Source organism: Pseudomonas sp. CIP-10 (assembly GCF_020911845.1).
Lineage (GTDB): Bacteria > Pseudomonadota > Gammaproteobacteria > Pseudomonadales > Pseudomonadaceae > Aquipseudomonas > Aquipseudomonas alloputida.
On the sequence record NZ_CP087160.1, the window covers coordinates 5958412 to 6008804 of the forward strand.

Genomic DNA, 50393 nt, shown 5'->3' on the forward strand with positions numbered 1-50393 from the left:
TGGACTCGGTTATGATCGGCGTGCCGGGTTGTAGCTTTCTTGTAGTTATACTACATGGACGCCAACCCGCCCAGTTAAACGAACGTGGAGAGTGGTGGTTTGACTATTCCTTGCGACATTCTGGTCTTCGGCGGCACCGGTGATCTGGCCCTGCACAAATTACTTCCGGCGCTCTACCACCTGTTTCGCGAGGCCCGTCTGAACCCTGCCGTGCGGGTCATCGCACTGGCCAGACGCAACCTGCCACGCATCGACTATCTGAAGCTCGCCGAACGCCATTGTCGGGCACAGATTGCCCGCAGCGACTTCGACGAAGAGGTATGGCGGCGGTTTTCCGCACGGGTCGACTACTTCCCGATGGATGCTTCACAGAGCGCCGACTTCGGCCGCCTGGCACGCTACCTGGGCGAACCCGGTGGGCTGACGCGCATCTTCTACCTGGCCACCGCTCCCAACCTGTTCGTGCCGATTGCCAACCACCTGCGCATTGCCGGACTGGCCGACACCGAAGCGCGCATCGTGCTGGAAAAACCGATCGGCCATTCGCTGGGATCGGCCACAGCCATCAATGAAGCCATTGGCACGGTGTTCGAAGAAAGACAGGTGTTCCGCATCGACCACTACCTGGGCAAGGAAACCGTGCAGAACCTGATGGCCCTGCGTTTTGCCAATGCCCTGCTGGAGCCGGTGTGGCGCAACAACCAGGTCGACCATGTCCAGATCAGCGTTTGCGAGACACTGGGCGTAGAAAACCGCGGTGCCTACTACGATCGCGCCGGGGCTATTCGCGACATGCTGCAGAACCACCTGCTGCAACTGCTGTGCCTGGTGGCCATGGAGCCACCCGCGCAATTCGAGGCAGAAGCGGTACGCGACGAAAAGGTGAAAATCCTGCGCGCCCTCAAGCCGATCACCGGCCAGGATGTGCAGGACAAGACGGTACGTGGCCAGTATGGTGCCGGGCGTATCGGCGGCCAGGAAGTGCCGGCCTACTACTTTGAAAAGGACGTCGACAACGACAGCGATACCGAAACTTTCGTTGCCATCGAGGCGCACATCGACAACTGGCGCTGGGCGGGCGTGCCTTTCTATCTGCGCACCGGCAAACGCATGGCGCGGCGCGCTTCGCAGATCGTCATCCAGTTCAAGCCAGTGCCTCACGAACTGTTCAGCGGCGGCCAGGTCAACCAGTTACTGATACAGCTGCAACCGGACGAACGCATCAGCCTTCGCATGATGACCAAGAGCCCAGGCAAAGGCATGCGCCTGGAACCCGTGGACCTGGACCTTAATCTGGCCCAGGTGTTCAGCCAGACTCGCCGCTGGGAAGCCTACGAGCGTCTGCTGCTGGATGTGCTCGAAGGTGATTCGACGCTGTTCATGCGCCGCGATGAAGTGGAAGCAGCCTGGGCCTGGGTAGATCCAATCATCAAGGGCTGTGAAGAGCACTTTCAGGCGCCCCGCCCCTACCCGGCTGGCAGTTTCGGGCCCGAGCAAGCCAACAGCCTGCTCGCCAGGCATGGCAGGCACTGGCATGGCTGAATGACCTGCGCGATGGCGCGACCTTTAATCTGAAACAGCAGCAGATGAAATTCGAAGGTGCGAAATCCATAACGGGAAGGCCTTCGACTAACGATGCCTCAGCCAGCTTGCGCAGGCCGTGACCTGGCCCCGGACCGATGAGCGGGATGCCGCCAGGTGAATATTCATACAGTAGATATTTGCCCCTTACCCGGCATCGCCCTAGAATGGCCCGATGCGCACAGACGACCTCTCTCTCCTGCTGAATTCCCTCAACGATGCCCAACGCCAGGCCGTAGCGGCCACGCTCGGGCGTCAACTGGTGCTTGCCGGCGCCGGTTCCGGTAAAACCCGCGTGCTGGTACACCGCATCGCCTGGCTGATCCAGGTCGAGCAGGCATCGCCGCACTCGATCCTGTCGGTGACGTTCACCAACAAGGCCGCAGCAGAAATGCGCCAGCGGATCGAGCAACTGTTGGGCATCAACCCGGCAGGCATGTGGGTCGGCACCTTCCACGGCCTGGCCCATCGCCTGTTGCGGGCCCACTGGCAGGAAGCGCGGCTGGTGCAGAACTTCCAGATCCTCGACAGCGACGACCAGCAGCGCCTGATCAAGCGGGTCATGCGCGAGTTGGGCCTGGACGAGCAGAAGTGGCCGGCACGCCAGGCCCAGTGGTTCATCAATGGGCAGAAAGACGAAGGCCTGCGCCCGCAGCATATCCAGGCGGGGGGCGACCTGTTCCTGGCGACCATGCGCGAGGTCTATACGGCCTACGAGCAGGCGTGCGAGCGCGCCGGTGTCATCGATTTCTCCGAGCTGCTGCTTCGCGCCCTGGACCTGTGGCGTGACCATCCGGGCCTGCTGGAGCACTATCAACGACGCTTCCGCCACGTGCTGGTGGACGAGTTCCAGGATACCAACGCCGTGCAGTACGCCTGGTTGCGCCTGCTGGCACGCGGTGGCGACAGCCTGATGGCGGTAGGCGATGACGACCAGTCGATCTACGGCTGGCGCGGCGCCAAGATCGAAAACATCCACCAGTACACCGCCGACTTCCCCGACGCCGAAATGATCCGCCTGGAGCAGAACTACCGCTCCACCGGCGGCATCCTCAAGGCGGCCAACGCGCTGATCGCCAACAACAGCGGGCGCCTGGGCAAGGAACTGTGGACCGACATGGGCGAAGGCGAACCACTGACCCTGTACGCGGCCTACAATGAGCACGACGAAGCGCGCTATGTCGTGGAAACCATCGAGAGCCTGGTCAAGCAGGGCAATGCGCGCAACGAGATCGCCATCCTGTACCGCTCCAACGCCCAGTCGCGCGTGCTGGAAGAGGCCCTGCTGCGCGAGCGCATCCCCTACCGCATCTATGGCGGCCAGCGCTTCTTCGAGCGCGCCGAAATCAAGAATGCCATGGCTTACCTGCGCCTGATCGAAGGGCGTGGCAACGATGCCGCTCTGGAGCGGGTGATCAACGTGCCGCCGCGCGGTATTGGCGAAAAAACCGTCGAAGCCATCCGCGAGCACGCCCGTCACAGCCAGCTGTCCATGTGGGAGGCCATGTGCCAGCTGCTCGCCGCCAAGGCCCTGAAGGGCCGCGCCGCCAGTGCTCTGGGGGCCTTTATCGAGCTGATCGAGGGGCTGGCTGCCAAGGTTGTGGACATGCCGCTGCATACCATGACCCAGACCACCATCGAACAGTCCGGCCTGATCACCTATCACCAGGAAGAAAAGGGTGAAAAGGGCCAGGCACGGGTAGAAAACCTTGAGGAACTGGTCAGTGCGGCACGCAACTTCGAGTCCACCGACGAAGACGCCGACCTGTCTCCGCTCTCGGCCTTCCTTGGCCACGCCTCACTCGAAGCTGGCGATACTCAGGCTGACGAGCATGAAGACAGCATCCAGCTGATGACCCTGCACAGCGCCAAAGGCCTGGAGTTCCCCTATGTGTTCCTGGTGGGCATGGAAGAAGGCTTGTTCCCGCACAAGATGAGCCTGGAAGAACCCGGCCGCCTGGAAGAGGAACGACGCCTGGCCTATGTAGGCATCACCCGCGCCATGCGCCAGCTGGTCATGACCTACGCCGAAACACGCCGCCTTTATGGCAGCGAGACGTATAACAAGGTGTCGCGTTTCGTGCGTGAAATTCCGGCCGGCCTGGTTCAGGAAGTACGCCTGTCCAACAGTGTCAGCCGCCCGTTCGGCGGGGCCAAGACGGCCACCAACAGCAACCTGTTCGCCAATGCCAGCATTCCGCAGACCGCGTTCAACCTTGGCCAGCGTGTGCAGCATGCAGTATTCGGCGAAGGCGTAATCCTCAACTTCGAGGGTTCTGGCGCTCAGGCGCGGGTACAGGTGAATTTTGCCGAAGGTAGCAAATGGCTGATGCTGGGGTATGCCAAGCTCGAGGCTGTCTAAAGCCCACAAGGGCCGGGCCTGCCAACTTTGTAACATCAGGCAAAAGCTCGAAACACTATGTCGCTGGTCATGTGCCCGGGAACCTGTGCACCATGACGCGCGTGCAATCCACAACAGGGGATATCCCACTTATGCAACGTTTTCTTAGCATCGCACTGGCGCTCTGCGTCGGCCTGACGCTGAGCCTGGACGCCAGCGCCAAGCGTTTCGGCGGCGGCAAGAGCTCGGGCTCCGCGCCTATCCACCAGACCCGCCAGGCTACGCCAACCACGCCTGCTGCCGCGCCGACCGCACCTGGCCGTGCACCGGCTGCCGCCAGCGGTGCTTCGCGCTGGTTGGGCCCTCTGGCCGGCCTCGCCGCCGGTGGCCTGCTGGCTTCCATGTTCATGGGCGACGGTTTCGAAGGCTTCCAGATCATGGACTTCCTGATCGTGGCGCTCATCGCCTTCCTCGTGTTCCGCTTCATCGCCGCGCGCCGCCGCCAGCAGCAGCCACAAATGGCCATGCCAGGCCATGCGCCGATGCAGCGTGAGGCTCACGCGCAGCCTGCCCAGCCTTCGATTTTCGGTGGTTCGGCCGCACCTGCTGCCGCAGCCGCACCGGTGATCAACGCCCCGGCCTGGTTCAACGAGCAGAGCTTCCTGGCGGCAGCCCGTAACCACTTCCAGTCGCTGCAGCAGCACTGGGATGCCAATGAAATGGACAAGATCAGCGAGTTCGTTACCCCGCAAATGCTTGAGTTCCTCAAGCGTGAGCGTGCTGAACTGGGTGATGGCTTCCAGTCTACCTACATCGATAACCTGGAAGTGCAACTGGACGGTGTCGATGACCGCGCCGACCGCACCGACGCGACCCTGACCTTCCGTGGCGTGTCGAAGAATTCGCGCTTCGACCAGGGCGAAGTGTTCAGCGAAAGCTGGCACATGGTTCGCGCCCAAGGCGAGAACCAGCCTTGGCTGGTAGCCGGTATCCGTCAAAACGGCTAATCGCTGCGTGCTAAACAGAGAACCCCGGGCTTGCCCGGGGTTTTTGCTTTTGCCAAAGTGGGCTACTAGGGTATAAGGCGCAGCGTTGTCATCTAGGTCAGAGGAAGTGAACCGTGGAAGAAGTGATCGAACAACTCCGTGAAGCGAATGAGCCAGTACCAGTGCCCCTGGAGCTTCCCGATGAAGACCAGCTGGTAGAGATCGAAGAACAGCTGTTCATCAATATTCCATTCGTGTTCAAAGAGTTTCTGCTGACCGTAAGTGATGTGGTTTACGGCTCCCTTGAGCCTGTTACCGTCACTGATCCGCAGTCGCACACCTACCTGCCAGATGTGGCCTCCAACGCCTGGGATGCCGGCGTACCGCGTGACCTGATTCCGCTGTGCCAGGACGGCGACAATTACTATTGCGTCGAAGAGGACGGCACCGTGGTGCTGTGGGATGCCGAAGAGGAAATTGTCGGCGAAGACAGTTGGGAATCGGTGTGGCACTGGGCGCGAGATGTTTGGCTGGAGAGCTGATCGCTAGCACCTATAGAGAAGCTCGCGATCTGAGTCAGTAACAATGACGTTTCAGCGCCTCAAGGTCGTTAAAATCGCCAGGCTTTTTGCGCCTGGCGACATCGCTATAACCCCATCTCCTCGGGCGGGCGAGATACCTTGCCCAGGGCGTAACCCCCTCAGTGCGAGTTCTCGCGACTGTTCTCCAGCGTCTCCAGCAACGCGATCTGCATGCGCGTGTGCACGCGGATAAACCAGCGCCACAACAACGCCACCACCACCGCAGCTACCACGGCAATCACCAGCAGCAGTTCGCTGGTGGGCAGAATGCTGGCGGACAATGCCGACAGCAGCAGGAAAATCACCAGCAACGACAACAGCGGGATCACTTCGGCGATCACACGGCGCACGCGCTGGGTATGTCGCCCGGCCATTTCCGGCTTCACGCCCATCTCTGCCAGCAGCATCGAGAGTGCCTTTAGCTTGCGGTACGCGGCGATCAGGAATGGCAGTGACAGCAACAAAGCAGCCCCCCATATGACGGCCTTCTGCTGGCTGACATCGCTGACCCACTCACTGAGCCAATTGCCGATACGCCCTGCAAAGTAGCCGCCACTGAAGAAAATGGCGATCACCAGCGCCAGGTTCACCCCAACCTGCAACAGAATGCGCCGGATCATCGCCGCCAGCATGGCACTCTCGCCCTGCGGCTGGATGTTGCGTAACCACTCGCCATACAACGACAACACGCGTGCGAGGCGGGCGGGCACCACATTGCCCAGTTTCTGCGACAACGGGTCAGCCGCGCGGATGAGGTAGGGTGTCAGCAACGTGGTGATTGCCGATACCGCCACCGCCACCGGGTAAAGGAAGTCGCTGGTCACCTGCAGGGTCATGCCCAGCGCGGCAATGATGAAGGAGAACTCGCCGATCTGCGAAAGCCCCATGCCCACACGCAAAGACGTACGCCCGTCATTGCCGGCAATGAACGCCCCCATGCCGCAAGACAGCATTTTGCCCAGCACCACCGCCAGAGTGATGACAACGATAGGCCAGGCATAGTCGATCAGTACCTGAGGGTCGATCATCAGGCCGATGGCGACGAAGAAGATGGCACTGAACAGGTCGCGTACAGGCTCGATCAGGCGTTCGATCTTCAGCAACTGGCGTGATTCGGCCATGATTGCGCCAATCAGGAAAGCGCCTAGCACCATGCTGTACTCCAGCTTCACAACCAGCAGGCAGAAGCCGAAACACAGGCCCAGAACAGTGATCAGCAACATTTCGTTGCTTTCGAACTTGGCGACATAGGCCAGTAACCGCGGTACCAGCAAAATACCGATGACCAAGGCGACGATCATGAACAGCGACAGCTTGCCGACAGTGGAGAACACTTCGCCCGAGCTGACCGTGCCGCTGACCGCGATGCCCGACAGCAGGGCAATGATACCGATACCCAGAATGTCCTCGACGATCAGTACGCCGAAGATCAGCTGGGCAAAGCGCTCGTTCTTCATCTTCAAGTCGTTGAGCGCCTTGACGATGATGGTGGTGGAGGAAATGGCCAGGATGGCGCCCAGGAACAGTGAATCCATGGTGTTCCAGCCAAACCAGCGGCCAATCTCGAAACCGATCCAGATCATCAGGACGATTTCCAGGAACGCTGCGATAAACGCCGTGGCACCAACCTTGAACAGCTTGCGCAAGCTGAACTCGAGCCCCAGGCAGAACATCAGGAAGATCACCCCCAGTTCGGCGAGGGTCTTGATGGTGTCTTCGTCATGAATCAGGCCGAACGGCGGAGTGTGCGGGCCAATGATGAAGCCGGCGACAATGTAGCCCAGCACCACCGGCTGCTTGAAACGGTGAAAAAGAATGGTGACCACGCCAGCGACCAGCATGATGACTGCCAGGTCCTGGATGAAGCTGATGGCATGCATGGCGTGATACTCCTTTTCTCGTCTTGTGAATGCCTGGGCAGACCGCTCCTCTGCCGAGGCAAACCTGAGCGAGCAGCAAGTACATACTGTATTGAATCCGGGAACACCCATGTTGCATGGGCGTACTCAGGTTAACATCGCGCTCCGCCGCTAAAAGCCAGTGCAATATGCAGAAACAGATCGGCTGGAAAAGCGCCGCTGATGGCATGATCAGCGTGACGATGATGCGCCAGCCAACGTCCCGTATCAGCAAGGCACATTCAAAAGAGGGGAACAGCAGTGTCAGCAGATAACGCCCTCCATTCGCCCGATTCAGCGCAACCTCACCGTGAGCACACTATGGAACCTGGAAACGCCCAGCTGAGCATGACCGTCCTGATGACCCCGGACATGGCCAACTTTTCTGGCAACGTACATGGCGGCACCCTGCTCAAGTACCTCGACGAAGTGGCTTATGCATGCGCCAGCCGTTATGCCGGCAGTTATGTGGTAACCCTGTCGGTCGATCAGGTGATCTTCCGTGAACCCGTGCACGTGGGTGAACTGGTAACCTTCCTGGCGTCGGTCAACTACACCGGCAACACTTCGATGGAAGTTGGCATCAAAGTGGTGACCGAGAACATTCGCGAGCGCTCGGTGCGCCATTCCAACAGTTGCTTCTTCACCATGGTCGCGGTCGACGACAACCGCCGCCCGGTGCCGGTGCCACCACGCCAGCCGCACAGCAGCGAAGAAAAGCGCCGCTTCCTGCAAGGCCAGCAGCGCCGGCAGATCCGCCAGGAACTGGAAAAGCGCTATCAGGACTTGAAAACCGACGCCATTTAAAGCGCCAGTAACTGCGCTTCGAAGCGCACCCGTGGGTGCGCAATGCGGTCCTGGGCCCGTACCAACTGCAATTCGTAGCTGGCGCAGGCCTGGGTTTCCAGCAACACTTCATGCACTGCCGCAGCCGTGAATTCGAATGCCTGCACCCAGCTGTCGCCCAGCAGCACACGCGCCAGGAACAAGCCTGAGGTCAGGTCACCCACCCCCACCGGCTGACGCGGAAACGCCAGCAGTGGGCGGCGCAAGTGCCAGCTGTGCTCGGCGGTCACCAGCAGCATTTCGAACTGTTCTTCGGCCCGCCCGGGGTACGCCAGGTGCTTGACCAGTACAACCTGCGGCCCACGCTGCAGCAGGCTGCGCGCCATGTTCACGCAATCCTCCAGCGACTGGGCGCGGCGCCCACAGAAGCTGTCCAACTCCAGCTGGTTGGGGCACAGGATGTCCGCCGTGGCTGCAGCCTCGTCAAGCAGGAACTCACTGACTTCGGGCGGCACGATGCAGCCCTTTTCCGGGTGCCCCATGACCGGGTCGCACAGGTATAACGCTTTTGGGTTTACCGCCTTGATCCGCTCGACGCCGGCCAGGATCGCTCGCCCTTGTTCGGCACTGCCCAGGTAGCCGGAAAGCACCGCATCGCAGTGGCCCAGCTCGCCGATGTTGGAAATGCCTTCCACCAACGCAGGAATTTGCGCTGGGGCAAGCACTTCGCCCGCCCACTGGCCATACTGTGTGTGATTGGAGAACTGCACGGTATTGAGTGGCCAGGCATTGACCCCGATACGCTGCATGGGGAATACCGCGGCGCTGTTGCCGGCGTGGCCGAACACCACGTGGGACTGAATGGCGAGCAGGTGCGGGGTACGTTTCATGCGGGAGGTTTCCAAAGCTGTTTCTAGGATTGTGCGCAGCGCAGTATGAACTCGATTGCTACCTGTACGACAGGCCAGGAACGCAGTTAAGCTGGATCTACCTGTTTGGAGCATATGCAAATGTTGACCCTGGAGAACCTCTTCGTCCTGATGCTGGTAGCCACGGCAGGCGCCTGGTTGTGGCATAACCATGGGTTGCGTGAAAAGGCCCTGGAACGGGTCAAACAGCATTGCGCCAAACTCGACCTGGAGTTGCTTGACGATGCCGTAGCGCTCAAGCGCATCGCCTTTGTCCGGGATGCCAATGGCCGCAAGCGCCTGGCACGCGTCTATGCCTTCGAATTCACCGTCACGGGTGAGCAACGTCACCCCGGCACCGCGACCCAGTTCGGCGCCCACAGTGTGCAGATCGAGCTGGCGCCCTACCCGTTCGAAATCAAGACCCCACCGCGCGCCGACAACGTCATAGAGATGCAGCAATGGCGCCAGGAGCATAACCGCTGGCGCAACTGATCAACTGACGCGACATTCATCCAACCCGGCTTGCAATGCGGGTTGCGGTTGCGGCTGATCGAAAATCAGCTCGATACGCGTGTCCTTCCGCCAGTCGCTGGGCTGCCAAGCGGGCATATCCCCATTCAGCCCATTGAATGACCACCAGCCCTCCATGCTGTGGATAACTCCCTTGGCCCGTCGCCATGGCCAAGCACACAAGAAAGCCTTTAGCCGCTGTGGATAAAACTCTTGGCCAGGGTGCCACCGCCAGCCAATACTCCAACCGCCCTCCCCTTGCTGGGCAAGGCAGATAGGCTGACGGGGGTCTGCCCACAATACTGCGGGGGCTATTCCAAGATTGTCGACAATCTGGTTTTCCAGTAATGAGCTGTCAACAATCTGTGGAGATGCCGTCGGGAGGCCGGACAGAGGCAGTTGCCCTTGCACGGTCCACACGATGCTCTTTTCTTTAAATTTATTAGTTATCAACAACTTATGTTGTTCATCCACAGCCTCTGATTTATTGAAAACCACGTGTTCAGAGGCATTGAAAGCCTGCTGTTGAGCCTCTGGAAGCGGCTCGTTTCGGGCCATGGCCTGGGCATCCACAACCATCAAGAGTGGCTGAATTGTCAGCACTCCAACCCAAGGCGCTTGCTGCAACTGAGCCAGCAGCTGCAACGGATGGCCCAGGCCGGAAGGTTCGATAAACAGCCGGTCAGGCCGCGATTTGCGTAGCAATCGGCCCAGGCCCACCTGGAACGGCATGCCGTTGACGCAGCACAGGCAGCCGCCTGCGACCTCGCCGATGGCGATGCCGTCTTCGTCACGGCTGAGTAAGGCTGCATCCAGGCCGACCAGGCCGAACTCGTTGATCAATACCGCCCAGCGCTCGTTTGCGGGGCGCTGGGCCAGCAAGTGACGGATCAAAGTGGTCTTGCCAGCACCCAGCGGGCCAGCAATTACATGGGTGGGAATGTTCTGCAACATGGCGTGGCTTCAGGCGGCGGTGATGCCTCACTATGCGCTGTCAGGCCAGCCAGTCAAGGCTGAGCAGCAAACGCCCCCGCTGTGCCGAAGGCGACCGATGAACCAGGCCTGCCCCTTCATTACCCTGCCATTTTTCACCTTTGAGTATCGCCACCTCACCGGCTTGCAGGTGCTGGATGTTATCCACAGGTGGCTGAGCTGTGTGTAACTCACCACGGCCGCTGTCCCGCTCTTGCAACCATTCGCTACCTGGGCCGACGTAGGTGGTGAGCAGGCGCAACGGTACGTTATCCACATGGAAGCGCGGGCACATCGGACCGTCCAGAACGCGCAAGCGCAAACCGACCCGTCGTGCGCCAACCAGGCAGGTATAAGCCGCCACCAACCAGGTCACATCAGCAACGAAAGCTTCATATCCATGCAAATCCGCCGCTTCACGCAGCAGATCTGGCAATACCGGCTTCTGCTCCTCGTTCACATCAATTACCCGCTGATCAGCCAAGGGCTGGCCAAGGCTGATCACCAGTGCGGCAAAGTCCTCCAGTTGTGCCGGCAAGCGCCGCCGCCAGACGGCCAGGTTCACGCCATCCTGCAGCACTTCGGCCAGCACTTGGGGCGTCTCGCCAAACACCTGAAAGATATCCACAGGTCGGTGCGACAGGTTCATGCTGCCGCCTCCTCATGCCATGGGCCAAATGGGTCAGGTAGGCGCAACCAACCCATGTGGCCCAAGTCCATTTCTTGATCCGTCAACAGGCATGCATCGAGGGCTGTGGATAATTTTTCGAAGTCGATATTCTGCCCGATAAACACCAACTCCTGGCGGCAGTCACCGGTCTCAGCGGTCCAGTGTTTCAAGATCTCGCTCGTGTTATCCACATCCTGTGGCCACTGCTCGCGTGGCACGAAGCGCCACCAGCGGCCAGCCAGACCATGGCGCATCATGCCGCCCGCTTGCGACCAGCTGCCAGCTTCCTGATATTTGCTGGCCAACCAGAAAAAGCCTTTGGAACGCAGCAGCCTTCCGTTTTCCCAGTCCTTGTGGATAAAGTCGTAAAAGCGCTGTGGATGAAGCGGGCGTCGGGCCTGCCAGGTCATGGCCGCGATACCGTACTCTTCGGTTTCTGGTACATGTTCACCGCGCAGCTCCTGCAACCAGCCTGGTGCCTGGGCCGCTTGATCGAAGTCGAACAGCCCGGTGTTGAGGATCCGTGCCAGCGGCACTTGGCCCATGACCATGGGTACGATCTGCGCCCGGGCATTGAGGCTGCGCAAAATGGCGATGAGTTCTTCGCGCTCATGTTGGCTGATCAGGTCGATCTTGCTCAGCAGCAGTACATCTGCGAACTCGACCTGTTCGATCAGCAAATCACTGATCGACCGCTCGTCTTCTTCGCCCAACGTTTCACCACGGCTGGCCAGGCTCTCTGCTGCTTGATAGTCGCGCAGGAAGTTCAAGCCATCGACCACGGTGACCATGGTGTCCAGTCGCGCCATATCGGACAGACTGCGACCCAGCTCGTCACGGAAAGTGAAGGTCTCAGCCACTGGCAGTGGCTCAGAGATACCGGTGGATTCGATCAACAAATAATCGAAACGTCCCTCTTCGGCCAGCCGTGCAACCTCCTCAAGCAGGTCTTCGCGCAACGTGCAGCAAATGCAGCCGTTGCTCATCTCGGCCAGTTTCTCTTCAGCGCGGTTGAGGCTGACATTGCGCTGCACCTCACTGGCATCGATGTTGATTTCACTCATATCGTTGACGATTACCGCCACCCGCAGGTTGTCGCGGTTGCGCAGTACATGGTTGAGCAGCGTGCTCTTGCCGGCGCCCAAAAAGCCGGACAGCACGGTGACGGGAAGACGATTGGACATGGCGAACCCCTTCAGGCAGACGCATTCGAAACGATGCATTGCACAATGTTATAAAGTAACAATACAATTTCGCCAAGTGGTTCTCGACGGACGAGTGCTCACAGGGGATGAAAAATGAATCTGCCACGCGTCATGGCATTGCTGGTGCTCACCATGCCTGCCTCGCTGTTGGCCATGCCGCAAAACGGTGCATTGGCCCTTTGTACGCGAAGCGCGACGCTGCTCGCTTGCCAGGACGGCAACGGCAACTACTACAGCGTGCGCACCGAAGGCAGCACGTTCTACCTTCGCGGCTATGACTTCAGCAGCCGCCGACTATGGGCACAAACCAACAGCCGCTATGGCACGTTGACTTTTTTTACCGGCCTGGCCAGCAATGGTGAGGCCTGGGTGGGTTACAGCCGCCGAGTAGGCTGGACCACCTTGAACCGCGTATCGAGTTCCAGTGGGGAGCGCTTCAAGCTGCATTGCAGCTTGATCGAGGGCTGCCGTTGATGCCTTCTTTTGTTTGAAGGCTTTGCCTCTACTGCCGCCTATTTGCACATCAGCTTCGAGCGCTAGCTGAAAACGCCTGCCTTGATCAGCCGTTCTCAGGCCGAAAAGCTATGCCTTAACCGCGTCGAGGCAAGGATTGAAAACGAAATGTTCCACGTGGAACTATTCGTTTCCCTACCGACTTCTGGAACTGGCCATGCTCGGCTGCTCGAACGGCAACAGAGGCTGCATGCCCACGACGCGGTTGCCACCAGCCAGTGGCAATGGAACTTCAGCTGCGCGGTTTGACTGTCCCGCAGTCATTGCCTAGCCACACCGCACGCGTGTTCATGCTGCCTTGCTGCTGCACACCCGATGCGTTGAACGTGCCACTGACCTGGGTGGTGAATTCCCGATCACTGAGAAATGTAGCCTGGCCACTACCCTGTGCCTTCGGGCAGCTGAACTGGAATTTCCACACGTTACCGGTACGGTCGGTAATCTTCTGAGTGCAGCCCGATTTCGGGTCCTGCAGCGGAATGTCATTCGTTGCCACCTGTTCTGGTGTCAGGCACGAACGCACACCCTTGCCACCTACACTGACCCCTTGTTTGGCCAACACCCCCTCCATCATTGCGCGCTGCTCTGGCGGCAGGTTCTTCAACTGGCCAAGCATGAATTCCATGTCGGGTAGCGGCTTGCCATCGACCTGCATGTTGCTGGTGGTCAGCTCCCACAACCCCGGTTGCAGCATCTGGGCTTGCACCAGCGGACTGCTCATGCCTAGGGCCAACGCCAACAGTGGCAGACGAATCTTCATGGACGAACGCTCCTGGAAAAAAACCGGTCAAACGGGCCGGACTGAGCCTTAGACGCCAAATCCGCCTGCGGGTTGCAGGCGGACCGGGAACGTGTTCTGTTACCTCAAGTGTACTCGGCAAGCAGGATGCATATGGATTACCACAGCCCCTACTTCTTTGGTTACCTACTCGGCCTGATCCATCTGCTGGGTATAGTCGCCGGACTGCATGCGCTGTTCACCGTGCGAACAGCTCAGGGTGCCATTGCGTGGGCGATGCCCTTGCTCTTCATCCCCTACCTCACCTTGATCCCCTACCTGATCTTCGGCGCCCGCTCGTTCTACGCCTACATCAAGGCTCGGCGTCAGGCCAACCAAGAAATGCACGTGGCCATGGCCAACCTCAACTGGCGACCTTGGGTTGAAGAAGCCCTTACCGCCCGCGAGTCCGAAAGCTACGCCGCGTTGCGAGCGATGCCCAAGCTGGGTCGCATGCCATGCCTGGCAAATAACCAGGTAAAACTGCTGATCAATGGCAAGGCCACCTTCGATGCCATCTTCGCAGCCATCGAAAAAGCACGCGATGTGGTATTGGTGCAGTTCTTCATCATTCATGACGACACCCTCGGCAAGGCGCTGCAGCAACTCTTGCTACGCAAAGCCGCCGAGGGCGTGCAGGTGTTCGTGCTGTACGACCGTGTCGGCAGCCACGCCTTGCCGGCCAGCTACAGCCAGATGCTGCGTGACGGCGGCGTGCAGATCCATGCATTCGCCACCCGTCGCGGCTGGTTCAACCGCTTCCAGGTCAACTTCCGCAACCATCGCAAGATTGTCGTGGTGGATGGCTTGCTCGGCTTCATTGGCGGTCACAACGTGGGAGACGAGTATTTGGGTGAACACCCACAGCTTTCACCCTGGCGTGACACCCACGTACAGATCAGCGGGCCGGTACTGGCCTGCCTGCAAGAGTCGTTCGCCGAGGACTGGTATTGGGCCACGCGCCAGCTCCCGCCGCTGATCCTGCCCGATACGTACCCGGACAACGGTGTGCTGTGTCAGGCCTTGGCCAGCGGCCCGGCAGACCCACAAGAAACCTGCTCGCTGTTCTTCCTTGAGGCGATTCATTCGGCCACCCGCAGGGTGTGGATCACCAGCCCCTACTTCATCCCTGACGAGGCCGTGTTCGCCGCCTTGCGGCTGGCGGTACTACGAGGAGTCGATGTGCGGGTGCTCATCCCGTCACGGCCGGACCACCGCATCGTCTACGCCGCCTCCAGCCTGTTTGCCTTCGAAGCGGTGCGCGCGGGGGTACGTATGTTCCGTTACCAACCCGGGTTTCTGCATCAGAAGGTGGTGCTGGTGGATGATGACGTCAGCGCGATTGGGAGTGCCAACCTGGACAACCGCTCGTTTCGCCTGAACTTCGAGATTACCCTGCTGACAGTCGATCGCGGCTTCGCTGACCAGGTCGAGCACATGCTCCACGAAGACTTCGAACACGCGCGGGAAATTACTGCAGAAGACACCCAAGACACCCATCGACTACAGCAATTGGGGATGCGGATTGCGCGGCTGATATCGCCGATTCTTTAAGGTGAGCACGCCCGTTGTGAGAGCGACCTTTACCGCGAAAGGGCCGTAACGCGGCCCCAGCAATATAGGCTGCACAGATAAAATGCAGGGGCCGCATTGCGGCCCTTTCGCAACACAAGGCCACTCCTGCAAAGCCTTATCAGCGCTGTGATACTTACGATTTCAGCGGTACAGGTCTTCCCGCGTCCAAGGCAGGTCATGATGCCCGTCGGCGTATGGCTTCACGGCCAATATCTGGTGCAGGTTGATCCAGCCCTTCTGAAAGGCGTAGGCACACCCGGCCAAGTACAAACGCCAGATCCGCAGGGTCTTCTCAGGCACCAGCGCGGCCGCCTTGTGCAACTGGTTCTCCAGGTTCTCGCTCCAGTGGTGCAAGGTTTTAGCGTAGTGCAGGCGCAGGCTCTCCACGTCCACCACCTCCAGCCCGGCTTCACAGATACTGGCGCTGATCATCGACAGGTGCGGCAGTTCGCCGTGGGGGAATACATAACGATCGATGAACTCACCCGCCCCGCGCCCGACCGGTCGGCCATCGACGTGCTTGGCAGTGATGCCGTGGTTCATCACCAGCCCCCCTTCCCTCACCGCCCCGAACAGCTTCTGGCAGTACAGCGCCAGGTTGGCATGCCCGACATGCTCGAACATACCCACGCTGACAACCTTGTCGAAGCGACCATCCTGGGGTAGATCGCGGTAATCGAGAATCTGCAGGTCGACCTTGTCGGCAAGCCCTTCCGCTTGCACACGCTTGCGGCCGAGCTTCAATTGCTCCTTGCTCAGGGTAATGCCGAACACCTTGGCGCCATATTCACGGGCAGCGAACCGCGCCAGCCCGCCCCAGCCACAGCCAACATCGAGCAGGTAGTCACCGGCATCCAGGCGCAGTTTGCGGCACAGGTGGTCGAACTTGTCCTGCTGCGCCTGGTCGAGCGTATTGTCCGGCTCACGGAAGTAGGCGCAAGAATAGGCCATGTCCTGGTCCAGCCAAAGCTGGTAGAACGCGTTGGACACGTCATAGTGGTAGGAGATGGCTTTGGCGTCGGTGCTCTTGTCATGAGACACACGTGGCGGCGGCGTTTCATCCTCATCCGCCAGCAGCGCTTCGCTCAGCTCGTCGCACACGCGGATGGCCTCACCGATATCGCCTTCCAGCTCCAGCTTGCCTTCGACGAATGCGGTGCCTAGCTGGTCCATGCTTGGGTGGGTCAACTGGCTGATCAGCTGCGGCTCCTTCACCAGAATGGTGACCTGAGGACTAGGCCCAAGATCAAACTGGTTACCGTCCCACAGCTTCAGCCTCAGCGGCAGATGCAAGCTCTGCAATGCAGGTGGAAGTTGAGCAAGCATGAAACACCCCTCCTGTCCGTAATTGGCCACGACGCCTAATATTTCGAACGTCACCGGATCAGAGTAGTTCATCTGTAGGATGTTTCCTCTAAGCAAGACCTTGGTCTAGAACCAACTGATCTTATCCACACAGCAGATTGTATACAATCACTGCATCTCAGCTTAACCTTGTGCCCTCTCGCGCTTCTACATCCTGGAGTTGAACCCATGAAATCCTATGACGTGGTGATCATCGGCGGTGGCCCTGGCGGCTACAACGCAGCCATCCGTGCTGGCCAGTTGGGCCTGAGCGTTGCCTGCGTGGAAGGCCGCTCGACCTTGGGCGGTACCTGCCTGAACGTCGGCTGCATGCCATCCAAGGCGCTGCTGCATGCTTCGGAGCTTTACGAAGCTGCCAGCGGTGACGAGTTCGCCCACCTCGGTATCGAAGTAAAGCCCACCCTCAACCTCGCCCAGATGATGAAACAGAAGGACGAGAGCGTGACAGGCCTGACCAAGGGCATCGAATACCTGTTTCGCAAGAACAAGGTCGAGTGGATCAAAGGCTGGGGCCGCCTGGATGGCATCGGCAAGGTCGTGGTCAAGGCCGAAGACGGTAGCGAAACCGCGTTGCAGGCCAAGGACATCGTCATTGCCACCGGCTCTGAGCCCACCCCTCTGCCAGGTGTGACCGTCGACAACCAGCGCATCATCGACTCGACCGGCGCGCTGTCGCTGCCGCAAGTGCCCAAGCACCTGGTTGTCATCGGTGCTGGCGTGATCGGTCTTGAGCTGGGTTCGGTCTGGCGCCGCCTGGGTAGCCAGGTCACTGTCATCGAATACCTGGACCGCATCTGCCCAGGCACTGACACGGAAACGGCCAAGGCCCTGCAGAAGGCGCTCGCCAAGCAAGGCATGGTGTTCAAGCTGGGCAGCAAAGTGACTCAGGCTACCGCAGGTGCCGATGGCGTCAGCCTGACGCTGGAGCCTGCCGCCGGGGGTACCGCAGAATCGCTGCAAGCCGATTACGTGCTGGTGGCTATCGGCCGCCGCCCTTATACCAAAGGGCTGAACCTGGAAAGCGTGGGCCTGGAAGCCGACAAGCGCGGCATGCTCGGCAACGAGCACCACCGTACCTCAGTGCCGGGTGTCTGGGTGATTGGCGACGTCACTTCGGGCCCGATGCTGGCGCACAAGGCCGAAGACGAAGCGGTGGCCTGTATCGAACGCATCGCCGGCAAGCCCCACGAGGTCAACTACAACCTCATCCCTGGGGTGATCTATACCCGCCCGGAGATGGCCACTGTGGGCAAGACTGAAGAGCAGCTCAAGGCCGAAGGGCGTGCCTACAAGGTTGGCAAGTTCCCCTTCACCGCCAACAGCCGTGCCAAGATCAACCACGAGACCGAAGGCTTCGCCAAGGTCATCGCCGATGCCGAAACCGATGAAGTACTGGGTGTGCACCTGGTGGGCCCAAGCGTCAGCGAGATGATTGGTGAGTTCTGCGTGGCTATGGAGTTCTCGGCCTCGGCAGAAGATATCGCCCTCACCTGCCACCCTCACCCGACGCGCTCCGAGGCCCTGCGCCAGGCGGCGATGAATGTGGATGGCATGGCCATGCAAATCTGACCCCCATTCGCTGCGTCAGGCCATGCCCTTGCCTTCGGCATTCGCTTTGCGGGCATACAGGGATAGAGCCGCCTTCAATTCCGGCCGGCTCTATCTTCAGGTATCAAGTCACAGCCAAGCCTTGATCTGCGCGCTCACTGCATCGGTGGAGATACCGTAGCGGTCATGCAGCGTCGGCAGAGCGCCGGCATCAGGCGATCTGGCGGAATATCGGCGTTACCCCGTTGCGCAGCAGCAGGCCCGCCACCGCTTCGCCCAGGCCGCCGATGATCGAATGGTTTTCGGCGGTGACACTGCCATCTCGCCAAGCATTCGCATTACCAGCACCACCAGAGCGCCAGCAAGCGCATAGGCAATGATTGCTGCCGGACCTGCCGCAGCGATCGCTTGTTCGGACCCTACGAACAAATCCGCGCCGATCACACCGGCAATCGACAACATGGTCACATGTCGAGGCTTGAATCCCTGAGCCAACTGATCGCTGGCTTTCCCAGACGTCGTCATAGTCATTATGGTCCCTGCTTTTGCTCTTGTTATGGGTAGGGTGCAGTGCCAGGGGCACTTCACCGCTTAACCATAGAGAGCGAAAACAGGGCTCAATTGACTGGTTCGGACATCAAATGGAGTGAGGCGGACATATCCCTGGGCTCCGACGTTTCATGACAACCTTGCCAATGACACATCAACGCCGGATTTATTCCTTATAAAGCAAACAACCATAGCCGTTACACCAATGCCGAACAGATACAGTGCTTGTGGACCGGCATGCTCCATCATCGCCCCTGCAACCAGCGGGCCGATGGTCGCGCCGATACCAAAGGTCATCAGCAGCACTCCGGCCAGCGATACACGCAGTTCCGGCTCTAGGTTGTCATTGGCATGAGCAACGCCCAGCGGATACAAACAGAACTGCAAGAAGCCGATGGCAGCCCCGGCCAACATGATCCACAGCTGCCCTGATGCCAGCCCGAAGGCCAGCGGCAAATAGGCTATGCACAGCAATGCAGCGGTAGCGCGGATCAAGGTGATGCGGGAAATATGATCCGACAGTTTACCCAGCGGTAGTTGTGCTAGAAGCCCGGCGGCAATGCTGACAGCCATGAACTGCCCGACCTGCGCCGGACTAAAGCCCAGTTGCGCAGCAAAGATCGGCGTCAGCCCATACAGGCAACCGTTCAGCAATCCCGAGGCAAGAATCGTGAACAACGATTGAGGAAGTCTACGCAGGTACAGCAAGGGTTTGATCCGGGCCTGGTTGATGGTGCTCGGCTGGGTACCGTTGTGCAGAGCCACGGGGATCAAACCAATGGCAAAAGCCATGGCCACGCCCGTCAACGCCAAGGTGTGCAGCCCATCTCCCAGACTGAGCATCAATTGCCCTAGCATCATGCCGACATAGCTGGCCACCATGTACAGCGACATGGCGCCGCCTCGCCGGCTGACCGGTGCGCAGTCGTTGAGCCAGCTCTCGATGACCATCAATTGGCCCATCATTGCAGCACCAACGACAAATCGCAGGGCAAGCCACAGCAGTAAGCCATCACTGAGCTGGTGCGAGAGCACCGCAGTGACAATCACCCCGGCGCTCACCACAAAGGCCCGAGCATGGCCGACCAGGCCAATCAGCCAATAACCGGAGCGGGCTCCCAACACCATGCCCAGCGCGTTGGCGGCCATAAGCGCACCACCCCATACCTGCGCCACACCGGAAGCATTCAAGCGCAGGGCCAGGTAGGTCATCAGCAGGCTGGAACCCAGCTGCATCAACAAGGCAGCGACATAAATCGTGCCAAACCGTTTGGATAATGCGAACAATTGGATTCCCCAGACCAGGGTGGTCGGTAGTCAGGCAAGGCCGTGGCGCTGTTTCCAATCACCCGGGTACACCACATAACCGAACAGCGCGTGGCCTGCGTACACCAGCTCCGTGCCTTCGGGAATCCACAGCACCTGACCTGGCGACACGCGGTACACCTCGCCGTTGGCCTGGAGTTCAAAACAGCCCTCAATGACAAAAATCACTTCGTCATAGAGCACCGTCCAGGCCACTTCAGCACCTTCCCAGCGGGCAAAGCCGATACCCAGGTTGGGCGACACCTCATTACTGACAGCACGCGCTACCGAGGCGCCGCCAGGCGGCCCGCCCCGGTGGACAAAGTCCAGGTTCCGGTGGTCGACCAGACGCACCGGGCCTTTTCCGCTGAGTGTGCGGGTCATACTTCGCTCCTACTGTTGAACGCGGCCCAGCGGATCCGGGCCCGCACCCCCATACCCAAGAACGGCTCAGGCGGGTTACGGGAGGGAAGGCCAGTCACTGCGCGGATGTCACTCAATTGCTGGGAGTCCGCCCCCACCGCCATGTCTGCCAGGAGCGTTCCGGAAATGGTGCCCCAGGCCGCGCCCACGCCGTTGTCGCAGGCGGTGGCGTAAACACCCTGATCGAGTTGGCCGAAATAGTTGGTAAAGTTGCGTGAGATCGCATAGACCCCACCCCAGGTATGGGTAAACGGCACTTGGGCCAGTTGCGGATAGCGCGCCTCGAAGGCCTTGCGATGGTCATCGCGAATCTTGTTGCGGGTAGCATCGGTTACGCTGCGACCGTAGCGAGGGACATGCTTGTAGGTATTGCGGATGATCAGGCGCCGGTCCTGGGTCATTCGTACGGTGGTACCGGCGTGGTCGGCAGGGGTGAGGCCCCAGTCGGCCTGGGCACCAACCGTCGCCATCTCGACGTCGCTCAGTGGTCGCGTCCAACTGGCGAAGGTCATCACCGGCAGGAGTCGGTTGCGCAAGTAGCCGAACTCCTGGGTGAAGATGCTCGTGCCCAGCAATACCTGCGGGCTCCGGATCAGCCCGTTGTCGCCCCGCACCAGCCACGTGCCGCAGGGGTCTTTCTGGAGTGTGCGGATTGGCGACTCTTCAAGCACTTCGACGTTGCCGGGAAGCGAATTACCCAGGCCACGTACCAGGGCAGCAGGCTGCATCAGGTAGCAACCGGGGGTGTAGATGGCGCGGCTGTAGTAGCGGCTACCGAGTACACCGGCTAGTTCGTCACGCCCGACCACGCGATAGGGCTCACCCAGGTCGGCCATCAGTTTTTCAAAGTGATCCAGATAACCCTGGCCACGTTCTCCCACCGCGCCCTGGTATTTTCCCGCATGGGACCACTGGCATTCGATGCCGTGACGGCCGATCAATGTTTGCAGTTGATCGATGGCTGAGCGGTTTAGGCCCAAGAGCCGTTGTTTATGCTGAGGATCGGGATGTTCGAGGGCGAATTTGTGCGGCAGGTCGATGACGAAACCCGAGTTGCGCCCGGAGGCGCCGTAGGCGATTCGCTGGGCATCTACCAAAACAATGCGCGACTGCGGCAGGTGCTCGGCCAGGCGCCGTGCGGCGGCAAGCCCAGCAAAGCCAGCACCGATCACCACATAATCGGCGTTATGTTCGCCACTTAGGCGCTTGCTCGGCGCCTGTTCAGGCAGCGCGGCATACCAGCCGCAATTGCGGTCATCGTGAGGCAGATTGACGATACTGTTCATGGTTCAGCCTCAGGCCACATTTTGTTGGGTGTCCTGGCAGTTTTGCAGCCAGGTATTTCGTTGCATTTGTGCCTGACGGCCGAGCAGCACGAACCCGCGCAGGGCACCTGCGTGGTCATGAAACGCAGCGCTCAATCCATCGCTGGTCGCAGCGCAGCGCCATTGGCCCTCGCAACCACCGGGAGGTGTCAGCAGGCACAGAGGGGCGACCGGGGTTTTCACCGTCACGGGCGCCAATGGGTAGTGGGCGGCGGTCGGTTGGCCCAGCAAGGTCTTGGCGAGGGCACGAATGCCTTCGTTGATCGGCGCGAGATAAGGCAGCAACTGGCCGTTGATCTCGACGCAATCGCCCAAGGCATAGATGCCCGGTTGTGAGGTCTGTAGTTGTGCGTCGACCTTGATCCCGCGGCCACAGTCCAGGCCGGCTTCCAGCGCCAGCTCAAGGTTGGGGCGCAAGCCCACTGCACTGAGCACCAGGTCTGCACCGACGACCTGACCGTCGGCAAGGGTCAGTCGGTAGCCTTCGCCGTCCGGCTCGATGCACTGCAAGGTGGTACGCAGGCTCCATTGCACCCCCAACCCCGATAGAGCTTGCTGCAAGTGCTGGCCTGCCGCCTCGGGCAGCAGGCGTTCCATGGGCCAGGCACCCAGGCCGATTACCCGAACCTGATAGCCATTGCTCGCAAGGTCGTTGGCAAACTCGCAGCCGATCAAACCGTCGCCCAGAATGGCCACTCTGCGCACGCCATCAAGGCGTTGGCGGAACGCCTGGTAATCCTGCAGGTTGTTGACACTGAGCAGTGCCTCGGCGCGGCCCTCGATAGGCAACCGCACGGGAGAAGCACCACTGGCTAGCACCAGTTGGCCGTAGTCCATTTCGCCGAGGCTGGTGTACAAGCGCTGCGCCTGGGCATCGATGCGTTCGACTTTGCAGCCGGTATAGATACGAATGCCAAGCCTCTGTTCGATCGCCAGCGGCGTTTCGGTGGCCAGGGCTGCGGCGGTGCGCCCCTGAGCCAGGGCGATGGATAGCGCGGGCTTGGAATAAAGATGGCCCGACTCCTGGGTCAGTACGCGAATCTCCAACTGCGGGGCGGCCTTGCGCAGGGCCTGTGCCAGGCCGTAGCCGGCATGGCCGCTACCGATGATGACCACCGGTTGGGCGGGACGAGCGGTAACCAGTGGTTGCGCCTGGATAACCGGCGCGGTAGCCACTGCTGCGATCGGGGTGCTGAGTTCGATCATTTCAAAGTCGGCTTTGCCGACCTTGCACTCAGGGCATAGCCAGTCTTCGGGCACGTCCTCCCAGCGGGTACCGGGGGCAATGCCGTCGTCGGGCCAACCTTTGGCTTCGTCGTAGATCAGACCACAGATGATGCAGAGCCAGGTTTTCATCATGCTGCCTCCTCACTCGCCCTTGATACGCACGGCCAGGTTCTTGGTCCTGACGTAGCTGTAGAGCGCCTCCTGGCCTTTTTCCCGTCCGAAGCCCGAGAGCCCGACGCCGCCGAACGGCGTTTCGATGCCACCGGCATACCATTCGTTGACGAACACCTGGCCGGTGCACAGTCGCCGGGCACAGCGCAGGGCGCGATTGAGGTCCTGGGTGAATACGCCGGCCACCAGACCGAACACGGTGCCGTTGGCAATGGCGAGGGCCTCCTCTTCGCTGTCGAAGGGAATTACTGCCAGCACAGGGCCGAAGACTTCAGTCTGGGCTATCTCCATCTGCGCAGTCACATCGCGCAATACGGTTGGCGCCATGTAATGCCCGCTCAGGCCGCTGATGGCCTCGCCGCCGGTTGCGACCACCGCGCCTTGCTGCTGGGCACGTCGGCACAAGGCCTCGATGCCTTCGAGCTGAGCAGCAGAAATCACGGGGGTGTGGTCAGGGTTGTCCTGGCCCAGGCCCACGGTCAGCCCCTCGGCCATCGCTACCACGTCAGCTACAACCTCGTCGTAGATAGAGCGATGTACCAGCAAGCGCGACATGGCAGAGCACACCTGGCCGGCATTGAAGAAGATGCCGCTTTTAACGCTACTGATCAGTTGCTCACGATCGGCATCCGGGAACACTAGGGCCGCCGACTTCCCGCCCAGCTCCATGACGCTGGGAATAGCGTGTTCGGCGGCACTGCGCAGAATGCTCTGGCCGGTGCCGACGGAACCTGTGAAGACGATCTGGTCGACATCGCGATGGCCGGCCAGGTAGGCACCCACTTCACGACCACGGCCGCAGATCAGATTGACGGCCCCCTGTGGCAGGCCGGCACGCTCGATGGCCTGCATCAGCACGCACAGGCCCAGTGGCGACAGTTCCGGCGACTTGATCACTACCGCGTTGCCGGCCGCCAAGGCAGGGGCCAGGGAGCGGGCGCAGATGGATACCGGGAAATTCCACGGCACGATCTGCAGCGACACGCCCAAGGGGTCGTAGACGGTGAAATCTATGTAGCCGTCGCCCAGCGGAATCGACTTCCCTTCAATCTTGTCGGCCATGCCGGCGTAGTATTCGAAGTAGCGCGCGGCCTCGATGAATTCGTCACGGGCATCACGCAGGCTCTTGCCGTTTTCCTGGCAAAGCACCCACGCCCCTTCGTCGGTGATCGCACGAATCTGCGCGGCAACCTCAAGCAACCAGGTCACCCGCTGCGCAGGACGCACACGGTTCAGAGCGTTGCTGTCAGCACAGCGCCGAGCCGCCTGCAGGGCGCATTCGGCGTCGGCCACACTGGCTTGAGCGATGGTCGCCACAAGGTCCGTGGTGCCAGGGTTGTGGATGCTCAGGTGCTGCTCACTGTCGGTCCACTGGCCGTCGATGAAGTTCAGCCAGTGCGGAGCTATTGGATGCATGATGATCACCTCAGGCGCGTTGAGCACAGTCAAGCAACTGGCGGGCAGCCCACTTGTGGAAGTAGTGAGTCGGCAGATCCATTTCCGGCGAGAACGCACCGCCGCTGTAACCAGGCGAGGAGCGGCCCTTCTGCATGCCTTCGACCGAGGCGATGTCTTCGGCGAACACTACGCGCCAGGATTCCATTACCGCTTTGCGCGAGGCGTCGTAACGGCTGTCGAGCGCTTCGTCACCCACGTAGAACAGGCGCAGGTGCTCGATGGTTTTACCCGGCGCCACAGGCTCGAGCATCATGGCGAACGCATGGTCGGCCTGGATGCCCAGCAGCACATTGGGGAAGAACGCCACGTACTCAGCAGTGCGCAGGCGGTCCTGTGGCCAGGATGGGAAGATCGGCAAATGGGTACCGGCAACGGCCGAGAGGTTGTAGGCGTGGCTGCCTTGGCCAGCGAATTCCTCGAACATGATGTTGTAGTGGTCTTCCAGGCGCGAGTAGCTGTTCAGGCTCGGGTGCACCCACGGCAGGTGGTAGGCCTCACAGTAGTTCTCGACTGCTAGCTTCCAGTTGCAGTTGACCTCGATGCTCATAGCACCACCGTTCGCTTCACGACGCAGCAGACTCATGCCGTCATTGCCCAGGAACTGAGTCCAGCGTTCGGTCAACGGCTGCAGTTGCTCTTCAAGCGCCGGTGCCTCGCCAGACAGGTTGATGAACACCATGTCCATCCAGATCGTGGTGCGCAGCGCCTTCAGGCCGTGTTTCTCGCATGCGAAACGTTCGTCTTTGTGCTGGTTGATCCCGCCAATGTGCGGAGTGCCTTTGAGACCTCCGTTCAGGTCGTAGGTCCAGGAGTGGTAGGGGCAGCGGATCACACCCTGCACTTCACCCGCCTGTTGAACCAGTTTCACGCCGCGGTGGCTGCAGACGTTGTGAAACACCTGCACCAGGCCTTCACGGTTGCGCATCATCAGCAGCGGCAGGCCCATGAAATCGACCGGCTTGACGTAGCTGTTGGTCGGCAAGTCGCTGGCAAAACCTATACACGCCCAGTTACGCCCCAGCACTTCGTCGCGCTCGAGTTCGAAATAGCGCTGGTCGGTGTAGAACTCGTTGGTCAGGCCATGAGCTTCATGGATAGGCGCCAGAACGGTTTCCAAGACGTGGACGGGAATAAGGCGGGAGTCAGTCGATACGGTCATTTTTTGTTTTCTCTTGTTAGATGCACGGCAGGCAATGCCTTGATGCCTGGTGCCAGTTTCAGCAAGAGAAGAAGGGCGCGACAAACGATTTATTTCAACGCTATTTATCAGTTTTTATCATTAATGATTTATTCGTCGATGACGGCAGTGGTAGATAATCGTTGATGAACTGCCAGGCTCTGGAATTTTCAGATTAATGACTTTTGGTAATCAATTAATGACTAGAAATGGTTTGTCGAAGAGCGGGTAATTCTCCCATTTTGATAGGGCCCGAGAGAGCGTACCGCGCCTTGGGCCTGCGGGAAGACCGCCGCCAGGGATCCGGCACCTGCCTGTGGCAGCGGCTCTACCCAAACCGTGACATCAAACCCTTGAACAAAAACAATAGGGGATAACCAATGCGTGCCGAATCTGGCCTGCTCAAAGGCCTCAATCCCACCGTGACGATCTGGTCGTTACTGGCCGTAGTAGCCTTTGTGCTGTTTTGCGCCCTGTTTGCCGAACATGCAGCAGCGGTTTTTCAACGTGCATCCGACTTCATCCTGCAGAATTTCAAATGGTTCTACCTGATTTCCGTCACGGGTGTGCTGGGGCTACTGATCTATCTGATGTGCAGCAAGTTTGGGTCTATGAAGCTTGGGCGAGACGACGACAAACCCGAGTTCAGCTTCGGCTCCTGGATCGCCATGTTGTTCAGTGGCGGCATGGGCATCGGACTGATCTTCTGGTCGGTTGCCGAACCCATGTGGCATTACGCGGGCAACCCGTTCGCCACCGGCCTCACCGACGAAGCCGCCACCACAGCTATGCGAATTACCCTATTCCACTGGGGCCTGCATCCCTGGGCTATTTTCACCATCGTTGGCCTGGGCCTTGCTTACTTTGCCTATCGCAAGGGCTTGCCGCTGAGCATGCGCTCGATCCTTTACCCGCTGATTGGTGAGCGCATCTATGGGCCCATCGGACATGTGGTGGACATCCTTGCCGTGGTGATTACCGCGTTCGGTGTATCCCAGTCGCTGGGCCTGGGCGTGGTGCAAATGAACACCGGGCTGAGCCAGGTGTTTGACCTGCCCATCAGCCTGGGGGTGCAGATCACCCTGATCGTGCTCATTACCCTGGTTACTACCGTATCGGTGATGGCCGGCGTGTCGCGTGGCATGAAGCGCCTTTCGGAATGGAATATGCTGTTGTCGGTGGTGCTGGTGGTGTTGATCCTGCTGCTGGGGCCAACCCGCTACATCATCAACCTGATGTTGGAGAGCACCGGCGACTACGCCAGCCATGTAGTGGGTCTGAGCTTTTGGAGCGATACCCAGAAGGACAGCGGCTGGCAGAACTGGTGGACGGCGTTCTACTGGCCGTGGTGGATGACCTGGGGCCCGTTTGTCGGTCTGTTCATTGCGCGAATTTCCAAAGGCCGCAGCATCCGTGAACTGATCGCCGGCGCGCTGTTGGTACCCACCCTGGTGACGATCATCTGGATGTCGGTGTTCGGTGGTACCGCGCTCAAGGCTGAGCAGCTCGATCGTCAGCAGCACGCAGAACTGGTTGCCAGTGGTGAGCTGCAGGGCGACAAGGCCAAGTTCGATGGTGGCACGGTATTGCTGGCGACCAAGCAGGAAACCACCGCTGCCATGTTCACCCTGCTGCACAAGATCGACGCCGGTACGTTGGGCAAGGTGCTGAGCGTGCTGGTCTGTATCCTGCTGGCGACGTACTTCATCACCTCGGCCGACTCCGGCACCCAGGTGCTGTGTACGTTGAACTCCATGGGCAGCGCCAACCCGCCGCAGAGTATCCGCCTGCTCTGGTGCATCCTGGAAGGTGCTATAGCCATGGCTCTGCTGATGGCGGGGGGGCTCAAGGCGATCCAGATGGCGAGCATTGCAGCGGGATTGCCGATTGCGGGGTTCATCCTGCTGATTAGTTACACCCTGATGCGCAGCTTGCGCCAGGAGATGGCTGACGGCCTGCTTGATACGCCGCCGGGTGGGCGCCTGCCTATACCTGGGATTCACCCGCAAGGCATCACGCCGGTGGCTGGGCCCTTGGCCTGCGAGGGGCTTGATATGGGGCTGACAGCGAAGAAAGCCAGCTAACCTAAAGCCACCCTGGAAGACACAAGACCGACAGCCATCAGCTGTCGGTCTTGTGTTTTGGGCAGGCTATTTCTGCACCGAAGGCAGGGCCATCAACCAGTCCCGGAACAGCCGCACGCTTTCACGAGGACCACGCTCGGTGGACGACTCCAGCAGGCAGAACTTGGCGTCGGTCTGGAGTACCACATCGTTGGGCTTGACCAGCGCACCGGTGCTCAACGCATCGTCCACCAGGTTGCCCCAGGCCAGGGCCACGCCCTGGCCACTGATCGCCGACTGGATCAGCATACCGTAGCTGTTGATATTGACGCGATGCTTGGGGGTCATGGGCTCGTATCCCAGGCGCTTGAACCATTCGGGCCAACCTACCCAGTCGCGCTGGGAGTCTTCAAGCCAGAGCCAGGTACACGACGACAACCCTTCGATGCTGCTCAGTTGCGGATGCCTGGCCAGATAGGTCGGGCTGCACACCAGGAAGATTTCTTCCGAGAACAGCGGCGTGACAGCCATGTCCTTGGGCGGTGGGTTGCAGTAGTAAAGCGCCAGGTCGCTGTCGAGCCTGGCGTAATCCTTCACATGATCGTGGGCGATGATCCGCAGGTCGATGTTTTCATGGGCACTCTGGAATTCCGACACCTTGGGCAGTAACCACAGCGACGCCATGGCGGTACTGGTGGCAACGGTGACTTGTTGGTTGCCTTGCCACTGGCGTATATCGCCGGTGGCGCGGGCCAGGTGAAGCATGCATTCACGCACCGTTTCGTAATACTGCGCGCCGGTGGGGGTCAGGGACATGCTGCGGGTGGTACGGGTGAATAGTGCCTTGCCCAGGTAGTCCTCAAGAAGGCGAACCTGACGGCTAATTGCACCCTGGGTAACATTCAATTCCTTGGCGGCAAGGGTAAAGCTCAAGTGGCGTGCCGCAGACTCAAACGCATGAAGACTGTTGAGCGGCGGAAGAGGCTGGATTTTCACAGGCAGGGGTTCCACTCATTTTTATTATCATCCGCTCACTGGAGTGGCGGTTTCCTCCCTAACGCATTCAGGGCAGAACGAAGCAACCGGTTTACTATACTGCACATTTGCAGAAAGATATTCGTTCCCTGAATAGGCAATATCCCAATCACTTTTAATGACATTGAACGCGGCGTGCATTGTGTGACAGTGAACAAGCCGATTGAAGCCATAGCACCCTGGTCACCCGAATTCAGCAGCGAGCATGCGGAACTCGGAGCTCTTGATCACATGGCTTGGGGCCAGGATTTCGAAGGTTGCTGCCTTGGGATCAACCCAGGAGAGCAGCAAATTCCTTCTCATGTAATGACAGAAAAGGTTCATCAGTCTGAATTGGAAGGGGCATAAGCGAACGCCAGACCAAGGGGGAGACGGGACGCGAGAGAGACGGTTGAAACCGTCCGATGAAGGGAAACGAGCGCTTCCCCTCTACCGGCGACAGTTTTAATTGTTCGACGACTGTTTTAATTCAACGAAACCAAGTTGATCAACACCTGACTACCCGTTACTCGACAGTCACCGACTTGGCCAGATTACGCGGCTGGTCAACGTCGGTCCCCTTTAGCACGGCCACATAATAAGACAGCAACTGCAGCGGAATGGTGTACAGGATTGGCGCCAGGGCATCGGCAATGTGCGGCACCTTGATCACGTGGGTGCCTTCGCCATTGGTCATGCCAGCGTGCTCGTCGGCGAACACTACCAGCTCGCCACCACGGGCACGCACTTCCTGCAGGTTGGACTTCAGCTTCTCCAGCAGTTCGTTGTTGGGTGCAACGGTAACCACCGGCATGTCGTTGTCCACCAACGCCAGCGGGCCGTGCTTCAACTCGCCTGCAGGGTACGCTTCGGCGTGGATGTAGGAGATTTCTTTAAGCTTGAGAGCACCTTCCATCGCCACCGGGTACTGCGCGCCGCGGCCGAGGAACAGGGTATGGTGCTTGTCGGCGAAAAGCTCGGCAATTTTCTCGACGGTGGCATCCATGGCCAGGGCTTCGCCCAGGCGGGTCGGCAGGCGACGCAGCTCTTCAACCAGCTCAGCTTCGACACCGGCCTCCAGCGTACCGCGCACCTGACCAAGGGCCAGGGTCAGCAGCATCAGCGAAACCAGCTGGGTGGTGAATGCTTTGGTCGAAGCCACGCCGATTTCAGGGCCGGCCAAGGTCAGCAGGGTCAAGTCCGACTCGCGTACCAGCGAGCTGATACCTACGTTGCAGATCGCCAGGCTGCCGAGGAAACCCAACTCCTTGGCGTTGCGCAGTGCGGCCAAGGTATCGGCGGTTTCGCCGGACTGCGAGATGGAGACGAACAGCGTGTCTGCCTGCACCACCACCTTGCGGTAGCGGAACTCGCTGGCCACTTCTACCTGGCATGGGATGCCGGCCAGGCTTTCCAGCCAGTAACGCGCAACCATACCGGCGTGGTAGCTGGTGCCACAGGCAACGATCTGCACGTTGCGCACCTTGGCAAACAGGTCGGCAGCTTGCGGGCCAAAGGCCTGGACCAGCACGTTGTCCTTGCCCAGGCGGCCTTCAAGCGTGCGCTGAACAACGCTTGGCTGCTCGTGAATTTCCTTGAGCATGAAGTGGCGGTAAGCGCCCTTGTCGGCAGCCTCGGCACCTTCGTGATATTGCACGGTTTCGCGCTGGACCTTGTTGCCCTGCTGGTCCCAGATAGAGACCTGATCACGGCGGATTTCAGCGATGTCGCCTTCTTCCAGGTACATGAACCGGTCAGTAACCTGACGCAGCGCCAGCTGGTCGGACGCCAGGAAGTTCTCGCCAAGGCCCAGGCCGATAACCAGCGGGCTACCACTGCGCGCGGCCACCAGGCGGTCCGGCTGCTTGGCACTGATCAGCGCGAGGCCGTAAGCGCCGTGCAGGCGCTTCACCGCCGCCTTAAGGGCGTCGGTCAGGTCTGGAATGCTCTTCAGGGTGTGGTGGATCAGGTGGACGATGACTTCGGTATCGGTCTGCGAAGTGAAGACATAGCCCAGGCCCTTCAGCTCTTCGCGCAGCTCCTCGTGGTTCTCGATGATGCCGTTGTGCACCACGGCCACGTCATTGCCCGAGAAGTGCGGGTGGGCGTTGCCTTCAGTCGGCGCGCCGTGGGTAGCCCAGCGAGTGTGGGCAATACCCAGCTGGCCTGCCAATGGGTCATCAGCAACAGCAACCTCCAGCTCGCTGACCTTGCCGATGCGGCGGCGGCGCTGCAGTTCACCGTTCTGGGTGAGTACAGCCAAACCGGCGCTGTCGTAACCGCGGTATTCAAGACGCTTGAGGCCTTCGATCAGGATGGCTGTGATATTACGCTCGGCGACAGCACCAACGATTCCACACATGTTTTATTGCTCCTGGCTGATCGCGGCGCAGATCAGGTTGATGCCGCGGGCTTGAATTTGTTCGCGCGCTGCTGCTGGCAGGCGTTCATCTGTAATAAGGGTGTGCACGCTGCCCCAGGGCAGCTCGAGGTTAGGGATCTTGCGCCCCACCTTGTCCGACTCGACCATCACTATCACTTCACGGGCAACTTCGGCCATGACCCGGCTCAGCCCAAGCAGCTCGTTGAAGGTAGTGGTACCCCGGCCGAGGTCGATGCCGTCGGCACCGATGAATAATTGGTCGAAATCGTAGGAGCGCAGTACCTGCTCCGCGACCTGGCCTTGGAACGATTCGGAATGCGGGTCCCAGGTGCCACCGGTCATCAGCAGCACCGGCTCGTGTTCGAGGTCGCAGATTGCACGGGCCACATTGAGCGAATTGGTCATCACCACCAGGCCTGGCTGGCGCCCCAGTTCGGGGATCATTGCCGCCGTGGTGCTGCCGCTGTCGATGATAATGCGCGCATGTTCGCGGATACGCCCCACGGCGGCACGTGCAATGGCCTTTTTATAAGAAGAGACGGGTTGCGCCGGTTCACCGAGCAACTCTTGCGGCACCGGCACCGCCCCGCCATAGCGGCGTAACAACAAGCCGTTGGTTTCCAAGGCGGCGAGGTCTTTGCGAATGGTCACTTCCGAGGTGGCGAAACGCTTGGCCAACGCGTCCACACTTACCTCACCCTGCTCGCTGAGCAGAGCCAGAATATTGTGTCGCCGTTGTGGTGTGTTTCGTTTCGACATGTGCGTTTAAGTTTCGATTCGAAAGTTAGTGGTTGCAATCAAAACCTAAGACGCGCGATTCGTCAAGCTGTCGCTGACCTGTGGATTGTTTGCTTCTGCTTTGACGCGGCAGCGCCAATAAAAAAGCCGACTTATTCACATAAGTCGGCTTTCGATCGAAACGGCTGTGAATAACTCAGCTCTTCTTGATCTTCTCCGGGCGCTTCCAGCCCGAAATGTTGCGCTGGCGCGCTCGGGCTACAGCCAGGTCACCCGCTTCTACGGCCTGGGTGATGGTCGAGCCGGCTGCGGTGGTCGCGCCGGCCTTGATTTCCACAGGCGCCACCAGCGAGTTGTTCGAACCGATGAACACGTCTTCACCCATCACGGTCTTGAACTTGTTGGCGCCATCGTAGTTGCAGGTGATGGTGCCGGCGCCGATATTGGTGCGCGCACCGATTTCGGCATCCCCCAGGTAGGTCAGGTGACCAGCCTTGGCCCCTTCACCCAGGTGGGCGTTTTTCAGTTCGACGAAGTTACCCACATGGGCCTTGGCGTCCAGTACGCTGCCCGGACGCAGGCGGGCGAACGGGCCAGCATCGCTGCCTTCGCCCATCACAGCGCCTTCGAGGTGGCTGTTGGCCTTGACCACCGCGCCTTTGCGCAGGGTCGTGTTCTTGATCACGCAGTTAGGGCCGATCTGCACATCGTCTTCGATGACCACCTTGCCTTCGAGAATCACGTTGATGTCGATCAGTACATCACGACCAACGCTGACTTCACCACGAACATCGAAGCGTGCCGGGTCACGCAGGGTAACCCCCTGAGCCATCAGACGGCGGCCTTCACGCAACTGGTAGTGACGCTCCAGCTCGGAGAGCTGGCGGCGGTCGTTGGCGCCCTGCACTTCCATAGCGTCGTGTGGCTGTTCAGTTGCCACCACCAAGCCATCGGCCACTGCCATGGCAATTACGTCGGTCAGGTAATACTCGCCCTGGGCGTTGTTGTTCGACAGCCGGCCCATCCAGTCAGCCAGACGCGCGGCTGGCAGCGCCAGAATGCCGGTGTTGCCTTCCTTGATCGCTTTTTGAGCGTCGTTGGCGTCCTTGTGCTCAACGATGGCAGTTACCCTGCCCTGCTCGTCACGCACGATCCGGCCATAACCGGTCGGATCGTCGAGGGTGACTGTCAGCAGTCCCAGCTGCTGATCGTTGGCCTTCGCCAACAGACGCTGCAGGGTCTCCACTTCGATCAACGGCACGTCGCCGTACAACACCAGCACGGTATCAGCGGTCAGCGCTGGCAGTGCCTGGGCAACAGCATGACCGGTACCCAGCTGTTTATCCTGCATGACGAAATTCAGGTCGTCAGCGGCCAAGCGCTCGCGAACCAGCTCGGCACCATGGCCAATGACCACATGAATACCTTGCGGCTGAAGTTGGCGCGCGCTGTGGATAACATGGCCGAGCATGGAATTGCCAGCTACCGGGTGCAACACTTTGGGCAGCGCCGAGCGCATGCGGGTGCCTTGGCCGGCGGCGAGAATAACGATATCGAGTGACATTACTGGCTACCAATCCTGGGCGGTCAGTGAAAGACCGGGGGAGAAAACAGAAAAAGAAAAAGGGTAGCCGAGGCTACCCTTTTACTCAATCGCAACAGAAGTTATCAGCCGGGGCCGATTACTTGCCTTTGCGCATTTGCTGGACGGTACGCAGCTGGGCTGCGGCCTCGGCCAGACGTGCGGCGGCGGCACTGTAGTCGAAGTCCGCGCCTTTCAGATTCAGGGCGTTCTCGGCAGCCTTGAGGGCCTCCTGAGCCTGAGCTTCATCCAGGTCTGTAGCACGTTGCACGGTATCGGCAAGCACCTTGACCATGTTCGGCTGAACCTCGAGGAAACCACCAGAGATGTAGAACACCTCTTGTGCGCCACCCTGCTTGGTCAGCGTGATCGGACCAGGCTTGAGATTGGTGATCAGCGGCGCATGGCCTGGAGCGATACCAAGATCACCCAGGTTACCGTGCGCAACCACCATCTCGACCAGGCCGGAGAAGATCTCTCCTTCCGCGCTGACGATATCGCAATGGACTGTCATAGCCATCTGCTTGCCTCAACCTGATAGCGCCCCTTGCGGGGCGCAGGAATTACAGTTTCTTGGCTTTCTCGATCGCTTCGTCGATGCTGCCGACCATGTAGAACGCTTGTTCTGGCAGGTGGTCGTAGTCACCTTTGAGGATGCCGCTGAAGCCAGCGATGGTATCTTTCAGGGAAACGTACTTACCTGGCGAACCGGTGAAGACTTCTGCCACGAAGAACGGCTGCGACAGGAAGCGCTGGATCTTACGAGCGCGGGCTACCAGTTGCTTGTCGGCTTCGGACAGTTCGTCCATACCCAGGATCGCAATGATGTCCTTCAGCTCTTTGTAGCGCTGCAGAACATACTGAACGCCACGAGCGGTCTCGTAGTGCTCGTTGCCGATCACGTTCGGGTCCAGCTGGCGCGAAGTCGAGTCCAGTGGGTCGACCGCTGGGTAGATACCCAGGGAGGCGATGTCACGGGACAGAACGACGGTGGCGTCCAAGTGGGCGAAGGTGGTCGCTGGCGACGGGTCGGTCAAGTCGTCCGCAGGTACATATACGGCCTGTACGGAGGTGATCGAACCTTCCTTGGTGGAGGTGATGCGCTCTTGCAGAACGCCCATCTCTTCAGCCAGGGTCGGCTGGTAACCTACTGCCGAAGGCATACGGCCCAGCAGTGCGGATACTTCGGTACCGGCCAGGGTGTAACGATAGATGTTGTCGACGAACAGCAGAACGTCGTTACCTTCGTCACGGAACTTCTCGGCCATGGTCAGGCCGGTCAGCGCTACACGCAGACGGTTTCCTGGTGGCTCGTTCATCTGACCGTAGACCAGCGCTACTTTGTCGAGAACGTTGGAGTCCTTCATCTCGTGGTAGAAGTCGTTACCCTCACGAGTACGCTCACCCACACCAGCGAACACGGAGTAACCGCTGTGTTCCATGGCGATGTTACGGATCAGTTCCATCATGTTTACGGTCTTGCCGACACCGGCACCACCGAACAGACCAACTTTACCACCCTTGGCGAACGGGCAAACCAGGTCGATAACCTTGATGCCGGTTTCCAGCAGGTCGTTGCCGCCTGCCTGGTCAGCGAACGAAGGCGCTGGCTGGTGGATACCGCGACGCTCTTCTTCGCCGATCGGGCCGGCTTCGTCGATCGGGTTGCCCAGTACGTCCATGATACGGCCCAGGGTGGCCTTACCAACTGGAACGGAAATGGCAGCGCCGGTGTCGACGACATCCAGACCGCGCTTCAGGCCTTCGGTCGAGCCCATCGCAATGGTACGAACCACGCCGTCGCCCAGCTGCTGCTGAACTTCCAGGGTGGTTTCCGCGCCTTGTACTTTAAGCGCGTTGTATACACTCGGCACGACGTCACGTGGGAATTCCACGTCGATGACGGCGCCGATGATTTGAACGATACGTCCGCTACTCATAGCTGGATCCTCTGAATATGTGAACCGTTAAACCGCGGCAGCGCCGCCGACGATTTCCGAGATCTCCTGGGTGATCGCAGCCTGACGCGCCTTGTTGTAGATCAACTGAAGCTCTTTGATCAAATCACCGGCGTTGTCTGTGGCGTTCTTCATGGCGATCATCCGGGCCGCTTGTTCAGCAGCGTTGTTCTCGACCACCGCCTGGTATACCTGCGACTCCACGTAGCGCACCATCAAGCCGTCCAGCAGCTCTTTTGCGTCGGGTTCGTACAGGTAGTCCCAGTGATGCTTGAGATCCTGATCCGGGGTTGCCACCAACGGTACCAATTGCTCGACCGTCGGCTTCTGGGTCATGGTATTGATGAACTTGTTCGAAACCACCGAGAGGCGATCGATACGGCCGTCCAGGTAGGCGTCCAGCATCACTTTGACGGAGCCGATCAGATCGTTGATCGATGGCTCTTCGCCCAAGTGGCTGATCGCTGCTACGACGTTGCCGCCAAAGATGCGGAAGAAAGTCGCACCCTTGCTGCCGATCACGCACAGGTCGATTTCCACGCCCTGTTCGCGGTTTGCGCTCATGTCCTTGACCAGGGCCTTGAACAGGTTGGTGTTCAAGCCACCGCACAGACCACGGTCACTGCTCACCACGATATAACCAGCGCGCTTTACAGGGCGCTCGATCATGAACGGGTGGCGGTATTCCGGGTTGGCGTTGGCCAGATGACCGATCACCTGGCGGATACGTTCCGCGTAAGGACGGCTAGCAGCCATGCGCATTTGTGCCTTGCGCATCTTGCTGACCGCCACTTTCTCCATGGCGCTGGTAATTTTTTGCGTGCTTTTGATGCTCGCAATCTTACTGCGAATCTCTTTTGCGCCTGCCATGTATCACCTATCAGGTTAGCAAGCGGGGGCCTGAGCCCCCGCTGCGGCTTACCAGGTCTGGGTGGCCTTGAACTTCTCGATACCGGCTTTCAGGCCTGCGTCGATTTCGTCGTTGAAGTCACCCTTCACGTTGATCTTCGCCATCAGTTCAGCGTGATCACGGTTGAAGAAGGCGATCAGAGCTTGCTCGAAGCTGCCGATCTTGGAGACTTCTACGTCGATCAGGAAGCCACGCTCAGCGGCGTACAGCGACAGAGCCATGTCCGCGATGGACATCGGCGCGTACTGCTTCTGCTTCATCAGCTCGGTAACGCGCTGACCATGCTCCAGCTGCTTGCGGGTCGCTTCGTCCAGATCGGACGCGAACTGGGCGAATGCAGCCAGTTCACGGTACTGAGCCAGAGCGGTACGAATACCACCGGACAGCTTCTTGATGATCTTGGTCTGAGCGGCACCACCTACGCGGGATACCGAAACACCGGCGTTCACTGCAGGGCGGATGCCCGAGTTGAACATCGCCGATTCCAGGAAGATCTGACCGTCAGTGATGGAAATCACGTTGGTCGGAACGAACGCAGAAACGTCGCCAGCCTGGGTTTCGATGATCGGCAGAGCGGTGAGGGAACCGGTTTTGCCAGTGACAGCACCGTTGGTGAACTTCTCGACGTACTCTTCCGAAACGCGCGATGCACGCTCCAGCAGACGGGAGTGGAGATAGAACACGTCGCCTGGGTATGCTTCGCGTCCTGGTGGACGACGCAGCAGCAGGGAGATCTGACGGTAGGCAACGGCCTGCTTGGACAGGTCATCGTAAACGATCAGTGCGTCTTCACCGCGGTCGCGGAAGAACTCGCCCATGGTGCAACCGGCGTATGGCGCCAGGAATTGCAGTGCGGCGGATTCCGAAGCACTGGCAACAACCACGATGGTGTTGGCCAGGGCGCCGTTTTCTTCCAGCTTGCGAACGATGTTGGCAACGGTGGAACGCTTCTGGCCGACAGCAACATAAACGCAGAAAATACCGGAGTCTTTCTGGTTGATGATGGCGTCGATGGCCATGGCGGTCTTGCCGATCTGACGGTCGCCAATGATCAGCTCACGCTGGCCACGGCCGACAGGGATCATGGCGTCGACGGATTTGTAACCAGTCTGTACAGGCTGGTCTACCGACTTACGCCAGATCACGCCTGGAGCAACTTTCTCGACAGCGTCGGTCTGGGTGTTGCCCAGAGGACCTTTGCCGTCGATCGGGTTGCCCAGTGCGTCGACGACGCGACCCAGCAGTTCCTTACCAACCGGAACTTCCAGGATGCGGCCGGTGCACTTGGCGCTCATGCCTTCGGCGAGGGTGTCGTATGCACCCAGGATCACTGCACCTACGGAGTCTTGCTCCAGGTTCAGGGCCATGCCGTAGACGCCGCCAGGGAACTCGATCATTTCGCCGTACATGACGTCGGCCAGACCGTGGATCCGCACGATACCGTCGGATACCGAAACGACGGTACCTTCGTTACGGGCTTGGGAGCTCACATCGAGGTTATCGATGCGGCCCTTGATGATTTCACTAATTTCGGAAGGATTGAGTTGCTGCATTGCTCTGCTGCCCCTTCAAACTCAAGATTTCAATGCTTCGGCCAGTTTCGCGATTTTGCCGCGAACAGAGCCATCGATTACCAGGTCACCAGCGCGGATGACGACGCCGCCAATCAGGCTGGCATCCTCCGACGCGTGCAGGCGCACTTCCTGGCCTAACCGTGCACTGAGAACCTTGGCGAGTTTGTCTTGCTGTTCTTGGTTCAACGCGAAGGCACTGGTGACTTCCACGTCCACGGATTTCTCTTGCTCGGCCTTGTACAGGTCGAACAGGGCGGCAATCTCCGGCAGAAGCAGGAGACGGTCGTTTTCCGCGGCAACATGAATGAAATTCTGTGCCTGTGCATTGAACTTGTCACCGCACACGTCAATGAACGTGGCGGCCTTTTCTGCGCTCGTCAGTCGCGGGGCCTTGAGCAGGCGCTGCATGGTGTCGTCTTGCGACACCGCAGCAGCCAGGCCGAGCATGGCTGACCAATTGGCCAGTTGCTGATGGGCCTGGGCATGCTCAAAGGCAGCCTTAGCGTAAGGTCGGGCCAACGTGGTCAGTTCTGCCATGATCGCCCTCGCTTAAATTTCAGCGGCCAGTTTGTTAACCAGCTCCGCATGCGCGTTTTGATCGATTGTGGCGCCAAGGATCTTTTCAGCACCACCAACGGCCAGAGCACCCACTTGGGCACGCAGGGCGTCTTTAGCGCTGTTCAGTTCCTGTTCGATCTCGGCCAGAGCCTGAGCCTTCACACGGTCAGCTTCGACGCGGGCCTGTTCACGGGCTTCCTCGACAAGCTGAGCAGCGCGTTTCTTGCTTTGCTCGATGATTTCGGCTGCTTGTGCTTTAGCTTCACGCAGTTGCTGACCCGCTTTCTCTTGGGCCAGCTCCAGGTCGCGAGCTGCGCGGTTGGCAGCGTCCAAGCCGTCGGCAATCTTCTTTTGGCGCTCTTGCAGAGCAGTGATGACCGGAGGCCATACATACTTCATGCAGAAGAGTACAAAAATCAGGAAAGCAACGGATTGGCCAATCAGGGTTGCATTAATGTTCACGCCAACACCTCGCTCGGTCTTAATTCATACAGCCATCAACTCGTGGTGACGAGTGATTAGCCGGCGATCTGACCAACGAACGGATTCGCGAAGGTGAAGAACAGAGCGATACCAACACCGATCATGGTTACGGCGTCGAGCAGACCGGCAACGATGAACATTTTGACCTGCAGCATCGGAACCATTTCTGGCTGACGAGCAGCGCCTTCCAGGAATTTGCCACCCAGCAGGCCGAAACCAATGGCGGTACCCAGAGCACCCAGGCCGATCAGCAGAGCAACAGCGATAGCGGTCAGACCAACTACAGTTTCCATCTTTCCTCCCGACTTTTACGTCGTATTGGTTAGGTTTTTAGTTTGAAGCGGTAAAACAAATCGTTTGGTACAGCATGCCCTTGCGGACTTTTTAAGCCCTCCCCCCGTACAGGCAGGGAAGGCTATCAGACACGCCAGGCGGTCTTAATGGTTATCTTCGTGAGCCATCGACAGGTAGACGATGGTCAGCATCATGAAGATGAAAGCTTGCAGGGTGATGATCAGGATGTGGAACACAGCCCACGCCCATTGCAGCACCACACCCAGGCCGCTGAGCCACAGCAGGCCGGAGCCGAACATAACAGCGATCAGGATGAACACCAGCTCGCCAGCATACATGTTGCCGAACAGACGCAGTGCCAGCGAGATCGGTTTGGCGATCAGGGTGACGAATTCCAGCAGGAAGTTGACCGGAATCAGCAGGATCTGCACGAAGATATTCTTGCTGCCAAACGGGTGCAGGGTCAGCTCACCGATGAAGCCGCCCAGTCCCTTGACCTTGATGCTGTAGAAGATGATCAGGGCGAAAACGCAGAAGGCCATGGCCAGGGTCGCGTTCGGGTCGGTGGTCGACACGGCGCGGAACGGAATGTGCGGGTCACCGGAAATCAGGATGGCCAGCTGAGGAATCCAGTCGACCGGTACCAGGTCGACGGCGTTCATCAGGAATACCCAGACGAAAATGGTCAGCGCCAGTGGTGCGATTACCGGGCTACGGCCGTGGAAGGAGTCCTTCACGCTGCCGTTGACGAAGTCGACCATCACCTCAACGAAGTTCTGCAGACCGCCAGGTTGGCCGGAAGTCGCCTTCTTGGCCGCCATGCGGAAGATCAACAGGAAGATCAGACCCAGCGCGACGGACCAACCCAGGGTGTCCAGGTGGAACGCCCAGAAGCCCATTGCCTTGGCTTCTGCAGCCGAATGGGCGAAGCCCCAGCTGCCGTCTGGTAGTTGACCGTAGGTCAGGTTCTGCAAGTGGTGCTGGATATAGCCCGAAGCGGTTTCTGCTGCCATGGTTGCCTCAAACGCCCTAAGGTCTCGAAAGTCTTTTATTCATCAGCAGGGGCGCGAACCAGCTGACCAAAAGGGTCAACACGAAGACGCCGAATACTGCTAGCGGCGCCAGTGGCTTCACTCCTGCAAAGGTCAGTGCAAAAAGCACTGCCGTCAAAATCATCTTGCCTGCCTCGCCAGCGTAAAACGACTTGACGATAGCTTGTGCCGCCCGAGCCCCGCTGAAGCGAAAAGCCTTCCAGGCGAAATACACATTGGGCAGCCAGGCAATCAAACCTCCGCAAAGGCCTGAATATCCACTGACCGACCCTTTCCACTGCCACACCACCAAGGTTGCCAGCAGCAGTACGACAAATTGAGCCAGCAGTACCGGAAAAACCGCCCAGCGATGGAAAGGCAGGCGGTTTGGCGTGCGTATTTCCATCACAACTGCTCCTCGGAAGTCGACCAACAAGTCAGCTATGACTTGGCATAATTTGTGCCGACAAAATGCGCGCAGAGTATAGGGGTGGATTAACCCCTATTCAACTCTTCGGTAGTGATTTCCGACTTCGCGCTACAACAGGAATTGTTTCAGCGGATGTGAGCGAGCACGCCTTGCAACTCATCAAGCGAGTTGTAGCGAATAACCAACTGGCCTTTGCCCTTGTTGCCATGACGGATCTGCACGGCCGAGCCCAGGCGCTCTGCGAGCCGCTGTTCAAGGCGTGCGATATCCGGATCAGGTTTGCTCGGTTCGACCGGATCAGGCTTGTCGCTGAGCCACTGACGGACCAGTGCCTCGGTTTGGCGCACGGTGAGGCCACGTGCGACAACATGACGCGCCCCCTCCTCCTGACGATTTTCATCCAGGCCGAGCAATGCACGGGCGTGCCCCATCTCCAGATCACCGTGGGCGAGCATGGTCTTGATCGCATCAGGCAAGGTAATGAGGCGCAGCAGGTTGGCCACAGTCACCCGCGACTTGCCCACAGCGTCAGCCACCTGCTGCTGAGTGAGCTCGAATTCCTGTTGCAGGCGCTGCAGGGCCATGGCCTCTTCCAGTGGGTTGAGGTCTTCGCGCTGGATGTTCTCGATCAATGCCATGGCGATGGCGGCTTCGTCGGGCACTTCGCGGACCATGGCCGGGATCGTGTCCAGGCCGGCCTGCTGGGTAGCGCGCCAACGGCGCTCACCGGCGATGATCTCGTATCGGTTGTCGCCAATCGGGCGTACCACGATCGGTTGCATCACACCATGGTTGCGAATCGAGTGCGCAAGCTCTTCCAGCGCCTCCGGGTCCATGTCCCGGCGAGGCTGATACTTGCCGCGCTGGACCAGCTCGACCGGCAGGTGTTGCAGTTCTTTCTGGTCGATCTTCACAGCCTGCTCTTCGAGCGCGCTGACGGAAGGACCACTGAGCAGTGCATCCAACCCACGTCCGAGACCCCGTTTCTTGACGGCCATACGGATTCCTTAAGTTGTTTGTGCAGTGCGTGATGGACGGCGTTGACGGCGTACCAGTTCCCCAGCCAGGGCCAGGTACGCCAGCGCGCCCCGCGATTGCTTGTCGTAAGCAAGGGCTGGCATGCCGAAGCTGGGGGCCTCGGCCAAGCGAATGTTGCGCGGAATGACCGTGTCGTACAGCTGAGGGCCAAAGTGCTCCTTCAACTGTGCCGAAACATCGTTGTTCAGGCTCAGACGCGGATCGTACATGGTCCGCAGCAGGCCCTCGATCTTCAACTCCGGGTTCAACCGGGCGGCGATACGCTTGATGTTATCCACAAGGTCGCTGAGACCTTCCAGTGCGTAGTACTCACACTGCATGGGGATAATCACGCCATCGGAAGCGACCAGAGCATTCAGCGTGAGCATCGACAGCGACGGCGGGCAGTCGATGAGGATGTAGTCGTAGTTATCGCGAATAGGCGCCAGGGCGTTGCGCAGACGGCTTTCCTTGACCTGCATTTCCAGCAGCACCACCTCAGCGGCGGTCAGGTCACGGTTGGCCGGCAGCAACTGGAAGCCTCCGTGCTCGGAGTAGTGCATAGCCTGGGCCAAGTCGCACTCCCCGATCAGCAGGTCGTAGACCGAATGCTCGAGCTCGTGCTTGTCCACACCGCTGCCCATGGTGGCGTTGCCCTGCGGATCGAGGTCGATCAGCAGGACACGACGCTTGGTCGCAGCCAGCGAGGCGGCGAGATTGATACAGGTGGTTGTCTTGCCCACACCACCTTTCTGGTTCGCGATTGCGAATACCTTAGCCATTGTTGCGAGTGTTCCCAGTCATGCCTTGCGGCGCAGTATCAGCAGATGGCGCTGGCCCTGGCAACCCGGAACGGTCAGGGCCTGTTCGCTTTCCACTGTGAAGTCTGCGGGCAATGCTACCAGTTCATCGGCAGGATGCAGCCCCTTCATTGCAAGCCATTGCGTCCCGGTGTCGCCCAAGTGGCGGGTCCAGTTGGTGAAGTTCTCCATGCTGCTGAAGGCGCGGGAGATGATTCCGTCGAACGGTTGTGCCGGCTGGAAGGCCTCGACCCGGCTGTGGATAACCGTGAGGTTGTCCAGCTTGAGTTCCATTTTCACCTGAGTCAGGAAACGGGTCTTCTTGCCATTGGCGTCCAGCACGGTGACGCGCTTGTGTGGATGCAGGATAGCCAGCGGGATGCCGGGCATGCCACCGCCGCTGCCAACATCCAGCCAGTTATCACGATCGTTGTGGATAAAATACATGATGCTAAGGCTGTCGAGCAGGTGGCGCGAAACCATCTCGTCCGGGTCGCGCACAGCAGTCAGGTTGTAGGCTTTGTTCCATTTGATCAACAGAGCCAGGTAGCCAAGCAGCTTCTCGTGCTGCTCGGCAGTCAGCTCGACGCCAAGCTGGCGCGCACCTGTGGATAACTCTTCAGCGTGTTGAGGGGTGACCAGGGAACTCAAGCGCTTTGCTCCAATTCGCGGCCAGCGCCGCGTTTTTTCAAGTGAATCAGCAACAGGGAAATCGCCGCCGGGGTCACACCCGGGATACGCGAAGCCTGGCCCAGCGTCTCCGGACGGGTCTGGCTCAGCTTGCCCTGTATCTCCTTGGACAGGCCGGAAATCGTCGTGTAGTCGATATCCACAGGCAGGCGTGTGTCTTCGCTGGCGCGCAGTCGGGCAATTTCATCCTGCTGACGGTCGATGTAGCCGGCGTACTTGGTGCGGATCTCGACCTGCTCGGCAACCTGTGGATCGATTGCTTCACCGCCAGTCGCTTCGATCAGGCCGGCGTAGTCGATTTCGGGACGCGCCAGCAGGTTGAGCAAGCTGTACTCGTGGCTCAGCGGAGTGCCGAATTTATCCACAACGGCCTGGCCTTGCTCGGTATTCGGCCGAACCCAGGTCGATTTCAGGCGCTGTTCCTCACGCTCGATACCGTCGCGCTTGGCGCAGAACGCGGCCCAGCGCTGGTCATCGATCAGGCCCAGTTCACGGCCCTTTTCGGTCAGGCGCAGGTCGGCGTTGTCTTCGCGCAGTATCAGCCGGTACTCGGCACGCGAGGTAAACATGCGGTAAGGCTCCTGAGTACCCAAGGTAATCAGGTCGTCCACCAGTACGCCGATGTATGCCTCGTCGCGGCGCGGGCACCAGCTGTCACGGCCCTGCGCCCGAAGTGCGGCGTTAGTCCCGGCCAGCAGGCCCTGGGCGCCGGCTTCTTCGTACCCGGTGGTGCCGTTGATCTGCCCGGCGAAGAACAGGCCGCCGATGACTTTGGTCTCGAGGCTGTACTTGAGGTCACGGGGATCGAAGTAGTCGTACTCGATGGCATAGCCCGGGCGCACGATGTGGGCGTTTTCCATGCCGCGGATCGAACGGACCAGCTCCAGCTGCACGTCGAACGGCAGCGAAGTGGAAATACCGTTGGGATACAACTCATGGGTGTTCAAGCCTTCCGGCTCAATGAACACCTGGTGGCTTTCCTTGTCGGCGAAGCGGTGGATCTTGTCTTCGATCGACGGACAGTAGCGCGGACCGACACCTTCGATCACACCCGAGTACATCGGTGAACGGTCGAGGTTCGACGCAATGATCTCGTGGGTGCGCGCATTGGTGTGGGTAATCCAGCAACTCACCTGACGCGGGTGCATTTCGGCATTGCCCATGAACGACATCACCGGGATCGGCGTATCGCCTGGCTGCTCGGTCATTACCGAGAAGTCCACCGAGCGGCCGTCAATGCGTGGCGGGGTACCGGTTTTCAGGCGGCCGACGCGCAGCGGCAGTTCACGCATGCGGTGGGCCAGGGCAATCGAAGGTGGATCACCGGCGCGACCACCGGAATGGTTTTGCAGACCAATGTGGATAAGGCCGCCGAGGAAGGTACCGGTAGTCAGCACCACCGATTCGGCAAAGAAACGCAGGCCCATCTGGGTCACCACGCCTTTGACCTGGTCCTGCTCGACGATCAGGTCGTCGCAGGACTGCTGGAATATCCACAGGTTTGGCTGGTTTTCCAGGATTTCACGTACCACTGCCTTGTAGATGGCGCGGTCGGCTTGCGCACGGGTGGCACGTACGGCCGGGCCCTTGCGGTTGTTCAGAACGCGGAACTGGATGCCGCTCTTGTCGGTGGCCAGCGCCATGGCGCCGCCGAGCGCATCGATCTCTTTGACCAGATGGCTTTTGCCAATACCGCCGATGGCGGGGTTGCAGCTCATGTGACCGAGGGTTTCCACGTTATGGGTCAGCAGCAGGGTTTTCACACCCATGCGTGCAGACGCAAGCGCAGCCTCGGTACCGGCATGGCCGCCGCCGATGACGATCACGTCAAAACGGGAAGGGAAATCCACCACGCACCTCGTGCCTGTTTTTGCGAATAGAGAAGGTAAGCGGACAAGTATAGGGACTTCACCCCCACTAAAGAAACCGTCTGAGCAAATTTTGACCAGTCTGTGGATGAGTGGCAAACAACAGAAATCAAAGAGAAGAAATTTAAAAAGCTTTGTTTTTATGTTTATTCTTATGCACATCGATATCTGTGGATAAAGTCCTGTATCCCAATAATGGCGCTATGTAGAGAGAAATTAAACCCTGTGTCTGGAGTGCCATGAGGCCTATGGATAACGTCTTTTAGCCTGTGGATTAAATGGCTGTTTACCCACAGGCGGGTTTTCCCTCAGAAAATAAGCCCGCTTATCAACTGAGCTGAAGGCGACTTTTCCACAGGGCTCCTGAGCACAGTTTTCAAGCCGAGCATGGAAAATTCATCGCGCTGGCGGCCAGACATGGTCAGGTTGGAGCGGTCGAGCCCGCGAAAGGGTCGGTACATCCACAGGGATCTGGAGCTTGTAAGGGCTTCTTCGCGGCCCCGCCCGCCCCCACAGGTGTTTGGGTCATCGGCCTGCATTCATCTTCTGCAACGAATTTCAGGCAAAAAAAAGCCGCTCCCTAAGGAGCGGCGCTTGGCCTTGCCTGGCTGTGGATTACTTGCCGATGCAGAAGCTGGAGAATATCCGCCCAAGCAGGTCATCCGAGCTGAATGCTCCTGTGATCTCCCCCAGCGCATGCTGTGCCTGGCGTAAGTCCTCAGCCAGAAGCTCTCCCGCGCCCGCCAAGGTCAATTGGGCACGGCCGTGCTCCAGGTGCTCGCTGGCCTGGCGCAAGGCATCCAGATGGCGCCGGCGGGCGCTGAAGCCACTCTCTGCAGTCTGCTCGTAACCCATACAGCCCTTCAGATGGTCGCGGAGCAGTTGCAGCCCTGTGTCGTCGCCCTTGGCGCTCAGGGTAATGGTCACATGGCCGTCATCGCACTGTTCCAGCGCTACCCGCTCACCACTCAGGTCGGCCTTGTTGCGAATCAACGTGACCTTGGCCGGGTCCGGCCGCTGAGCGAGAAACTCCGGCCACAAAGCGAACGGATCGCTGGCCTCGGGCGCAGTGGAGTCGACCACCAGCAGCACACGGTCTGCCTCGCCAATGGCCTTCAGGGCGCGTTCCACACCGATCTTTTCCACATGGTCATCGGTATCGCGCAAGCCGGCAGTATCGACAACGTGCAGCGGCATGCCGTCGATGTGGATATGTTCGCGCAGGATATCCCGCGTGGTGCCGGCGATGTCAGTGACGATGGCTGCTTCCCGCCCGGCCAGCTGGTTCAGCAAGCTCGATTTACCGGCATTCGGTCGGCCAGCAATGACTACCGTCATGCCGTCACGCAGCAAGGCGCCCTGCCCGGCCTCGCGCTGCACAGTGGATAACTCGCTGCGCACGGCATCAAGCATCGACAGCACATGGCCATCGGCGAGGAAGTCGATCTCCTCCTCAGGAAAGTCGATCGCCGCCTCGACGTAAATACGCAAGGCAATCAACGCCTCGGTGAGGCTGTGCACCCGCTTGGAGAATTCCCCTTGCAGCGAGCGCAGGGCGTTGCGCGCTGCCTGGCTGGAACTGGCCTCGATCAGGTCGGCGATGGCTTCGGCCTGCGCCAGGTCGAGCTTGTCGTTGAGGAAGGCGCGCTCGCTGAACTCGCCCGGGCGAGCCAGACGACAGCCGACTTGTACACAGCGCTGCAGCAGCATGTCCAAAACCACCGGGCCGCCGTGTCCCTGCAGTTCAAGCACATCCTCACCAGTGAACGAATTAGGCCCGGGAAAGAACAGAGCAATCCCTTCGTCCAGCACCAGCCCTTCATCGTCGCGGAACGGACCGTAATGGGCATGCCGCGGGGTCAGGGTGCGGCCAGTGATCAACAGGCCGGCCTTGGCAGCCAGAGGGCCGGACAACCTGACAATTCCCACACCGCCCCGGCCTTGGGCCGTGGCGATGGCGGCGATGGTTTCACGCACAGTGTTCATGCTCGAAAGCCTCTACGACAAAAACGACAGATAGCAAAAACGCCCCACTAGGGGGCGTTTTTTATTCACAGGCTAGCGTATTAGCCCGTCAAGCAGCAGCTTTTTTGGTAGCTGCTTCGATACGGCGAGTGATGTACCACTGCTGCGAAATCGACAGGCAGTTGTTCACAACCCAGTACAGCACCAGACCGGCAGGGAACCACAGGAAGAAGAAGGTGAAGATGATTGGCATCATTTTCATCACCTTGGCCTGCATCGGATCCGGCGGTGTCGGGTTCAGGCGCTGCTGGATGAACATGGTGGCGCCCATGATGATCGGCAGGATGAAGAACGGATCCTTGATCGACAGGTCGGTAATCCACAGTATCCATGGGGCCTGGCGCATTTCCACGCTTTCCAGCAATACCCAGTACAGGGCCAGGAATACCGGCATCTGCACCAGGATCGGCAGGCAGCCGCCCAGTGGGTTGATCTTCTCTTTCTTGTAAAGCTCCATCATCGCCTGGGACATCTTCTGGCGATCGTCACCGAAGCGTTCCTTGAGTGCGGCGAGCTTAGGTGCAACGGCACGCATACGCGCCATGGAGCGGTAGCTGGCAGCCGACAGCGGGAAGAACAGGCCTTTGATCAACATGGTCAGCACGATGATCGACCAGCCCCAGTTACCCAGCAGGCTGTGGATATGTTGCAGCAGCCAGAAGATCGGTTGGGCGATAAACCACAGGAAGCCGTAGTCGACGGTCAATTCCAGGCCTGGGGACAACTCTTTCAGCTTGGACTGGATCTTCGGGCCGGCGTACAGCAGGGCACTGGTTTCGACCTTGCCGCCAGCCGGTACGCTGATAACCGGGCCGGTGTAGCCGATGATGTAGTTGCCCTGGCTATCCTTGCGGGTCTGGACAACGTTGTTGTCCGACTTGGCCGGAATCCAGGCGGTCACGAAGTAGTGCTGCAGCCAGGCAACCCAGCCGCCGGACACATTTTCTTTCAAACTACCTTTGTCGATGTCCTTCATCGAGACCTTTTTGTAAGGCTCAGAAGCTGTCCACAGGGCAGCACCCAGGTAGGTAGCGGTGCCGGTGGCAGTACTGGAGGACGGATCGCCGCTGGCATCACGCTTGAGCTGGGCAAACATGTTGCCGTTCCAGGCCTGGCCGCTCTGGTTGTCGATCAGGTAGCTGACATTCAGGTCGTACTCACCGCGCTTGAAGCTGAAACGCTTGATGTAGTTGACACCGTTGTCACTGAACTTCAGGTCGACCACCAGTTGTTCCTGGCCATCGGCCAGCTGGTAGCTCTTCTGCTCGGCGGCATACAGGGGACGGCCGCTGGCGCGGGCATCCGGGCCGTCGGTGCCGGTCAGACCGCTTTGTGCCAGGTAAACACGCTCACCACCGTTGTCGAACAACTGGAATGGAATGTTCGGGTGGTCTTGACGGCGTGGGTACTTCGGCAGGTTCAGCTGGACGATGTCACCACCGACCGGATCGATAGCCAGTTCCAGAACGTCGGTCTTGACTCGGATCAGGTCCTTGCTGAGTGCGACCGGTGCCAGTTCGGCAGGGCTCGATTCGGCGTTGGCGCTCGGTACATCGGCGCTGGCACCGTTGTTACCGGCCGGCACGCCATCGGGCAAGCCCGGAGCAACAGTGCTGGCAGCAGTATTCTGAGTCGGCAGGGCAGCCTGGCCGTAGTCATCGTTCCACTTCAGGACCATGACGTAGGACACGACTGCCAGCGCGGCGATCAGGATCGTGCGTTTAATATCCATGATTACTCGGCTATCGAAGAAGTTCGGGAGGAAGGAGCGGGTGGAACGGGGTCGAAACCGCCGTCATTCCACGGATGACAACGCCCCAGGCGACGAACGGCCAGCCACCCACCACGCCAGATGCCATGGTTTTCGATGGCTTCATACGCGTAACAGGAGCAACTGGGGAAAAACCGACAGTGATTGGCCATCAGAGGACTAATGGCGTAACGGTAAAACTGGATCGGAACGAGTGCCAGTTTACGCATCTTGGCTGTCTACCCCTGCGGAATTGGCGGTGACTGCTGGTGTCGGCCGGCTGCGCGCCAGGCGTTTCCAGAGCTTGCCAAAGTGTTGGTGCAATTCCGGGTTTTCTATCTCACCCAATCCCTTGCGCGCGACGATCACGATGTCCAGGCCGGCAAGCAATTGCTGGTTCAGACGAAAGGAATCGCGCATCAAGCGCTTGAGGCGGTTGCGTTGAACGGCGAGCTTGACACTCTTCTTGCCGATTACCAAGCCAAGGCGTGGGTGATCGAGGCCGTTCTCGCGAGCAAGGATCAGCAGGTTTTTCCCTGGAACCTTGCCGGTTGGGGAGTCGAAGACCGCTTTGAAATGCCGGGGTGTAAGCAGTCGCTTTTCCCGACTGAAGTCCTGACTCACCACCTGTGCCGAAAAATCAAATGGCCAGACGCTTACGGCCTTTGGCACGACGACGCGACAGAACAGCACGGCCGTTCTTGGTAGCCATACGGGCACGGAAACCGTGGGTGCGGGCGCGCTTGATGGTGCTTGGTTGGAAAGTACGTTTCATGGCGTGTTACCTGGTTTGTCGACGACGGGCCGGGATGGCCCCCTTTTTAAGAGACCGGCGATTCTAGAGAAAGCAAGCCCATAGGTCAATTTCCAACCAGTCTTTCCATATAAAGCATGTGATGGACGGTGCCTGTTGATCAGTGCCCAAGGGGTGCTTGATCGGACACACGGATCGGGGACAACATGAAAAAAAAGAAGAGACATATAAAAAGCTTTTTTGAAGAACTTATAACTCTTAAGTGGATAACCTTCTGTGGATAACCTGCGCTAGCCCATGAATTACGGGGTGTACAGAGTTTTACAACTTTGTTCTGAACCCGTGCTGCGCTTGTTCCCATCGTGAGCGAAAGCTGTGGATGAAAACACCTGTTATCCACAGTGGAGTTATCAACAGGCTAAGTGCTGGGGTTGTGCATAGCCCTCATGGGCGTTTATCCACAGGGCTTATTCACAGAGGCGAAAAGCCGTTTTGGTCGATAAATGGCTGTTTTGTCGTGGTTCCTAACGTGTCCACATGTGGATAACTGAACGCTCGACCGGTACAATGGCGGTTTGTTTTTGCCTCATCCGGCTTTCAAACTCAGGGGATATCC

Annotated in this window: 45 protein-coding genes and 3 pseudogenes; 10 read left to right on the forward strand and 38 right to left on the reverse strand. The window is 59.3% G+C overall.

Annotation, left to right across the window (positions count from 1 at the left end):
- Positions 1 to 99 precede the first annotated feature (99 nt).
- The 4 genes from zwf to LMH93_RS26845 all read left to right on the forward strand — a co-directional run bounded on the left by zwf (position 100) and on the right by LMH93_RS26845 (position 5450).
- Positions 100 to 1542: a glucose-6-phosphate dehydrogenase gene (zwf, locus tag LMH93_RS26830; RefSeq protein WP_180689061.1), complete on the forward strand. Its 1443-nt coding sequence runs from the start codon at positions 100 to 102 to the stop codon at positions 1540 to 1542.
- Positions 1543 to 1756: 214 nt separating this feature from the next.
- Complete coding sequence (gene uvrD / locus LMH93_RS26835) at positions 1757 to 3943, forward strand: DNA helicase II (protein WP_004575197.1); 2187 nt, start codon at positions 1757 to 1759, stop codon at positions 3941 to 3943.
- A 131-nt stretch (positions 3944 to 4074) separates the two neighbouring features.
- The gene (locus LMH93_RS26840) at positions 4075 to 4929 is read left to right on the forward strand and encodes a Tim44 domain-containing protein (RefSeq protein WP_003253268.1); all 855 of its coding nucleotides are present in this window, start codon (positions 4075 to 4077) and stop codon (positions 4927 to 4929) included.
- Positions 4930 to 5042: 113 nt separating this feature from the next.
- Entirely contained in the window at positions 5043 to 5450 is a 408-nt protein-coding gene (locus LMH93_RS26845; RefSeq protein ID WP_003253266.1) for an SMI1/KNR4 family protein, read from the forward strand.
- A 158-nt stretch (positions 5451 to 5608) separates the two neighbouring features.
- On the opposite strand, the gene LMH93_RS26850 is transcribed toward LMH93_RS26845, so the two are convergent.
- On the reverse strand, positions 5609 to 7369 hold the full coding sequence (locus LMH93_RS26850) for a cation:proton antiporter (RefSeq protein WP_004575196.1): 1761 nt from the start codon (positions 7367 to 7369) through the stop codon (positions 5609 to 5611).
- A 339-nt stretch (positions 7370 to 7708) separates the two neighbouring features.
- Here LMH93_RS26850 and LMH93_RS26855 point away from each other — a divergent pair, with 339 nt between their 5' ends.
- Positions 7709 to 8194, forward strand: coding sequence for an acyl-CoA thioesterase (locus LMH93_RS26855; protein ID WP_003253263.1), 486 nt, complete (start codon positions 7709 to 7711; stop codon positions 8192 to 8194).
- Here LMH93_RS26855 and pdxY read toward each other — a convergent pair.
- Positions 8191 to 9063, reverse strand: coding sequence for a pyridoxal kinase PdxY (gene pdxY, locus LMH93_RS26860; RefSeq protein WP_003253261.1), 873 nt, complete (start codon positions 9061 to 9063; stop codon positions 8191 to 8193). The genes LMH93_RS26855 and pdxY overlap by 4 nt on opposite strands.
- 120 nt (positions 9064 to 9183) lie before the next feature.
- On the opposite strand from pdxY, the gene LMH93_RS26865 reads away from it, so the two are divergent.
- Positions 9184 to 9576: a DUF3301 domain-containing protein gene (locus LMH93_RS26865; protein ID WP_003253259.1), complete on the forward strand. Its 393-nt coding sequence runs from the start codon at positions 9184 to 9186 to the stop codon at positions 9574 to 9576.
- Here the strand turns inward: LMH93_RS26865 and LMH93_RS26870 are convergent, their stop codons facing one another.
- Genes LMH93_RS26870 through zigA form a run of 3 tightly spaced genes read right to left on the reverse strand, consistent with a single transcriptional unit; the run spans position 9577 to position 12420 of the window.
- Positions 9577 to 10548 carry a CobW family GTP-binding protein gene (locus LMH93_RS26870; RefSeq protein WP_070095374.1) on the reverse strand — a complete coding sequence of 324 codons (972 nt, stop codon included), beginning with the start codon at positions 10546 to 10548 and terminating at the stop codon, positions 9577 to 9579.
- A gap of 40 nt (positions 10549 to 10588) precedes the next feature.
- On the reverse strand, positions 10589 to 11215 hold the full coding sequence (locus LMH93_RS26875) for a DUF1826 domain-containing protein (RefSeq protein WP_230064757.1): 627 nt from the start codon (positions 11213 to 11215) through the stop codon (positions 10589 to 10591).
- Complete coding sequence (gene zigA, locus LMH93_RS26880; RefSeq protein WP_230064758.1) at positions 11212 to 12420, reverse strand: zinc metallochaperone GTPase ZigA; 1209 nt, start codon at positions 12418 to 12420, stop codon at positions 11212 to 11214. Before zigA ends, LMH93_RS26875 begins: the two co-directional genes overlap by 4 nt.
- 114 nt (positions 12421 to 12534) lie before the next feature.
- Here zigA and LMH93_RS26885 point away from each other — a divergent pair, with 114 nt between their 5' ends.
- A complete protein-coding gene (locus LMH93_RS26885; protein WP_003253250.1) occupies positions 12535 to 12915 on the forward strand; it encodes a hypothetical protein in 381 nt (126 codons plus the stop codon).
- 271 nt (positions 12916 to 13186) lie between these two features.
- On the opposite strand, the gene LMH93_RS26890 is transcribed toward LMH93_RS26885, so the two are convergent.
- Positions 13187 to 13714, reverse strand: a complete 528-nt coding sequence (locus LMH93_RS26890; protein WP_003253248.1) for a DUF3617 domain-containing protein — start codon at positions 13712 to 13714, stop codon at positions 13187 to 13189.
- A 132-nt stretch (positions 13715 to 13846) separates the two neighbouring features.
- Here LMH93_RS26890 and cls point away from each other — a divergent pair, with 132 nt between their 5' ends.
- Positions 13847 to 15286, forward strand: a complete 1440-nt coding sequence (gene cls, locus LMH93_RS26895) for a cardiolipin synthase (RefSeq protein ID WP_100774165.1) — start codon at positions 13847 to 13849, stop codon at positions 15284 to 15286.
- A 162-nt stretch (positions 15287 to 15448) separates the two neighbouring features.
- Here cls and cfaB read toward each other — a convergent pair whose 3' ends face one another.
- Positions 15449 to 16633, reverse strand: coding sequence for a C17 cyclopropane fatty acid synthase CfaB (gene cfaB / locus LMH93_RS26900; RefSeq protein WP_020190282.1), 1185 nt, complete (start codon positions 16631 to 16633; stop codon positions 15449 to 15451).
- Between the two features lie 207 nt (positions 16634 to 16840).
- Between cfaB and lpdA the strand changes: the two genes are divergently transcribed.
- Entirely contained in the window at positions 16841 to 18241 is a 1401-nt protein-coding gene (gene lpdA / locus LMH93_RS26905; RefSeq protein ID WP_003253243.1) for a dihydrolipoyl dehydrogenase, read from the forward strand.
- 108 nt (positions 18242 to 18349) lie between these two features.
- On the opposite strand, the pseudogene LMH93_RS26910 reads toward lpdA, so the two are convergent.
- The 9 genes and pseudogenes from LMH93_RS26910 to LMH93_RS26950 all read right to left on the reverse strand — a co-directional run.
- A pseudogene (locus LMH93_RS26910) lies at positions 18350 to 18533 on the reverse strand (transketolase family protein); the annotation flags it as partial.
- Positions 18518 to 18751: pseudogene (locus LMH93_RS26915) on the reverse strand (GABA permease); the annotation flags it as partial. The pseudogenes LMH93_RS26915 and LMH93_RS26910, both read right to left, overlap by 16 nt.
- Before the next feature lie 147 nt (positions 18752 to 18898).
- Entirely contained in the window at positions 18899 to 20056 is a 1158-nt protein-coding gene (locus LMH93_RS26920; protein ID WP_230064759.1) for an MFS transporter, read from the reverse strand.
- Positions 20057 to 20086: 30 nt separating this feature from the next.
- Complete coding sequence (locus LMH93_RS26925) at positions 20087 to 20458, reverse strand: ethanolamine utilization protein EutQ (RefSeq protein WP_003253236.1); 372 nt, start codon at positions 20456 to 20458, stop codon at positions 20087 to 20089.
- Positions 20455 to 21783, reverse strand: a complete 1329-nt coding sequence (locus tag LMH93_RS26930; RefSeq protein ID WP_003253234.1) for an NAD(P)/FAD-dependent oxidoreductase — start codon at positions 21781 to 21783, stop codon at positions 20455 to 20457. Before LMH93_RS26930 ends, LMH93_RS26925 begins: the two co-directional genes overlap by 4 nt.
- Before the next feature lie 9 nt (positions 21784 to 21792).
- Positions 21793 to 23028, reverse strand: coding sequence for an NAD(P)/FAD-dependent oxidoreductase (locus LMH93_RS26935; RefSeq protein ID WP_230065388.1), 1236 nt, complete (start codon positions 23026 to 23028; stop codon positions 21793 to 21795).
- A pseudogene (locus tag LMH93_RS26940) lies at positions 23017 to 23178 on the reverse strand (rubredoxin); the annotation flags it as partial. The pseudogene LMH93_RS26940 and the gene LMH93_RS26935, both read right to left, overlap by 12 nt.
- A gap of 12 nt (positions 23179 to 23190) precedes the next feature.
- Entirely contained in the window at positions 23191 to 24636 is a 1446-nt protein-coding gene (locus LMH93_RS26945; RefSeq protein WP_010955853.1) for an aldehyde dehydrogenase family protein, read from the reverse strand.
- 10 nt (positions 24637 to 24646) lie between these two features.
- Positions 24647 to 25837 carry an aromatic ring-hydroxylating oxygenase subunit alpha gene (locus LMH93_RS26950; RefSeq protein WP_003253228.1) on the reverse strand — a complete coding sequence of 397 codons (1191 nt, stop codon included), beginning with the start codon at positions 25835 to 25837 and terminating at the stop codon, positions 24647 to 24649.
- 398 nt (positions 25838 to 26235) lie between these two features.
- Here LMH93_RS26950 and LMH93_RS26955 point away from each other — a divergent pair, with 398 nt between their 5' ends.
- Positions 26236 to 27939 (forward strand): BCCT family transporter, encoded by a 1704-nt coding sequence (locus tag LMH93_RS26955; RefSeq protein WP_047603746.1) that lies wholly within the window; start codon positions 26236 to 26238, stop codon positions 27937 to 27939.
- 66 nt (positions 27940 to 28005) lie between these two features.
- Here LMH93_RS26955 and LMH93_RS26960 read toward each other — a convergent pair whose 3' ends face one another.
- The 22 genes from LMH93_RS26960 to rpmH form a co-directional block, all read right to left on the reverse strand.
- Complete coding sequence (locus LMH93_RS26960) at positions 28006 to 28914, reverse strand: LysR substrate-binding domain-containing protein (RefSeq protein ID WP_003253225.1); 909 nt, start codon at positions 28912 to 28914, stop codon at positions 28006 to 28008.
- A 544-nt stretch (positions 28915 to 29458) separates the two neighbouring features.
- Positions 29459 to 31294, reverse strand: a complete 1836-nt coding sequence (glmS, locus tag LMH93_RS26965) for a glutamine--fructose-6-phosphate transaminase (isomerizing) (RefSeq protein WP_004575180.1) — start codon at positions 31292 to 31294, stop codon at positions 29459 to 29461.
- Positions 31295 to 31297: 3 nt separating this feature from the next.
- Positions 31298 to 32074, reverse strand: coding sequence for a DeoR/GlpR family DNA-binding transcription regulator (locus LMH93_RS26970; RefSeq protein WP_003253204.1), 777 nt, complete (start codon positions 32072 to 32074; stop codon positions 31298 to 31300).
- A gap of 175 nt (positions 32075 to 32249) precedes the next feature.
- Complete coding sequence (gene glmU / locus LMH93_RS26975) at positions 32250 to 33617, reverse strand: bifunctional UDP-N-acetylglucosamine diphosphorylase/glucosamine-1-phosphate N-acetyltransferase GlmU (protein ID WP_003253201.1); 1368 nt, start codon at positions 33615 to 33617, stop codon at positions 32250 to 32252.
- Positions 33618 to 33735: 118 nt separating this feature from the next.
- On the reverse strand, positions 33736 to 34155 hold the full coding sequence (locus LMH93_RS26980; protein WP_003253199.1) for a F0F1 ATP synthase subunit epsilon: 420 nt from the start codon (positions 34153 to 34155) through the stop codon (positions 33736 to 33738).
- 43 nt (positions 34156 to 34198) lie between these two features.
- Positions 34199 to 35575, reverse strand: coding sequence for a F0F1 ATP synthase subunit beta (gene atpD / locus LMH93_RS26985; protein ID WP_003253197.1), 1377 nt, complete (start codon positions 35573 to 35575; stop codon positions 34199 to 34201).
- Between the two features lie 27 nt (positions 35576 to 35602).
- Positions 35603 to 36463 (reverse strand): F0F1 ATP synthase subunit gamma, encoded by an 861-nt coding sequence (gene atpG / locus LMH93_RS26990; protein ID WP_003253195.1) that lies wholly within the window; start codon positions 36461 to 36463, stop codon positions 35603 to 35605.
- A 48-nt stretch (positions 36464 to 36511) separates the two neighbouring features.
- The gene (gene atpA / locus LMH93_RS26995; RefSeq protein WP_003253193.1) at positions 36512 to 38056 is read right to left on the reverse strand and encodes a F0F1 ATP synthase subunit alpha; all 1545 of its coding nucleotides are present in this window, start codon (positions 38054 to 38056) and stop codon (positions 36512 to 36514) included.
- Positions 38057 to 38077: 21 nt separating this feature from the next.
- Positions 38078 to 38614, reverse strand: coding sequence for a F0F1 ATP synthase subunit delta (locus LMH93_RS27000; protein ID WP_003253191.1), 537 nt, complete (start codon positions 38612 to 38614; stop codon positions 38078 to 38080).
- 12 nt (positions 38615 to 38626) lie between these two features.
- Positions 38627 to 39097, reverse strand: coding sequence for a F0F1 ATP synthase subunit B (locus LMH93_RS27005; RefSeq protein WP_003253189.1), 471 nt, complete (start codon positions 39095 to 39097; stop codon positions 38627 to 38629).
- A gap of 56 nt (positions 39098 to 39153) precedes the next feature.
- Positions 39154 to 39411, reverse strand: a complete 258-nt coding sequence (gene atpE, locus LMH93_RS27010; RefSeq protein WP_003097235.1) for a F0F1 ATP synthase subunit C — start codon at positions 39409 to 39411, stop codon at positions 39154 to 39156.
- 144 nt (positions 39412 to 39555) lie between these two features.
- Positions 39556 to 40425, reverse strand: coding sequence for a F0F1 ATP synthase subunit A (gene atpB / locus LMH93_RS27015; RefSeq protein ID WP_003253188.1), 870 nt, complete (start codon positions 40423 to 40425; stop codon positions 39556 to 39558).
- Positions 40426 to 40441: 16 nt separating this feature from the next.
- Positions 40442 to 40849 (reverse strand): F0F1 ATP synthase subunit I, encoded by a 408-nt coding sequence (locus LMH93_RS27020; RefSeq protein WP_003253187.1) that lies wholly within the window; start codon positions 40847 to 40849, stop codon positions 40442 to 40444.
- 149 nt (positions 40850 to 40998) lie between these two features.
- Positions 40999 to 41871, reverse strand: a complete 873-nt coding sequence (locus tag LMH93_RS27025; RefSeq protein ID WP_003253185.1) for a ParB/RepB/Spo0J family partition protein — start codon at positions 41869 to 41871, stop codon at positions 40999 to 41001.
- Positions 41872 to 41880: 9 nt separating this feature from the next.
- Entirely contained in the window at positions 41881 to 42672 is a 792-nt protein-coding gene (locus LMH93_RS27030) for a ParA family protein (protein WP_003253182.1), read from the reverse strand.
- 18 nt (positions 42673 to 42690) lie between these two features.
- Positions 42691 to 43341 (reverse strand): 16S rRNA (guanine(527)-N(7))-methyltransferase RsmG, encoded by a 651-nt coding sequence (gene rsmG, locus LMH93_RS27035; RefSeq protein WP_230064760.1) that lies wholly within the window; start codon positions 43339 to 43341, stop codon positions 42691 to 42693.
- Positions 43338 to 45230: a tRNA uridine-5-carboxymethylaminomethyl(34) synthesis enzyme MnmG gene (gene mnmG, locus LMH93_RS27040; RefSeq protein ID WP_003253177.1), complete on the reverse strand. Its 1893-nt coding sequence runs from the start codon at positions 45228 to 45230 to the stop codon at positions 43338 to 43340. The genes rsmG and mnmG overlap by 4 nt, the downstream gene beginning before the upstream one ends.
- A 633-nt stretch (positions 45231 to 45863) precedes the next feature.
- On the reverse strand, positions 45864 to 47234 hold the full coding sequence (mnmE, locus tag LMH93_RS27045; RefSeq protein WP_003253174.1) for a tRNA uridine-5-carboxymethylaminomethyl(34) synthesis GTPase MnmE: 1371 nt from the start codon (positions 47232 to 47234) through the stop codon (positions 45864 to 45866).
- Positions 47235 to 47322: 88 nt separating this feature from the next.
- On the reverse strand, positions 47323 to 49005 hold the full coding sequence (gene yidC, locus LMH93_RS27050; protein ID WP_010951425.1) for a membrane protein insertase YidC: 1683 nt from the start codon (positions 49003 to 49005) through the stop codon (positions 47323 to 47325).
- 2 nt (positions 49006 to 49007) lie between these two features.
- Positions 49008 to 49253: a membrane protein insertion efficiency factor YidD gene (yidD, locus tag LMH93_RS27055; protein WP_003253169.1), complete on the reverse strand. Its 246-nt coding sequence runs from the start codon at positions 49251 to 49253 to the stop codon at positions 49008 to 49010.
- Positions 49246 to 49650 carry a ribonuclease P protein component gene (gene rnpA / locus LMH93_RS27060; RefSeq protein ID WP_003253166.1) on the reverse strand — a complete coding sequence of 135 codons (405 nt, stop codon included), beginning with the start codon at positions 49648 to 49650 and terminating at the stop codon, positions 49246 to 49248. The genes yidD and rnpA overlap by 8 nt, the downstream gene beginning before the upstream one ends.
- A gap of 13 nt (positions 49651 to 49663) precedes the next feature.
- The gene (gene rpmH, locus LMH93_RS27065) at positions 49664 to 49798 is read right to left on the reverse strand and encodes a 50S ribosomal protein L34 (RefSeq protein WP_003253163.1); all 135 of its coding nucleotides are present in this window, start codon (positions 49796 to 49798) and stop codon (positions 49664 to 49666) included.
- Positions 49799 to 50393: the final 595 nt, after the last annotated feature.

Excerpts from the sequence above, each read along its gene's own strand:
- uvrD (WP_004575197.1), top strand. The coding sequence starts at position 1,757 with ATGCGCACAGACGACCTCTCTCTCCTGCTGAATTCCCTCAACGATGCC.
- LMH93_RS26840 (WP_003253268.1), top strand. The coding sequence starts at position 4,075 with ATGCAACGTTTTCTTAGCATCGCACTGGCGCTCTGCGTCGGCCTGACG.
- LMH93_RS26850 (WP_004575196.1), bottom strand. The coding sequence starts at position 7,369 with ATGCATGCCATCAGCTTCATCCAGGACCTGGCAGTCATCATGCTGGTC.
- LMH93_RS26855 (WP_003253263.1), top strand. The coding sequence starts at position 7,709 with ATGGAACCTGGAAACGCCCAGCTGAGCATGACCGTCCTGATGACCCCG.
- pdxY (WP_003253261.1), bottom strand. The coding sequence starts at position 9,063 with ATGAAACGTACCCCGCACCTGCTCGCCATTCAGTCCCACGTGGTGTTC.
- LMH93_RS26865 (WP_003253259.1), top strand. The coding sequence starts at position 9,184 with ATGTTGACCCTGGAGAACCTCTTCGTCCTGATGCTGGTAGCCACGGCA.
- LMH93_RS26870 (WP_070095374.1), bottom strand. The coding sequence starts at position 10,548 with ATGTTGCAGAACATTCCCACCCATGTAATTGCTGGCCCGCTGGGTGCT.
- LMH93_RS26875 (WP_230064757.1), bottom strand. The coding sequence starts at position 11,215 with ATGAACCTGTCGCACCGACCTGTGGATATCTTTCAGGTGTTTGGCGAG.
- zigA (WP_230064758.1), bottom strand. The coding sequence starts at position 12,420 with ATGTCCAATCGTCTTCCCGTCACCGTGCTGTCCGGCTTTTTGGGCGCC.
- LMH93_RS26885 (WP_003253250.1), top strand. The coding sequence starts at position 12,535 with ATGAATCTGCCACGCGTCATGGCATTGCTGGTGCTCACCATGCCTGCC.
- LMH93_RS26890 (WP_003253248.1), bottom strand. The coding sequence starts at position 13,714 with ATGAAGATTCGTCTGCCACTGTTGGCGTTGGCCCTAGGCATGAGCAGT.
- cls (WP_100774165.1), top strand. The coding sequence starts at position 13,847 with ATGGATTACCACAGCCCCTACTTCTTTGGTTACCTACTCGGCCTGATC.
- cfaB (WP_020190282.1), bottom strand. The coding sequence starts at position 16,633 with ATGCTTGCTCAACTTCCACCTGCATTGCAGAGCTTGCATCTGCCGCTG.
- lpdA (WP_003253243.1), top strand. The coding sequence starts at position 16,841 with ATGAAATCCTATGACGTGGTGATCATCGGCGGTGGCCCTGGCGGCTAC.
- LMH93_RS26925 (WP_003253236.1), bottom strand. The coding sequence starts at position 20,458 with ATGACCCGCACACTCAGCGGAAAAGGCCCGGTGCGTCTGGTCGACCAC.
- LMH93_RS26930 (WP_003253234.1), bottom strand. The coding sequence starts at position 21,783 with ATGAACAGTATCGTCAATCTGCCTCACGATGACCGCAATTGCGGCTGG.
- LMH93_RS26935 (WP_230065388.1), bottom strand. The coding sequence starts at position 23,028 with ATGATCGAACTCAGCACCCCGATCGCAGCAGTGGCTACCGCGCCGGTT.
- LMH93_RS26945 (WP_010955853.1), bottom strand. The coding sequence starts at position 24,636 with ATGCATCCAATAGCTCCGCACTGGCTGAACTTCATCGACGGCCAGTGG.
- LMH93_RS26950 (WP_003253228.1), bottom strand. The coding sequence starts at position 25,837 with ATGACCGTATCGACTGACTCCCGCCTTATTCCCGTCCACGTCTTGGAA.
- LMH93_RS26955 (WP_047603746.1), top strand. The coding sequence starts at position 26,236 with ATGCGTGCCGAATCTGGCCTGCTCAAAGGCCTCAATCCCACCGTGACG.
- glmS (WP_004575180.1), bottom strand. The coding sequence starts at position 31,294 with ATGTGTGGAATCGTTGGTGCTGTCGCCGAGCGTAATATCACAGCCATC.
- LMH93_RS26970 (WP_003253204.1), bottom strand. The coding sequence starts at position 32,074 with ATGTCGAAACGAAACACACCACAACGGCGACACAATATTCTGGCTCTG.
- glmU (WP_003253201.1), bottom strand. The coding sequence starts at position 33,617 with ATGTCACTCGATATCGTTATTCTCGCCGCCGGCCAAGGCACCCGCATG.
- LMH93_RS26980 (WP_003253199.1), bottom strand. The coding sequence starts at position 34,155 with ATGGCTATGACAGTCCATTGCGATATCGTCAGCGCGGAAGGAGAGATC.
- atpD (WP_003253197.1), bottom strand. The coding sequence starts at position 35,575 with ATGAGTAGCGGACGTATCGTTCAAATCATCGGCGCCGTCATCGACGTG.
- atpG (WP_003253195.1), bottom strand. The coding sequence starts at position 36,463 with ATGGCAGGCGCAAAAGAGATTCGCAGTAAGATTGCGAGCATCAAAAGC.
- atpA (WP_003253193.1), bottom strand. The coding sequence starts at position 38,056 with ATGCAGCAACTCAATCCTTCCGAAATTAGTGAAATCATCAAGGGCCGC.
- LMH93_RS27000 (WP_003253191.1), bottom strand. The coding sequence starts at position 38,614 with ATGGCAGAACTGACCACGTTGGCCCGACCTTACGCTAAGGCTGCCTTT.
- atpE (WP_003097235.1), bottom strand. The coding sequence starts at position 39,411 with ATGGAAACTGTAGTTGGTCTGACCGCTATCGCTGTTGCTCTGCTGATC.
- atpB (WP_003253188.1), bottom strand. The coding sequence starts at position 40,425 with ATGGCAGCAGAAACCGCTTCGGGCTATATCCAGCACCACTTGCAGAAC.
- LMH93_RS27020 (WP_003253187.1), bottom strand. The coding sequence starts at position 40,849 with ATGGAAATACGCACGCCAAACCGCCTGCCTTTCCATCGCTGGGCGGTT.
- LMH93_RS27025 (WP_003253185.1), bottom strand. The coding sequence starts at position 41,871 with ATGGCCGTCAAGAAACGGGGTCTCGGACGTGGGTTGGATGCACTGCTC.
- LMH93_RS27030 (WP_003253182.1), bottom strand. The coding sequence starts at position 42,672 with ATGGCTAAGGTATTCGCAATCGCGAACCAGAAAGGTGGTGTGGGCAAG.
- mnmE (WP_003253174.1), bottom strand. The coding sequence starts at position 47,234 with ATGAACACTGTGCGTGAAACCATCGCCGCCATCGCCACGGCCCAAGGC.
- yidC (WP_010951425.1), bottom strand. The coding sequence starts at position 49,005 with ATGGATATTAAACGCACGATCCTGATCGCCGCGCTGGCAGTCGTGTCC.
- yidD (WP_003253169.1), bottom strand. The coding sequence starts at position 49,253 with ATGCGTAAACTGGCACTCGTTCCGATCCAGTTTTACCGTTACGCCATT.
- rpmH (WP_003253163.1), bottom strand. The coding sequence starts at position 49,798 with ATGAAACGTACTTTCCAACCAAGCACCATCAAGCGCGCCCGCACCCAC.